Here is a 51,465-nt window from a genome sequence, read left to right on the forward strand (position 1 = left end):
AGCTGCTCGCCGGCGGGACAGCGATAAACATCGTCGGCGGGGACATAGACGAAGTCCTGTTTGCCGAAGCGGCCAGCAGCCTTGGCGCCCGAAGTCATCGGCTTCGGCAACGTCACCGTGATGTCGGCTTCCTCGCAGGCCCTGATCTCCTCGCCTTCGTAATAGCCGCGGTCTGCCACCAATTCGAGCGTCTCGACAGCCNCTCGTCGCGAGCCTGCCTGGCCATGTTGGCCAGTTGGTGGCGATCGGTCCCCACGTTGGTCACCTCGTGAGCCACGATGAGATGATGCCGCGTATCAACTGCAATCTGCACGTTATAGCCAACGAGATGCCGTCACCCGTCGATTTGATTAGACTCCCTCGATGCTTTTCGACCAATTGAAATGCCAGTTGGTCATGAGTATCCAGCAATCTTCGCCACGCTTGGTCGCCTTTCTCAACGGCGCTTCGCGTTGAATCGACGATGTCAGTAAACAAGACAGTCGCAAGAACGCGTTCAGCGTCATCGGATAGATGCTCGCGATGGCCTGCAATGAATTCTTCGATATCACCCAGCAGCGCATCGACGTTACCACGCACCATGGCATGATCATTCCCGGGATACTCGATAAATTTGGCGCCTGGGATCAACGAGGCAATCTCACGACCAAGTTGAATGGGGACCTGAGCATCGTCTCTCCGATGGAGTACAAGCGTCGGCACTCGAACTGTGGGAAGAATTGAACTCACATCGATTTGCGCATTCAAGAGTGCAAAAGCCCTGGCAGCGCCAGGACTAGCCGAAAGGCGCTCATATTTGGCGAACTGAAGGATGGCGTCAGGATTGTCGGCTAGACTTGGAGCAAGGTTTTGATCATTGCTCCCCTGCCCCAAAGCTTCGCACGCTGTAGCGCCCTCTCCTCCTGCTTTCCGGACATGTCGCGTCGATTCACGTAGCCGCCAAAGAGAACAAGTTTGGTCACACGCTCAGGGTAAGTGGCAGCAAATAGCGCGCTCATTGCACATCCCTCGGAACTTCCGAGAAGCGCCGCTGACTCGGAGCCAACCGCATCCATTACGGCACGGACGTCGTCCATTCTTTGTTCGAGCGAGGGTGCATCTGACACTCTGTCGGATAAACCCTGACCTCGTTTGTCAAAAGTTACGACACGAGCGAAGGTTGATAGGCGGCGCAAGAACGCGGTGTATCCCGGCAGCTCATGCATGAATTCGATGTGGGACATGAATCCAGGAACCAAGACAATATCGTTGGGGCAGTCTCCCATCGTTTGATACGCAATGTTGATGTCACCACTCAGCGCGTAATGCGTAACAGGTAAGTCAAAATCGCTCATCGTGGCCTCTCAAAGGAACTGGCCAAACAGAGGTGCGTAGTCAGAATACCACACCAACACCGGTGGTGAAACGATATACGGGGACGCTCTTTCTTAAGAGCGATTGTTGGTGGAGAAAGGTCAATGCGGTCACCAGTCCCGTCTGGCGCCTCGCCTGTGCAGCAGTTCGCGTTGCTCAGGGTGAGATATGCGCCTCGACGTTGCTGGCTTCTGCCCAAAAGGCAGCCCGAAGAGCGTCCCTTTGCGGCGTACGAGTCCGGAATTGGCCCCTTTGCCGACGTTCCTACCCGCTTCGAGCCGATGTCTCACCAGTGCCCTTAGCGAACTCCAGATAGCTGTGCATGAAGGAGTTGACGGTCGCCCCGAAGGAAGTGGATGGCCCCCTTGTGATGAGACATTTTAGGATAATAGGGCAACACCCCCTCATCGCCTCAGACAACATTGCCTCAGCCGCGGCGTGAGAGGAAATCGAGCACGCCGTTCTTGTAGACTTTGTCGCCGACCGCGCGCATGTGGTCGCGGCTCGGAATGTCGAGCACTTCCGAGCCGGGAATGATGGCGCCGAGCGCGCTGGCGCTTCCTGCCACGTCATCGGCGCTGCCGACCGCGATCAGCACCGGCACGTCGATCCGCGCAGCTTCGTCCCTGGTCATGAGATCGCGCGTGCCGCGGAGGCACGCGGCGAGCGCACGGCGGTCGGAGCGCGTCTGATCGGCAAAAGCGCGAAAGGTGCGGCCGACGGGATCGGTGACGTCATCCAGCGACGGCGCCTCAAGCGCTTTGGCGACGTTCTCGCCGGGTCCGGTGCCCTCGATCAGGCCGCCGATGCCGATGCCGCCGAGGATCGCCGAGCGCAAGCGCTGCGGCTCGTTGAGGGAAAGCCACGCCGCCATCCGTCCACCCATCGAATAGCCCATGATGTCGGCCTGCGGGATGGCGAGGTGATCCATCAGCGCGAGCACGTCACCGGCCATGGTCGGGATCGAGTACTGCGCGGGCTCGTAGAGCTTTGCGCTTTCGCCGTGGCCGCGATTGTCGAGCGCAATCACGCGGCGGCCGTTCTTGCGCAGCTCCGAAACCCAGGTCGGATAGACCCAGTTCACGTTCTTGCTGGAGGCAAAGCCGTGCACCAGGACGATCGGATCGCCCTCGCCTTCGTCGAGATAGGCAATTTCAACAGCGCCGTTATGAAAGCTCGGCATCATCAGTTCCAGAGGTCTCGAGGGGAGATGTTGAACTTAGAGCACGATCCGGGAAAGTGTGCAGCGATTTTTCCTCGCGCAAAACGCGGAACGCGCTTGCGCGGAGATCATGCTCAAAAACGGCCCAGAGTGCGCCGGCGATTTACCCCAATTTCGTCGCGCTTTAGGCCTTGAGAGCCGCACTTTCCAGAGCGGCTTCGGCTGCGATCTGCGCGCGGCGGAGCCGCCGCGCGCGCCTGCGATCGCACCAGGCCTGGGTCAGGCGCTCGGTCGTCGCCTTGATGGAGGAGAGAAGGCCGAACAGCGTCAGTGCTGCGCCGAACAGCCAGAGCGTCAGATTGAATGCGCCGGTCGCAAGCAGCAGCGCGCCGCGGCCAAGCAGTTTCATGATGGCGCGGGTCTTGCCGCCCTGCGCTTCCGCGAGCCGCGCCGCGCGCGCGACATCTTTCGGGCCTTCGGCGATGCGCAACGTGTCCATCGCCCCGCGTGTGCCGGTCTTTCCAGCAACGCGCGTCACGTCCTTGCCGAGCCGGACGAGCGCGCCGGCCTTCTCGGCGCGGAAGGCAGCCTTGATCGCACTCATCGTCTCGCCCGGGCGGAACACCGACCCCTTGGCGACCGCGTTCTGGAGCATCGGCGTGTCGACGACCTCGCGCGCGGAGCGGCCCGCCCATGCGGCAAGGCCCTCACCGAGCCGCCCTACCTTGCGCGCGTCCTTCACCAGCGACAGCCCGGCGCGCACCGGCGCGGCGCCACCGACGGAGACATAGGTCGCCGCGGTCACCGCGAGACCCGCTGCCGCAAGCCCGAGCACGAGGCGGTCGGTGTCCTCGCCCATGGCAAGATGCTTGCCCTCGCGCACCACGTCCCTGATGTCGCCAAACACGAACAGATCGCCGGCAACCGTTCCCGACAGGCTCGCGACGTCGTCGGCATTGCCGGTGACGAGACCGGTGGCGAACCGTTTGGCGAAATGCGAGGTGGAATTCTCGGCCTTGACCGCATCGCTGACGCGGCTGAGGAGGTCGTCAGGGAGCGCGATGTTGCGGTCACGCGCCAGCGCGACGAAACTATCGGCGAGATCGGCGTCGCCTGATGCGAGCGCGGCCTCGATGTTGTCCTGAACCAGACGCTCGTTCTGCCGCAGCAGCGCATCGAGCTTCAGCTCGGAGAGCGCCGCCAGATCGTCCTGGGCGGCAAGGATCGCGCCGGCCTCACGGGCATGCGGTGCTACCTGCGCGAGCATGAAGCTGCACACCGCAATTCCCGTCAACGCCGTACTGATTCGCAGCCACTTCATGTGGAAAAGCCCGGATGCCCCTGGGATCGCTCGCGCTGACAATTCGCCTTTCGTCCCAAATGCGCTCGTCCACAGACATAGTATGCCAAAATTGCGACACAACGTCCCCGACGAAAGAAGGGCTTCTCTCAGGCCGCAAGATTGTGTCGAATTTGCATGAGCAAATGAGCATGGGGCGATTGCGAACCTTTCGGTTCCGCTGGACTAGCAATCATCTGCACCCGCCAGTATGGTCCGCGGCGCCTTAAAGATGCCGCGTCAGTCGTTGATTGTGTCTGCCGCCATTGCCACTCCAGGATGAGTTACGATGTCCGACCATGTCGTCCCGCACTTCCATAACGATGCCGGTGTTCCCGTCATCGAGATCGGCTCGCAAGAGTTCATGTGCGTGGGCGCCAATCCTCCGTTTGACCATCCGCACGTCTTCCTCGACCTCGGCAACGACAACGAGATCATCTGCCCCTACTGCTCGACGCTGTACCGTTTCGCGGCCGACCTGAAGCCGGGCGAAGCCCGCCCGCCGGAATGCGTCCTGAAGGACAAGGTGGCCTGACCGCGTCCTTCGGTCAGGGGTGGCGCTCTCCCGAACGATTGTCATCGCCGGTGCCGGCATAGGTGGCCTGACGGCCGCGCTTGCGCTCGCGGCCCGCGGCTTCCGCATCGTCGTGCTGGAAAAGGCCGAACGCCTCGAGGAAGTCGGCGCCGGCCTGCAGCTCTCCCCCAATGCCAGCCGCGTGCTGGTCGAGCTCGGCCTGACCGACCGCCTCAAGCTGCGTGCCGTCGTTCCTGAGGCGGTCTCGATCATGAGCGCGCGCGCCGGCGGCGAGCTGCTGCGCATGCCGCTCGGTGAAGCGGCTTCCGCACGCGCCGGCGCCCCCTATTGGGTGGTGCACCGTGCCGACCTGCAATCGGCACTCGCCGGCGCTGTTGCCGATCATCCCCATATCGACCTGAAGCTGGGTGCAACCTTCGAGGACGTCGCGCCTCATGCCAAGGGACTGACGGTGGTCCATCGCAGCGGCACGATCCGCCGCAGCGATCTCGCCAGCGCCCTGATCGGCGCCGACGGCATCTGGTCGACCGTACGCCAGCATCTGTTTCCCGAGGTGCAGCCGCGCTTCTCCGGGCTGATCGCCTGGCGCGGCACGCTCGATGCCACGCGACTGCCGAAGGACTATACCGCGCGCCGGGTGCAGCTCTGGATGGGGCCGAACGCCCATCTGGTCGCCTATCCGATCGCGGGCGGACGCCAGATCAACGTGGTCGCGGTGCTGCCCGGCACCTGGAACCGGCCGGGCTGGAGCACGCCCGGCGATCCGCGCGAGGTGATGGACGCCTTTGCCGCCCCGCGCTGGCCGCCGGCGGCGCGGATGATGCTTGCTACGGTCGACAGCTGGCGGAAATGGGCGCTGTTCGGCGTGCCCGACGGTTGCCCCTGGAGCAAAGGTCCGGTGGCGCTGCTCGGCGATGCCGTGCATGCGATGCTGCCGTTTGCAGCCCAGGGCGCCGGCATGGCGATCGAGGATGCCGCCGTGCTCGCCCGGCATTTGAGCCGCGAGACCGCCGACAGCACCAAGGACATCGCCGCCGCGCTGGCGCAATACGGCCGCGCACGCCAGGCGCGGGTACGGCGGGTGCAGCGGACCGCGCGGCAGCAGGGCCGCATCTATCATCTCGGCGGGCCGCTCGCATTCGCGCGCGATCTAGCGATCCGTGCGCTCGGCCCGGAGCGCATGTTGGCGCGGCAGGACTGGATCTACGACTGGCGGCCGTGATGCGAAGCGCCGCCGGCGCGACGCCTCAGCGGGCTGCTTTCCCGGATTTCGATGCGGGTTTGGCGGCGGCCGCGGGCGATGTCGCAGGGGGTGTCGCCTCAGGCGGCGTTTCCAGGCACTTGTTGCGGCGCCAAGCGTCCTCGGCCAATTGGGCCTGCCCGCGCACCGCAATATAGTCGTTGCGATAAGCGAGCTCGGACACGACCGCGCCACCCGCCCCGGTCTCGGCCTTCTCCATCAGCATCCGCAAATCGTCGGTGCGCTTGGCGAGCGTCTTGCGCTCACCCTCCAGCTGCCTGCAGTCGTACAATTCGTATTTGGCGGGATCGGCAAAGGCCGGTGCGATCGTCTCGCTCATGCCGGCGCAGCCGGACAGCGCGACGCCAGCCGCAAGCAGCGCAAGGACCGCGCCAAAGCCGCGCAGCGGAGAGGAAGACGAAGCAGCCATGCCGGATGAATAGCCCCCGTGGATTGAGAATGCCTAAAGCAACAACAGATGTCCGGATTGAGGCTTTGCCTTGTGCGCCCGGCTCGCTTAAGGAAGAACCGTCCCTCCGGGTACGCAACGCGCCAATTCCAGACGGCCGGGATGGACTTAAGTATTTGATCTCGTTGGATCAAGCGGGCATGGCGGAATTGGTAGACGCAAGGGACTTAAAATCCCTCGGTGCGCAAGCGCTGTGCCGGTTCGACCCCGGCTGCCCGCACCACGAGATTTGACGCCCCGGCATTTGAAGATCGCTCTCTTCGAGTCCGAGCAGGCCGTTCAACACATCATCCGCTCAATGATGGAGGCGGATTTCAGCGCACCGTGCGCCGCCGTGTTCCTGCCAGACAGTCTCAACGTCCTGAATGGCACGACGCCGAGCCATGAAAGGAACCTGCGCCCGGATCGACGTTGATGCAATCGAAGGCGAAAGCGAGAGGTTCGACGTCCGCCTCATCTGTAGCCTGCGCACGGCCTCGGGGCTCTTCGCCCATCAATCGAAAGAGCCGTCAACTTTAGGGCGATTGTGTCTCACATGTCCTTGAGAAATGCGGCGCTCGCTGGGGTTGCAGCTGCGGCTGAGCTACCTTCTGACGCTTGGCTACCAGCCGCGACCGGATCTGGCCGACCTGTGCTCCGGCCTGACCATCTCGAGCGAGTATGACGACTCCCGGGCCGATCCGATGGGTATCCGCGGCAACTCTGATCCTCGCGGTCGTCCTGCAGCCCGTCCCGGGCGGCTCCCTCACCAATTTTTGTCCGCCCCTGCTCCGCCTGCCAGCCATCCCGAAACATAGGTTGTGCAACGCAGCATCGACGATGCATAAAGTCGCTCGATTTCAGGGGTAAGGTTCTTGTCTGACGTCAATGCCGACGATTGGGTGTCCTCGGGACACCGCCCGATGGGTTTTCCAGAATTCGTCATCGTGATCGCGTCCATTATGGCGCTCAATCCGCTCGCGATGGACATGATGCTGCCGGCGCTGCCCAATATCGGGACCGCCTTCAAGATTCCCGTCGCGAACCATCTCCAGTTGGTGCTGTCGACCTTCTTGATCGGCTTCGGCGCCGGCCAGTTCGTCATGGGTCCCCTGTCGGACCGCTTCGGCCGCCGACCGGTGCTGCTCGGCGGCATGGCGGTCTACGCGGTGGCGAGCGTGCTGGCGGTCGCGGCGCCCTCGTTCGAGACGCTGCTGCTGGCGCGTGCGCTCCAGGGGCTCGGCACCTCGGCGACGCGCGTGATCGCGACCTCGATCGTGCGCGACTGCTATGTCGGCCGCCGCATGGCGAGCGTGATGTCGCTTGCCATGATGGTGTTCATCGCGGTGCCCGTGGTTGCCCCCTCGTTCGGACAGGCGGTGCTGCTGGTGACGGCGTGGCGCGGCATCTTCGTGGTGCTGATGCTCTACGGCCTGCTCGCGCTCGCATGGTGCGTGCTGCGGCTGCCTGAAACCCTCCCGGAGTCCGAGCGCCGGTCGCTGGCGCCTGCCGATGTGCTCGCGGCATTCCGGCAGACCGTGACCCATCGCCAGACCATCGGCTATGCGACGGCTGCCGGCAGCGTCATCGGCGCGCTCTTCGCCTATGTGTTCTGCGCCCAGCAGGTCTTCACCGGCATCTATCATCTCGGCCATTATTTCCCGCTTGCTTTCGCCGCGATCGCCGCCGGCACCGCCATCGCCGGCTTCCTCAATGCGAGGCTGGTCGGCCGGCTCGGCATGCGCGTGATCTCGCATGGCGCGCTGACGCTCTACACCGTGGTGGCGGGCGTGATGCTGCTGACGGAGATTTTCGGCGTGCTGCCGCTCGCCTTGTTCATGGCGCTCTCGGCGCTGATGATGTTCTCATTCGGCATGATGGTTGCGAACTTCACCGCGCTCGCTATGGAGCCGCAGGGACACATCGCCGGCACCGCCTCTTCGCTTTACGGCTCGATTACGACGCTGATCGGAATCGTGGTCGGCATGGCGATCGGGCAGAGCTTCGACGGCACGCTGCTGCCGTTCGCGATCGGCTTCTTCCTGTCGACCCTCGCCGCGCTCGCGATCGTGCTGGTGGTTGAGAAGGGCCGACTGTTCAGGCCGCATCATCGTCCCATCTGAGGAACCACCCGGCGGCCTCGATGTTGTCCTGCAGCAATTCTAGAAGGTGCTGCAAGTGGAACTGGAACATCGCGAAGACAACGCCGAGGTCGAACGGCAGAAGACCGAACACGTCCCGAACCGCGCGCTGAGCAGGTCGCGTTCACCACGCCTCTTGCGAGCGAGGGGCTCGAGCAGGTGCGCGACAGCCATTGCTGAACACGACGCCTATTTGGTTCCTCGCCGGCTGGCGCTGAAATCATCCGCAGCGCTGGCCGGCATCGGGGAGCTTCCTTGCGGTAACGCCATCAGCACGATCACCTCCCGCGCAAGACCCGGCCGGCCCCATAGCGACGCCCGCACAGTAAACTCGCGCCTGACGAAATGTCCGGCGCGGGAGGACACCCGCCCCATCCATCGGATGCAAGACTCCTGATCGCGGAAACAGAGTGCGGCCCAGCCGCGATCGTCCGACGTCTTGCGCGGCAGACCCCACGAAACTTCGTACTCGGAGGGCCCCGCATTGTTCGGATGGTCCGGACTGTAAAACGCGGTGGCGAAAGCCAGCGAACCATCACCACTCACGGCACTCAGGGGCTCGCCGATCAGCTCCCGCCACTGGCGCGTCAATTCGCGGGCTGTCAGCGCATAAAGATTCCGTCCCTCCTCGTAACCATGATTGTTGCGATACAGGGCATGGACTGGGGCTGCGACCAGGACGGCGGCCAGCGCGACGCCGGCCACGATCACCGTGACGTTGACAGTGTAGAAGCGCTCGATCGGGTAGCGCGCGCCACAGACCACGAGAATGAGGAACAGGAACAGCCCCTGCAACGCCCACAAGGACGGCAGATCCGTCCCCATCGCGAGCGACGTCAGCACCGGCAGCACGATCGTGCCTATCGCAACGTAGAACAGGAGCCGTAGGCCCGGGCTCATCGCAGCAAAGTCGGCCGGAAGCTGCTTCAGCCGCGTGCCGGCGATCAACACCCACAGCACGGCCGAAACGCCCATGGAAGCCACCAGCCCCAACAGAAAATTCCTGGCCTCACCGAGCGAGCTCGCAGCACTGCCATTGGCGTGGGCCAGCGCATAGGTGAAGGACGACGCGCCTGTCGTCGCCAGCCAGTGGACGTGCGGCGACAGCGCCACGAGCCCGGTCCCGACGGAGATCCAGGGCGAGGCGGAGGTGAAATAGGCGCGCCGCGCCGGATGCGCCAGCGCGGCAATGGCGAAGCTCGCGACGAGGAAGATCGAGTAGTATTTGCCGACCATCGCCAGCGCCGTCGTGCATCCCACCGCAATCGCCCACAGCGAATCGCGGGTCTCGAATGCGCGCAGGAAGCAATAGGTGGCCAACGGCCAGGTCGCGAGCAGCACGGCATTGGCGTTGAAGCGCTGGGCGTGGAATTGATACGCGGGCGTCAGCATCAGGAGCAGCAACACCAGGATGCGCTTGTGCCCGGTGACGAACTGTCGCGAGATCAGATCGACGAAGAACAGCGCAAGCCCGGCATTGGCCATCGCCATCAATTGCAGCGACCAGTCGCTGGGCGGAAAGACCGAGGTCCACGCCGCCGCAACCCACCCCATCAGCGGTGGATGCTTGGCATAGCCCCAGGCAAAATGCTGACCGAGCGTCCAGGCCTCGAGCGTATCAGGGTGCAGGCCACCGCCGGCATAGGCGATCGCCAGATAGAGCGTCCAGATCGCAACGAAGCAGGCGATGAGAAGCGGCACGGCCCAGCCCGCCTCGACGCCATCGAGCCAACGCAGGAAAGGCCGCCGCCAGCGCGCCGGTGCGCGATCGGACCGTTCGGCCATCGCCTGGAATGCAAAACCGATCGGCACGGGAATCAGATTGAAAAAAGGAAAGTGATACGTGAGGACGAGACATCTATTTCAAGATTGAAACAAATAGCAATGATCGGACATTGGAAGGGTTAAAGACTCCACCAATCTAAGCTGACGCGAAGCTGACAAACGGCACGGCGCCGCTGATGACAGCGGCGCCGCCGGATGATCGAGGCAATGGCGCGTCTTGCGCCTTCTGCTCACTCGGTCTTGTCGATGTTCCAGAAGATGGGCGTCGCCGGACCGTCGAGCACGCCGGTCAGCGATTTACGCCAGCCGCTCGGCAAGAGATACTGCCCGAGCGGGATGTAGATCACCTGCTCATAGGCCTCTTTCTGGATGTCGGCTGCGATCTTCTTCTGATCGTCGAGCGAGGAGGCGCGCACGAACGCGTCCTTGAGCTGCTCGATCTTGGGATCCTCCGCCCAGCCGAACCAGCCGCCCTTCTTGCCCTGGCCGCCGATCGAGAGATTGGCGATCGGGTTGGAGACGTCGGCGGCGACCCAGTTGGTGAAGAACATGTTCCAGCCGCCCTCCTTCGGCGGCTTCTGGCTGGCGCGGCGGCTCACCACGGTCTGCCAATCAGTCGCCTGCAGGTCGACCTTGAAGCCGGCCTCGCGCAGCAGTTGGGCCGCGACGATCGGCTGCGCCTTCAGCGTCGTGACATCGCCAGGGGCCATGATCACGACCGGAGTGCCGTCATAGCCGGACTCGGCAAGCGCCTTCTTGGCTTCGGCCATGCCGTTGCCCTTGATGAGGGTCTCGGCGCCAGCCTCGGTCGCCAGCGGCGTGTCACACACGAAGAAGGCACCACAGATCTTCTGATACTTCGCATTGCCGACCAGCGCGTCGAGCACGTCCTTCTGGTTCAAGGCCAGCAAGGCAGCACGCCGCACTTTCACGTTGTCGAATGGCGGATAAAGGAAGTTCATCCGGCCGAGCGTCTGATAGCCGAACTTGTTCAGGACCTCGATCGTGAGCTCCTTGTTCGCTTCCAGCACCGGCAGCATGTCGTAGGGAAGATTTTCCATGAAATCGATGTCGCCCGACTGCAGCGCATTCACCGCGGTCTGCGAGTCCGGCATGGTGATCCACTCGACGCGGTCCACCTTCGCCACCTTGCCGCCGGAGGTCCAGCTCGCCGGCTCCTTGCGCGGCACGTAGTCAGTGTTCTTGACATAGACCGCCTTCACGCCCGGCTGGAATTCGCCCTGCACGAACTTGAAGGGACCCGAGCCGATCTGCTCCGGGATCTGCTTGTCCGGCGGCGTCTCCGCGAGGCGCTTCGGCATCATGAAGGCGACACGCGAGGACGGCTTGCCGATCGAGTCGAGCACCAGGCCGTAGGGCTCCTTCAGCTTCAACGTGATGGTCTTGGCGTCGGTCGCCTCAAGGCTCGCGGTGAAGTCCATGAGCTTCTGGCCCATGCCGTCGACAGCGGCCCAACGCTTCAGCGATGCGACGCAGTCCTCCGCCGTCACCGGCGCACCGTCATGCCACTTCAGACCGTCGCGCAGCGTGAATGTGTAGGTGAGCTTGTCGTCGGAGATCTTCCAGTCCGCCATCTGCGGCTGGATCTTGAAGTTCGAATCGGTGGCCACCAGCGTGTCGTAAACCATGTAGCCATGGTCACGCGTGATGTAGGCCGTGGTGAAGATCGGGTCGATGATGCGCAGATCCGAATGCATCACCGCCGTGAGGGTCTTGCCGGCCGCAAGCACTGGCGAAGCCAGCGCGGTCGAAAGCGCGACGACCGACAGCGCAAGTTTGGAGGCGAACGCGCGAGGCCCCCGGCGCATGAAGTGGAACATAGAAAGTTCTCCTGACGTGAAACTGTTCAAAGGCAGGTTATTGGTTGAGCATGCGGTTCGTTCGTTGGGCGAACTAACCTCATGCAATGCCTTTATCTTTTCGAGACTTGCAGACAGTGCCGAGCGCGTCAATCCGGTTTCGTCGCAAGCCCTTGCGGCACGCGCACGGGCTCCACAAAGATCGATTTGGCTCTACAACACCCTCCGCTTGTCCTGCCCGCGCCGATGCAATGCGCGTTCCATCTTTCGAAGCTTGAGAGACATTGAGATGAATCCTGCCAATCTTCCCTTTGATTCCGAGGCAATGCTCGAGGGCCTGCGCGGCTGGGTCGAATGCGAGAGCCCGACCTGGGACGCAAGTGCCGTGGACCGCATGCTCGATATCGCAGCGCGGGATATGGCGATCATGGGTGCGACGATCGAGCGCATCGCCGGCCGCCAAGGCCTTGGCGGCGTCATCCGCGCGCGCTTTCCCCATCCGAAGCAGGGCGAGCCGGGAATCCTGATCGCCGGACACATGGATACCGTCCACCCGATCGGCACCATCGAGAAGCTGAAATGGCGTCGCGAGGGCAACAAATGCTACGGGCCCGGCATCTACGACATGAAGGGCGGCAATTATCTCTCGCTGGAAGCGATCCGTCAGCTGGCGCGCGCCTCGTTCATGACGCCGCTGCCGATTACCGTGCTGTTCACGCCGGATGAGGAAGTCGGCACGCCCTCCACGCGCGACATCATCGAGGCGGAAGCCGCACGCAACAAATACGTGCTGGTGCCGGAGCCCGGCCGCGCCGACAACGGCGTCACCACCGGACGTTACGCCATCGCACGCTTCAATCTCGAGGCGACGGGACGGCCGAGCCACGCCGGCGCGACGCTGTCGGCGGGACGTTCGGCGATCCGCGAAATGGCGCGGCAGATTCTCGCGATCGATGCGATGACGACGGAGGACTGCACTTTCTCGGTCGGTGTCGTGCATGGCGGGCAATGGGTCAATTGCGTTGCTACGACCGCGACAGGCGAAGCGCTGTCCATGGCCAAGCGTCAGGCCGATCTCGACCGCGGCGTCGAAAAGATGCTGGCGCTCTCGGGCACCAACAACGACGTCACCTTCAAGGTCACGCGCGGCGTGACGCGGCCGGTCTGGGAGCCGGATGCCGGCACCATGGCGCTGTATGAGAAGGCGCGCGGCATCGCCAAATCTCTCGGCGCGGAATTACCGCATGCAAGCTCCGGCGGCGGCTCCGACGGCAACTTCACCGGTGCGATGGGAATCCCAACGCTCGACGGCCTCGGCGTGCGCGGCGGCAATGGTCACACGCTGGAGGAGTTCATCGAGGTCGATAGCCTGATCGAGCGTGGGCGCTTGATGGCTGGATTGCTGGCGACGCTGGAGTAACAACGCAGCTGTCATTCCGGGATGGTCCGAAGGACCAGACCCGGAATCTCGAGGTCCCGGGTTCGATGCTTCGCATCGCCCGGGACGACCACGATAACTTCGCACTGCACAATGCATCGGCAGTCGCGGTCGAAATTTAGCCTTGTCTAAAAATAAGGCGTATCGTACTGCTCGGCCGTCCACGCGATGATGCGGGAGAGATCGCGACGAAGGCTTTCAGCTTTCGTTGCGGCGCCGACGGAGCAACCGCCCCGGAAACTCTCAGGCAAAAGGACCGTTTCGTCAGGACGATCTGGAGAGAGACTGCACGATTGAAGTCGATCGTGATGTCCACCGAAGGGGATAGTCCGCTGCGAGATCCGCAGCGGATCAAGCTCTCAGGTAACCGTGACAGATGGGGCGCCGCCTACGGCCTTTGGCCGGCGGTTAGCCGACTCTAAACACGGGAGCCCCGAACCTAATCATGACCCATATCGCCATCATTGGCGCCGGCATCACCGGCGTGACGACTGCCTATGCCTTGCTCGAACGCGGCTTTGAGGTGACGGTGCTCGACAAGCACCGCTACGCCGCGATGGAGACGTCCTTCGCCAACGGCGGACAGCTCTCCGCATCGAACGCCGAAGTCTGGAACAGCACTGCGACGATCCTGAAGGGCCTGCGCTGGATGGTCCGGCGCGACGCGCCGCTGCTGATGAACCCGCGGCCGAACTGGCACAAATATTCGTGGATGAGCGAGTTCGTTGCCAACATCGGCAACTACCGCGCCAACACGATTGAGACCACGCGGCTTGCGATCGAAGCGCGCAGGCATCTGTTCGACATCGCGGTGCGCGAAGGGATCGACTTCGATCTCGAACGCCGCGGCATCCTTCACATCTATCGTGACAAGGCCGGCTTTGAATCCGGTCTGCGCGTCAACGCGCTGCTGCAGGAAGGTGGTCTCGATCGCCGCCCGGTGACACCGGAGGAAATCCGCGCGATCGAGCCGACACTGCGCAAGGACTATTATGGCGGCTTCTACACGCCGTCGGATGCGACCGGTGATATCCACAAGTTCACCCGCGGGTTGGCGGAGGCCTGCAAGCGGCGCGGCGCGACCTTCATCCACGAAGCCAATATCGATTCGATCGCACGCGCCGGCGGCGGCTTCGTCATCGGCTGGGCCGATCTCGCCGCGAACGATGCTGACGCGTCTCCGCGCGGCATGCTGAAGGCGGACGGCATCGTGGTCTGCGCCGGCGTTGCGAGCCGTCATTTCGCCGCCCTGCTCGACGAGCGCGTCAACGTCTATCCGGTGAAGGGCTACTCGATCACCGTGCAGCTCGACACCGCCGAGAGCCGCAACGCCACTCCGACCGTGAGCCTGCTCGACGAGGCCGCCAAGATCGTCACCAGCCGGCTTGGAGCCGACCGGTTTCGCGTCGCCGGTACCGCCGAGTTCAACGATTTCAATCGCGACATCCGCGCCGACCGCGTGCAGCCGCTGATCGACTGGGTACGCAGCAACTTCCCCGCCGTCGAAACGTCGCGCGTCGTGCCCTGGGCCGGGCTGCGCCCGATGATGCCGAACATGATGCCGGTGGTGCGCGCAGGGCGGATGCCGGGCGTGTTCCTCAACACCGGCCACGGCCATCTCGGCTGGACCCTGTCGGCGGCGACGGCGCAGATGATTGCCCAGATCATCGACGGCTGGCGCGGGCTCAATGCGCCACCGACAGCACCTTCACTTGGGGTTGAGCGTGAACTGCGACATGCATCCTGAGTTGGTCGACGCCGGGGACATGTCGGCCTCTTGCTACAGCACAGCCCTTGGCACACAATTTGCCCCGAGAAGACGGCGTCTCCGGGCGGCCTTTTCAGTCCAAGTGACAGGCATGATAGACACGACAGAATCCACGGGCGCCTCGAGGCGTCACAAGTTCCGCAGCCGGAGATAGGTGCATGCTGGGTTATCTTATTCGCCGCGTTCTGGCCGCGGTGCCCGTGATGGGCGTCGTCGCGCTGTTCGTGTTCCTGCTGCTGCGACTGACGCCCGGCGATCCCGCCGCGATTCTCGCCGGCGACAACGCGACGCCGGAACGGCTCGAGCGCATCCGCACCTCGCTTGGCCTGAACGAGCCGCTGATCGTGCAGTTCATCACCTGGGTGAACAAGCTGCTGCACGGCGACCTCGGAACCTCGCTGATCTCCAACCTGCCGGTGATGAAGATGATCGGCCAGCGCGTCGAGCCGTCGATCTCGATCGCGCTGTGCACCATCATCCTCGCCGTCATCGTCGCCGTTCCCTTGGGGGTGATCGCGGCGTGGAAGCACGGTACCTGGATCGACCGTTTCGTGATGGGTCTGTCCGTGCTCGGCTTCTCGGTGCCGGTGTTCGTGGTCGGCTATGTCCTGATCGAGGTCTTCGCGATCGAGTTGCGCTGGGTGCCGGTGCAGGGCTTCCGCAGCATCTTTAACGGCTTCGGGCCGTTCTTCGAGCGCATCATCCTGCCGACCTGCGCATTGTCCTTCATCTACATCGCGTTGATCGCGCGCATGACGCGCGCGGCGATGCTCGACGTGCTCGGCGAAGATTACGTGAGAACGGCGCGTGCGAAGGGCATCAACGAGGTCGCGGTGATGATGCGCCATGCGCTGCGCAACGCCGCCGTGCCGGTGATCACCGTGATCGGCACCGGCTTTGCGCTGCTGATCTCCGGCGTCGTCGTCACCGAGAGCGTGTTCAACATTCCCGGCATCGGCCGTCTCACCGTGGATGCGGTGCTGGCGCGCGACTACCCGGTGATCCAGGCGATGATCCTGCTGACGTCGCTGATCTATGTCGTCGTCAATCTCCTCATCGACGTCGCCTACACCCTGCTCGATCCCCGGATCCGGTACTGAGGCAAGGATAAGAACACACATGTCGGTCGATACCCTTCCCCAGTCGTCCATTCCGATCACGTCGCCGCTGCGGCCGCGATTCGGATTCCTCACCTCGACGCCGATCATCGCCACCGCGACGGTGCTGCTCGCCCTGATCGTGGTGATCTCGATCGTCGCGCCGCTGATCGCGCCGCATGATCCGATCCAGCTCGCGCCGTCGCAGCGATTGAAGCCGTCCTCGGCGCAGTTCCTGCTCGGCACCGACGCTTACGGACGCGATCTCTTGTCGCGCGTGATCTATGGCGGCCGCATCTCGCTTCTGATCGGCATCGGCTCGGCGATCCTGTCGATCGCCATCGGGCTCGCGATCGGCCTCGTCTCCGGCTTCTTCAAGCTGGTCGATTCCGTCCTGATGCGCGTCATGGACGGCCTGATGGCGATGCCGAGCATCCTGCTCGCGATCGCCGTGGTGTCGCTGTCCGGCGCCAGCCTCTGGACCGTGCTGATCGCGATCACCATTCCGGAGATCCCGCGCGTGGCGCGCCTGGTCCGCTCGGTCGTGCTGTCGGCGCGCGAGGAGCCTTACGTCGAAGCCGCGATCTCGGTCGGCTCCAGCTTGCCGAAGATCATGTGGCGGCACCTGATGCCGAACACGATCGCGCCGCTGATCGTCCAGGGCACCTATGTCTGCGCCTCCGCGATCCTCACCGAGGCGATCCTCTCCTTCCTCGGCGCCGGCATCTCGCCGGAGACGCCGACCTGGGGCAACATCATGGCCGAGGGCCGCCAGTACTTCCAGATCAAGCCGTCGCTGATCTTCTGGCCGGGCCTTTTGCTCTCGATCGCCATCCTCAGCATCAACCTGATCGGCGACGCCGCCCGCGACGCACTCGATCCCCGCATGAAGCAGCGGGAGGGGAAGTGAGGCTTCTCAGTTTCGTCATTCCGGGGCGCGACGAAGTCGCGAACCCGGAATCTGCTTCACCACTTGTATCGCGGCTCAATGGATTCCGGGTTCGCGCTAACGCGCGCCCCGGAATGACGAGCGAGAGTTTTGCGGCATGACCAACATCATTCTCGACATCAACAACCTCGTCGTTTCCGTCGGCAAGAAGCCGAAGGGCGCAAACATCATCGACGGCATCTCGATCCAGGTGCGCGAGCGCGAGACGCTGTGTCTCGTCGGCGAAAGCGGCTCGGGCAAGTCGGTGACCTCGCTCACCACCATGGGCCTGCTGCCGAAGGGCACGCTGGTGCCCACCGGCGGCAGCATCAAGCTGGTCGGTGAAGAGCTGCTCACCGCGACCGACCGCCGCCTGCGCCAGCTCCGCGCGACGCAGATGGCGATGATCTTCCAGGAGCCGATGACCGCGCTCAATCCGGTGGTGCCGGTCGGCCGCCAGATCGACGAGGTGCTGCGCGCCCATACCGATCTCGATGCGAAAGCGCGCAAGAAGCGCATCCTCGACATGATGGAGCAGGTCCGCCTGCCCCAGGTCGAGCGCATCTTCGCCTCCTACCCGCACCGCCTCTCCGGCGGCCAGCGCCAACGGATCATGATCGCGATGGCGCTGGTGCTGGAGCCGAAGCTGCTCATTGCCGACGAGCCGACGACAGCGCTCGACGTCACCACGCAAAAACAGATCCTGACCCTGATCCGCGACCTCCAGCGCGATCACGGCACCGCCGTGCTGTTCATCACCCACGACATGGGCGTGGTGGCCGAGATCGCCGATCGCGTCGCGGTGATGCGGCAGGGCCGTCTGGTCGAGACCGGTCCGCTCGAGACCGTGCTGCGCAACCCGACTATGGAGTATACCCGCAACCTGCTCGCCTCGGTGCCGAGCCTGGTGCCGCGACAACCGCGCGAGGAGAGCCGCGAACCGATCGTGCTGGAGGCCAACGAGCTCGGCAAGGTCTACAAGGAGCGCACGTTTTTCGGCAAAGGCCGCGAGGTTGTCGCCGCCGACAAGGTCACGCTGACGCTGCGCAAGGGCCGCACCCTCGGCATCGTCGGCGAAAGCGGCTCGGGCAAGTCGACGGTGGCGCGCTGCATCGTCCGCCTGATCGATCCGACCTCGGGCGGCGTGCGCCTCGCCGGCCGTGAGATCGCCGACATCTCGCGCCGCCTGCTGCAGCCGCACCGGCAGAAGATCCAGATCGTGTTCCAGGATCCCTACCGCTCGCTCAACCCGCGCGTGACGGTCGGCGACAGCATCGCGGAAGGCCCGATCAACTATGGCGTCTCGCAGGCCGACGCGATGAAGCGGGCGCGCGAGCTGCTCGAGCTGGTCGGCCTGCCGGCCGATGCGGTGTCGCGCTATCCGCACCAGTTCTCCGGCGGCCAGCGCCAGCGCATCGCGATCGCCCGTGCGCTCGCGCTCGATCCGGACGTGCTGGTCGCGGACGAAGCGGTCTCCGCGCTCGACGTCTCGGTACAGGCGCAGGTGCTGGAGCTGCTCGACGAGATCCAGAAGCGGCTCGGCATCGCCATCCTGTTCATCACCCACGACCTGCGCGTCGCCGCCCAAATCTGCGACGAGGTCGTGGTGATGCAGCACGGCCGCGTCGTCGAACAGGGACCGGCAGCCGAAGTGCTGACGCATCCGAAGGAGGCCTACACCAAGGCGCTGCTGGATGCGGCACCGGGGCGCAACTGGGACTTTGCGAACTTCCGGCCGGTGGCGGAGGGCGTGGCGGCGAGCGCCTAATCTCTCCCCTCGTCATTGCGAGCCAACGGGTCCGCGCGAAGCGCGGCCCGATGACAGGCTCCGCGAAGCAATCCAGAATCCCTCCGCGGAAAGACTCTGGATTGCTTCGCTACGCTCGCAGTGACGGTGTGCGCGGCACACATTCCCAAAACAGCTTGACCCTATGCACGGCGCGATTGCTTCCCGTCTTGCTCTCCTCGCAAGGCCGGGGCTAACGTCGCGCACTTTCAATTGGGACCTGAACTGAATGACACGTATCGCCGTCGGCGGCTTCCTGCACGAGACCAACACCTTCGCCCCGACCAAGGCGACCTTCGCGGATTTCCAGCATGGCGGCGGCTGGCCGGCGATGACCAGAGGTCCCGACGTGCTGAAGGTGATGCGCCGCATCAATGTCGGTCTGGCCGGCTTCGTCGACAGCGCTGAAGTGAACGGCTGGGAACTCGTTCCGACCATTGCCTGTGGGGCGAGCCCGTCGGCGCATGTCACCAAGGACGCGTTCGAGCGCATCGTGGAGGTGATGGTCGAGGGTATCGCAGCCGCTGGACCGATCGACGCCGTCTATCTCGACCTGCACGGCGCCATGGTGACCGAGCATCTCGATGACGGCGAAGGCGAGATTTTGGCGCGCGTGCGCCGCGTCATCGGCAAGGATGTTCCGCTGGTCACCAGCCTCGACCTCCATGCCAACGTCACGCCCGAGATGATCGCGCATGCCGACGCGCTGATCGCCTACCGCACCTATCCCCATGTCGATATGGCCGAGACCGGCCGCGCCTGCGCCAGGCACCTCGCGCTGCTGCTGCAGACCAAGCAGCGCTTCGCCAAGGCGTTCCGGCAATTGCCGTTCCTGATCCCGATCAGCTGGCAGTGCACCAACGACCAGCCGACCAAAGGCATCTACGACAAGCTCGCCGCGCTGGAGGGCGATGCGGTTCCGACGCTCTCTTTCGCACCCGGCTTCCCTGCCGCCGATTTCCGCCATTGCGGTCCGAGCGTATTCGCCTATGGCAAGACGCAAGCCGATGCCGACCGCGCAGCGGATGCGATGGTGAAGCTGATCGAAGGCCATGAGGACGATTTCGACGGCAAGATCTGGACGCCCGACGATGGCGTGCGCCATGCGATGGAGCTTTCCAAGAAAGCTAGCAAGCCGATCATCATTGCCGACACCCAGGACAATCCCGGCGCCGGCGGCGATTCGGACACCACGGGCATGCTGCGCGCGCTGGTGCGCAACAAGGCGAGCGCCGCGACCGGCGCGATTTACGATCCGGTCTCGGCCAAGGCCGCGCATGCGGCCGGCGTCGGCGCGACCGTGACGCTGTCGCTCGGCGGCAAGTCGGGCATTCCCGGTGACGAGCCCTACACCGAGACCTTCGTGGTCGAACAGCTCTCCGACGGCCGCTTCATCGCGCCCGGTCCCTACTATGGCGGCCGCGAGATGGAGATGGGCCCCTCCGCCTGCCTGCGTATCGGCGATGTCCGCGTCGTCGTCTCTTCACACAAGGCCCAGCTCGCCGACCAGGCGATGTACCGCTATGTCGGCATCGAGCCGACGCGAGAGAAAATCCTTGTCAACAAGAGCTCGGTGCACTTCCGCGCCGATTTCGAGTCGATCGCGGAAAAGCTGATGATCTGCGCCGCCCCCGGCGCAATGCCGGCCGACACCGCTTCCCTGCCCTGGACGCGCCTGCGGCCGGGCATCCGCATCAAGCCGAACGGCCCCGCTTTCGATCCTTCTTCACGCTAGCCGGACAGGACACATGCCCACGATCGACCGCATCGAAGGCTATGCCGACGAACTCACCGCTATCAGGCGCGACCTCCACGCCCATCCCGAGATCGGTTTCGAGGAAGTGCGCACCTCCGGCATCGTCGCCGACAAGCTGAAGAGCTGGGGCATCGAGGTACATCGCGGGCTCGGCGGCACCGGCGTGATCGGCGTCATCAAGGGCAAGGGCTCGGGCGGCAAGCGCATTGGGCTCCGCGCCGACATGGACGCGCTGCCGATGGAGGAGAATACCAATCTGAAGTGGAGCTCGAAAATCCCCGGCCGCTTCCACGGCTGCGGCCATGACGGCCACACCACCATGCTGCTCGGCACCGCGCGTTATCTCGCCGAGACACGGAATTTCGACGGCACCGTGCATCTGATCTTCCAGCCGGCCGAAGAAGGCCTCGGCGGCGCCCGTGCCATGATCAAGGACGGCCTGTTCGAGAAGTTTCCCTGCGACGAGCTCTATGGCCTGCACAATGCGCCCGATCTCAACCATGGCGAGATCGCGATTCTGCCCGGCCCGGCCATGGCGAGCGCCGACTTCTTCGATCTCCGCATCACCGGCTACGGCGCGCATGGCGCGATGCCCGAGCGCTCCAAGGACGCGGTGATCATCGCGACGACGCTGGCGCAGGCAATCCAGACCATCGTCAGCCGCAACGTCGATCCGTTGCAGGCTGCCGTCATCTCGATCACGCAAATCCATGCCGGCTCCGCCTACAACGTCATTCCGGGCGATGCGCATTTGTGCGGCACCATCCGCACCTTCTCGGATGAAGTCCGCGCCCTGATCGCCGAACGCATCCGCACGATCTGCGCCGGCATCGCGGCCGCGTATCAGTGCACGATCGAAGCCGACATCCGCGACACGTTCGGTGTTCTGGTCAACCAGGTCGAGCAGTCCAAGGTGGTCGAGGAGGTCGCGCGCACGATCGTCGATCCCGCCAACGTGATCACCCGCTCCCAGCCGAAGATGGGCAGCGAGGATTTTGCCGACATGCTGCAGACCGTCCCCGGCGCCTATTTCTGGGTCGGCCATGACGGCTCGGTGCCCGTGCACAATCCCGGCTTTGTGCTCGACGACAAGATCCTGCCGATCGGCGCAAGCATGTTCGCCCGCATCATCGAGACGCGCATGCCGGTGGGTGGCAATGCATAAAAAGAGCGTCGAGGAAGCGGTCACCTCCCTGCACGATCTGTCCGCGGTCGATCTGATCGCCGGCTATCGGGCCAAGCAGTTCTCGCCGAGCGAGGTGCTGGAGGATTTGCTCGCGCATGTCGCTGCGTGGGAACCGCATCTGAAAGCGCTCTATGCTTTCGATCCCGACGGCGCGCGCGAGGCTGCCAAGGCCTCGACCGCGCGCTGGAGCGGCGGCGAGCCGGCCGGCGCGCTCGACGGCGTGCCCGTCACGGTGAAGGACAACATCGCGACCAGAGGCGTGCCGGTGCCGCTGGGCGCGGCCAGCGTCAAGCTGGTGCCGGCCGAGAAGGACGCCCCACCCGCCGCGCGGCTGCGCGAGGCCGGTGCGGTCATCTTCGCCAAGACCACCATGCCCGATTACGGCATGCTGTCCTCCGGGCTGTCCAGTTTCCACGCGCTGGCGCGCAACCCGTGGGACCTCAGCAAGAATCCCGGCGGCTCCAGTGCCGGCGCAGGCGCTGCTGCTGCGGCCGGCTATGGTCCCTTGCATCTCGGCACCGATATCGGCGGCTCGGTGCGCCTGCCCGCCGGCTGGTGCGGGCTCGTTGGCCTGAAGCCGAGCTTTGGCCGCGTGCCGATCGATCCGACCTATGTCGGCCGCGTCGCCGGTCCCATGACGCGCACGGTTGATGATTGCGCGCTGATGATGAGCGTGATCGCCAAGCCCGACCGGCGCGACGGCATGAGCCTGCCGGCCGAGCCGCTGAACTGGAAGGGTCTCGAGAAATCTCCGCGCAAGCTGCGCATCGGATTGATGCTCGATCCCGGCTGCGGCCTGGCGCTGGAAAAGCCGGTGCGCGAGGTCGCAGTCAAGGCGGCGAAAGCGTTCGAATCCGCGGGCGCAGTCGTGACCGAGGTCGACGGCATCCTCACCCGCGAGATGCTCGACGGCCTCGACAATTTCTGGCGCGCGCGGATGTGGGACGATCTGTCGAAGCTGACGCCGGCCGAACAGGCAAAGGTGCAGCCCTACATTTTCAAATGGGGCGAGTCCGGCGCGAAGCTCTCGGGTCTCGACGTCATCCGCGGCTTCAACCAGACCATGGCGATCCGTGCGGCCGCATCAAAGCTATTTTGCGAGCTCGACTATGTGATCTCGCCGACGGCGCCCAACGTGAACTTTCCGGCGGAGTGGGCCTCGCCGATCAACGATCCCATGAAGCCGTTCGAGCACATCGCCTATACCGTGCCGTGGAATATGTCGGAGAACCCCGCCGTCTCCGTCAACGGCGGCTTCGACGCCAAGGGTTTTCCCATCGGCGTGCAGATCGTCGGCCGCCGCTTCGACGATATCGGCGTGCTCGGCATGGCCAAAGCGTTTGAAGGCCTGCGGGGAACGCAGCGGCCCTGGCCCAGGCCGCCGGCGAAGTAGCGGCGCTCGACCATACCCTTTAGGCGCAAGCCCGGATGACTTAGGGCAGGCAGCATGCGGAGCCTCTTGCTTACCCTCCCCTGGAGGGGGAGGGTCGGCTCACATGGAGCGCAGCGACATGTGAGACGGGGTGGGGTGACGGTCTTTCCGCGTTCGACAGTGCCCGTGTGGAGAGATCACCCCACCCCGCTCGCGCTTCGCGCGATCGACCCTCCCCCTCCAGGGGAGGGTAAGGAAAACTAAAGCCCTCTGCCACTGCGCAGCAAAAAACTAACGGAAGGAAACCACCATGGCGTATGAGACGATCAAGTACGAGGTCGCCGAGCAGATCCTCACCATCACGCTGAACCGGCCCGACAAGCTCAACGCCTTCAATGCGCAGATGCAGGCAGAGCTGATCGATGCGTTCGACGCCGCCGACAAGGACGACAATGTCCGCGCCATCATCGTCACCGGTGCCGGCCGCGGTTTTTGCGCAGGCGCCGACCTCTCCTCCGGCGCCGACACGTTCGATCGCGACGCACGTCGCGGGCCGGTGAAGCGCTTGGCCGACGGCAAGGTCGATTACAGCGATCCGCAGGTGCGCGACGGCGGCGGCCAGGTGACCTTGCGCATCTTCAAGTGCCTCAAGCCCGTGATCGCCGCGGTGAACGGCCCGGCCGTCGGCATCGGCGTCACCATGCAGCTCGCGATGGATATCCGCATCGCCTCGGAGGCTGCGCGGTTTGGCTTCGTGTTCTCCCAGCGCGGCATCGTGCCCGAGGCGGCCTCGAGCTGGTTCCTGCCACGCATCGTCGGCATCTCGCAGGCGCTGGAATGGTGCTATTCGGGCCGCGTCTTCCCGGCGCAGGAAGCGCTTGCGGGGCGTCTCGTCAGCAAGGTCGTCGCCCCCGATGATCTGCTGCCAACCGCCCGCGCGCTTGCCAAGGAATTTGCCGCGAAGACGGCTCCGGTGTCGGTAGCGCTGATCCGCCAGATGATGTGGCGCATGATGGGCGCCGATGATCCCATGGAGGCCCACAAGGTCGACAGCCGCGGCATCTATGCGCGGGGCCGCTCGGATGATGTGAAGGAAGGCGTGGTGTCGTTCCTGGAGAAGCGGCCGGCGCAGTTCAAGAACAAGGTGTCCACCGACATGCCGGATTACTTCCCGTGGTGGACGGAGCGGGAGTATAAGTAGCTCACCGTCATTCCGGGGCTCGCGAAGCGAGAACCCGGCATCTCGAGATTCCGGGTTCGCCTTTCCGGCGCCCCGGAATGACGGCGGGTGGAGGTCACTCCATCACCAGCGCGACCCGCCCGATCGCCTTGCGCTCGATCAGCAATCGCATTGCCTTCGCATAGTCCTCTAGCGGCAGGCGATGCGAGACGTTGGGGCGCAGCTTGCCCTCCTCCGCCCATCGCAGCAGCGTCTTCAGCCTGATCTCGCCGAGCGCGGGATCTCTCCGTGCCGCCTCGCCGGCACGAACGCCGAGCACACTGGCGCCTTTGATCAGCAGCAGATTGGTCTTCGCCGAGCCGATGCCGCCGGTGAAACCGATCACCAGGAGCCGCGCGCCCCAAGCGATGCAACGCATCGAGTCCTCAAAAACCTGGCCGCCCACGGGATCGAACACGACATCGGCCCCGCGGCCGTCGGTGATGCGCTTGACGGCGTCGCGAAACGGCTCGCGGTCGTAGCGGATCAGGTGATCAGCGCCGCGCGATTTCGCGATAGCAAGCTTTTCATCACTAGAGGCGGTCGCAATCACGGTCGCGCCCAGCATCTTGCCGAGCTCGACGGCGGCAAGTCCGACGCCGCCGGCAGCTCCATGCACCAGCAGCACCTCACCCGGCTCGACCCGGCCGCGCTCAATCAGCGCGTGATAGGCGGTGCCGTGGCCGGCGAGATAGGTCGCAGCCTCCGCATAGTCGAAGTTGGACGGCTTGGGGGTGAGCTGCGACGGCGTCACCACAGCTTCGTCGGTGAAGGCACCATGGCGCATCTTCACGATGACCTTGTCGCCGACGGCAACACCGCTTGCCTCCGCGCCCACCTCGGTGACATCGCCGGCGGCTTCCATTCCGGGCGTGAACGGCAGCTCCGGCTTGAGCTGGTATTCGCCGGCGGCCATCAGCACATCAGGGAAATTCAGCCCGGCGGCGCGGATGGCGACGCGTACCTCGCCCGGCTTCAGCGCGCGCGACGGAAACTCTTCCAGCACCAAACGCTCGGGCGCGCCGAGTTCGCGGCAGACGACGGCGCGCACCATCAGGCTGCGCTCGCCTTGCGGCGCAGCAGCGCCTCGCGGATCAGCGGCAGGCGGTCGTTGCCGAAATACATGTCGGTCTTGCCGACGAAAATCGTCGGCGAGCCGAAGCCGCCGCGCGCCACCACTTCCTCGGTATTCGCCTTGAGCTGATCCTTGATGCTCTGTTCCGAGATGCCGGCGAAGAATTTCTGCTCATCGATACCTACCTTGTTGCAGATCCCGGCGAGCACCGCGTCCTGCGAGATATCCTTGTCCGCGCCCCAATAGGTCTCGAACACGGCGGTGGCGAACGGCACCATGTCTTGACCGAGCCAGATGCAGCCGCGCATCGCCTTGACGCTGTTCACGGGAAAGACCGTCGGCGGCATCTTGATCGCAAGGCCGGCCGAGCGCGCCCAGTCCTCCAGGTCCTTCTTCATGTAGCGCGCCTTCAGCGGCACCGGCTTCTCCCGCTGCGCATAGACGCTCGGATTGACCGTGTTGAAGATGCCGCCGACCAGGATGGGCCGCCAGCTGATGTCCTCGCCGAGCTCCTTCGCGAGCGGCTGGATGTTGTGGAAGGCGAGATAGGTCCAGGGGCTGGAACAGTCGAAGAAGAATTCGATCATGGCGTTTCCGGTCCGGCGTCGCGGGTTTCAGGACGACTTTTGTTGTTCTGTACCTCGACGTTAAGACATGGCAGGAAGGGGCGCAACACAACCCGCCGGGAGGGCGCCATGCTGTTTCCAACCACGATCGCCGGCTCCTTGCCGAAACCGGAATGGCTCGCCGAGCCCAACATGCTCTGGGCGCCCTGGAAGTCAGAGGGCGACGAGCTTCTCCGCGCCAAGCGCGATGCAACGCTGATCTGGCTGAAGATCCAGGAGGACGCCGGCATCGACATCGTCACTGAAGGCGAGCAGGCCCGTCAGCATTTCGTCCACGGCTTCCTGGAGAAGATCGAAGGCATCGATTTCGCCCACAAGGTCGAGATGGGCATCCGCAAGGACCGCTACAAGGCAATGGTGCCGCAGGTGGTCGCCCCGCTCCGCCTCAAGGGCCGCGTCCACGCCTTCGAGGCGCGCGTAGCGCGCACGCACACGAAGAAGCAGCTGAAATTCACCCTGCCCGGGCCAATGACCATCATCGACACCATCGCCGATCGCTATTATGGCGACCGCGTGAAGATGGCCTTTGCCTTCGCCGAGCTGCTCAACGAGGAGGCCAAGGCGCTGCAGGCCGACGGCGTCGATCTCGTGCAGTTCGACGAGCCGGCCTTCAACGTCTACATGGACGAGGTCAACGACTGGGGCATCAAGGCGCTGGAGCGCGCCGCACAGGGGCTGTCCTGCGCCACCGCCGTTCACATCTGCTACGGCTACGGCATCAAGGCCAACACCGACTGGAAAGAAACGCTGGGCAGCCAATGGCGGCAGTACGAGCAGATCTTCCCGGCGATCGACGCGAGCCCGATCCAGCAGGTCGCGATCGAATGCCGCAATTCGAAGGTACCGCTCGAGCTGCTGGCGCTGCTCAAGAGCAAGATCGTGCAAGCCGGCGTGATCGACGTCGCCAGCGACACGGTTGAGACTGCCGAGGACGTCGTGAAGGTGATCGAGGCGGTGTCGAAATTCGTGCCCAAAAGCAACATCATCGCGACAACCAATTGCGGCATGGCGCCGATGCGGCGGGAGATCGCCGAGGCGAAGCTGGCGGCGCTCGGCGCCGGCGCTGCGCTGGCGCGCGAGAAATTGGGCTGATCACGACGACGACGTCGGCTTCGCTTAGCCCAACGCCGTTGGATGCAGCACGGGCTGATAGCCGGCGATGATCGCGCGCAGCGCGGAAGGCGGCGTCAACAACATCGGGTGATCGAACACGCGTGCATGCGGCGCGTAGCCCGCTGGCGACCACAGCCGCGCCTTTCCCTGTATCACCAGAAAGCTGTCTTCGCCCTGCTGCACCATCGCGCCGTCGGGCAGGTCTGCCAGCGGCATCGGGAGCGGGTGCAACCGCTTGCGGCGGCGGTCGAGACGCTCCCGATGCAGAACGGCATCCATCGTCTTCGCACTGACGTCGCTTGCAGCATTCCCCGCTTGCCATGCCGCGCGAAACCGTTTGGCGTCGTCGCGGCGGCAGAAGAAGCAGGGCCGATGGCCTGCAGCGAAGGCGGTGGCCTCGTCGAGGAAGAACAGCTCGGTCCAGCTCCGCCGTGCCATCACCGGCCGCCGCCAGCCGCGGAATTCGCACAGGCATGTGATCCAGGCCGGCGTCGACCAGCGCTTCTTCAGCAGGGTCTTCGTGGCAGGATCATGGATGATGCCGCGATTGCCGGTGAACATCCCGCGATGCGGCGTGGCGATGATGTCGCCGGTCGGCGTGACGCGATTTTGTAGGGGCATGGTGCCGGCCCACTACACTGATGTCATTCCGGAGCGGTCCGCAGGACCGAACCCGGAATCTCGAGATTCTCTGGTGCGCAATTGCGCACCATAGTTCGATGCTTTGCATCGCCCCGGAATGACTCTTTCCCTCACGCCGCGCCGTCGCGCAGCGGCGGGTGATAGGACAGCGCGGTGTCCCAGGGGAAGAAGATCCAGGTGTCCTGCGAAACTTCCGTGATGAAGGTGTCGACCAGCGGGCGTCCCATCGGCTTGGCATAGACCGTGGCGAAATGCGCGTCCGGCAGCATCTCACGCACCAGCTTGCCGGTCTTGCCGGTGTCGACGAGGTCATCGACGATCAGCAGCCCCTTGCCGGTGCCGCCGCCGAGCTTGATCGCCGCTTCGGAAATGCCCTTGAGGACCTGGAGCTCGCCCTGCTTGTTGTGGTCGTAGCTGGCAATGCAGACCGTATCGATCACGCGCACGCCGAGTTCGCGCGCCACGATTGCGGCCGGCACCAAGCCGCCGCGGGTGATCGCAATCACTGCGTGGAACGGGCCGACCTCATTGAGCCGCCAGGTCAGCGCCCGGCAATCCCGGTGGAACTGGTCCCACGAGACCGGGAAGGCCTTGCCAGCCTTCTCCTGCGCGTTCAGTTCCGGTGCTTCACCAGCCATTGTCCTCTCCTGCTTCGTCTGCCGGCAAAGTCCCTGCTAACGGGTGATGTTCAATCCCGCCAGCATTTCCTTCACCGCAGCCATCGCTGCCGTCAGCTTCTCCGGATCGCGCGAGCGCACCACCAGATTGGTATTGGGCTTCTGCTCCTCGTCCATGAAGGGATAGCTGCCGATGATGGTGTCCGGATGGGCGGCGGCGATCGCCCGCAGCGGGCTGCCGATGTCGCCCTCGCGCGCATTGGCGCGGACCGATTCGGACAGCATGCGCATGCCCGACTTCAGCTTGGGCGCGACGATGTCCATCATCGCCTGCATGATCGAAGGCACGCCAGCCATCACGATGACATTGCCGATCTTGAAGCCGGGAGCGAGGATGGTTGCGCTCTGAATCAGCTCAGCCCCGTCGGGGATGCGGGCCATGCGCAGGCGGGCCTCGTTGAGGTCCTGCTCGCTCCAGCGCTCGCGGAAGCGGGCAACGACCTCCGGGTGATGATCGATACCGACGCCGAACGCCTTGGCGACGGCATCGGCGGTGATGTCGTCATGGGTCGGGCCGATGCCGCCCGTTGTGAAGACGTAACTGTAGCGATGGCGCAGTGCGTCCAGGGCGGCGATGATGTCGGCCTCGTCGTCGGAGACGATCCGGACTTCCTTCAGGTCGATGCCGATATTGGTCAGGTATTCGGCGATGAAGCCGATGTTCTTGTCCTTGGTCCGGCCGGACAGGATTTCGTCCCCAATGACCAGAATGCCCGCCGTGACGATGTCGCTCATGCCTTAAGTCCCTCACCTGTGACGCCGACTTTGCCGAGGTAACGCATTGAAGTCACGCGGTTTTGCTACCGAAATAAGCAGTCCTCAGCCATTTTTTCAGGCAAGCCGCCGGCTGTCCCCGGCAAATGCCCCTTCTCCATGCTTATCGCGCTGGCCCGGCCCTTGCTACCTCCTACGGAAGTCATGCACTCTCACGGCATGGCCACAGGACGTTGCGGTCTTCAGCAAGGCCCAAGCGACCTGACCAATGGTGCAACGCCTGGGGGCGAACAGTCGGGATCTATGGCAGTCGCGTTTGACGAAATGAATATTCCCGGCGGGGACCTTCGCCCCGCCTATCAGGAGCTGGCGCGCTGGCTCAAGGAGACGCCCGCCGAGGCGCTCGAATATCGGCGCCAGGAGGCCGAGCTGCTGTTCCGACGGATCGGCATTACCTTCGCGGTCTACGGCGATTCCGAGTCCACCGAGCGCCTGATCCCCTTCGACGTGATCCCGCGGATCATGTCCGGCAAGGAATGGACGCTGCTGGAGAAGGGCCTGAAGCAGCGCGTGCGCGCGCTCAACATGTTCCTGCGCGACATCTATCACGGCCGCGACATCCTCCGCGCCGAGATCGTGCCCGACGACCTCATCTTCCAGAACCCGGTGTTCCGCCCCGAGATGAACGGCCAGCAGGTGCCGCATGACGTCTACGTGCACATCGCCGGCATCGACATCGTGCGGGTCGATGCCGAGGACTTCATCGTGCTGGAGGACAATGCCCGCACGCCGTCGGGCGTGTCCTACATGCTGGAAAACCGCGAGATCATGATGCGGCTGTTTCCGGATCTGTTCGCCCGCCACAAGGTGGCGCCGGTCGAGCGCTATCCGGACGAGCTGCTCGCGGCGCTGCGCTCGGTCGCGCCGCAAAGCGCATCTGGCGAGCCGACCGTCGCCCTGCTCACGCCCGGCGTCTACAATTCGGCCTATTACGAGCACTCCTTCCTCGCCGACAAGCTCGGTATCGAGCTGGTCGAAGGCCGTGACCTCATCGTCAAGAACAACGAAGTGTTCATGCGGACGACGGAGGGGCTGAAGCGGGTCGACGTGATCTATCGCCGCGTCGATGATGACTTCCTCGATCCGCTCACCTTCCGTCCCGACTCCGTGCTTGGCGTGCCCGGGCTGATGTCGGCCTATGCGGCCGGCAACATCACGCTCGCCAACGCCGTCGGCACCGGCATCGCCGACGATAAGGCGATCTACTCCTACATGCCTGATATCGTGAAATTCTATCTCGGCGAGGAGCCGATCCTGAAGAACGTGCCGACCTGGCGCTGCCGCGAGCCGAAGGACCTCGCCTATGTGCTGGACAATCTGAGCGAGCTCGTCGTCAAGGAGGTGCATGGCTCCGGCGGCTACGGCATGCTGATCGGACCCGCCGCGACCAAAGCGACGATCGAAGCATTCCGCGACAAGCTCAAGCGCGAGCCGGAAGGTTTCATCGCGCAGCCGACGCTGGCGCTCTCGACCTGCCCGACCTGCACGACAAGCGGTCTCGCCCCGCGCCATGTCGATCTTCGCCCCTTCGTGCTCACGGGCAGCAAGAGCACCACCATCGTGCCCGGCGGGCTCACCCGCGTCGCACTCAAGGAAGGCTCCCTGGTGGTGAACTCAAGCCAGGGCGGCGGCACCAAAGACACCTGGATTTTGGACGAGTAGAGAGATGCTGTCGCGTACCGCCGAAAACCTCTACTGGCTCGCCCGCTACGTCGAACGGGCCGAATATCTCGCGCGCACCATCGATGCGACGCTGCGCGTCACCGCGCTTCCCGCCGCCTATATCGGCAAGACCAACGAGTGGGACTCGGCGCTGCTCACCGCCGGCGTCGCCGCGAGCTTCTACCAGGCCTATGAGGAAGCCAACGAGCACAACGTCGTCGAGTATCTCTCGTTCTCGCCGAACAATCCCTCCTCGATCCGGAACTGCATCGAAGCAGCGCGGCTGAATTCGCGCTCGGTGCGCACCGCGCTGACCAGCGAGATGTGGGACACCATCAACTCGGCCTGGATCGAGCTTCAGGCGGTCTGGAGCAAGGGCACCTCGACGCGCGAGGACCTCGCCAAATTCCTCCGCTTCGTGCAGGAAACCTCGCTTCGCTTCGACGGCTCGGCCTACCGGACTATGCTGCGCAACGACGCCTATTGGTTCTCACGGATGGGTGTGCATCTGGAACGCGCCGACAACACCGCGCGCATTCTCGACGTGAAGTATCACGTGCTGTTGCCCGAGGAGGAGCATGTCGGCGGTCCGCTCGATTTCTATCAGTGGAGCTCGATCCTGCGCTCGGTCTCGGCGCTGACCGCCTATCACTGGGTCTATCGCGAGACGCTGAAGCCGTGGCTGATCGCGGATCTCCTGATTCTCAACGACACGCTGCCGCGTTCGCTCGCCAGCTGCTACGGCAACCTCGTGCGCAACCTCGACCAGATCGGCGTCGCCTATGGCCGCCAGGGCCCGGCCCAGCGCCACGCCCGCGGCATCCGCAACCGGCTGGAACACAGCAACATGAACGACATTTTCCAGCATGGCGTGCATGAATTCATTCAGGAATTCATCACGGACAATTCCAGGCTGGGCGAAATCATCACGAAGCAGTATTTGATCTGACCTTCGGTCATTCCGGGATGGTCCGAAGGACCAGACCCGGAATCTCGAGATTCCGGGTTCGGTCCTTCGGACCGCCCCGGAATGACGCCAAAACCACGGTCCACCATGCGCCTGCGAATCCAGCACACCACGACCTATCGCTACGAGCCGCCGGCCACCAGCGTGATCCAGATCCTGCGCATGACGCCGGGCAGCCATGATGGGCAGTACGTCGCGGAATGGCAGATCGACGTCTCCACCGACACCAAGCTCGACATGCATGAGGACGCGTTCGGCAACGTCACCCACGTGCTGTCGTGCGGGCCTGTCGGCGACATCCAGATCACCGCCGAGGGACTGATCGAGACCCACGACACCGGCGGCGTGCTGCGCGGCACTGACGAGCGTTTCCCGGCCGGCATGTTCCTGCGCGCCACCGACCTCACCTCCGTCAATCCGGCGATGACGGCGGTTGCGCGCCAGTTGCGGAGCGAGGCCGAGAGCGACACGTTGGGCTTCCTGCACACGCTGATGACGCAGATCGCCGATCACATGACGTTCGACGAGGACCCCACCAACAGTGGCACGTCCGCGGCGGAGGCGTTCGCGCTCAAGCGCGGGGTCTGCCAGGACTACGCACACATCTTCATCGCCTGCGCCCGCGCCGGCGGCGTGCCGGCGCGCTTCGTCTCCGGGCATTTCCTGCGCGCGGACGACACGGTGCATCAGGACGCCGGCCATGCCTGGGCGGAGGCTTACGTGCCCGATCTCGGCTGGGTCGGCTTCGATCCCGCCAACAGCATCTGCGCCACCGACGCCCATGTCCGCGTTGCGATCGGGCTCGATTATCTCGGCGCAGCCCCGGTGCGTGGCACGCGCTATGGCGGCGGCGCGGAAACGCTGACAGTGGCCGTGAAGGTCGAGCAGGCCGGCCGCGGCGGGCAGTCGCAATCGCAGTCCCAGCGGCAGGGATAGCTTCGTCGTCATTCCGGGCCGCGCGCAGCGCGAGCCCGGAATCCATTCGTCCACCAACTCCGCGGCTCAATGGATTCCGGGTTCGCGCTGACGCGCGCCCCGGAATGACGGCTGGAATCGGGGGTTTCATGCCCCCCCGAAATTGGCTAGTAATTCCGCGCAAACGCGTTCGGGGACTGGAAATGACCTATTGCTGCGGAATCCTGGTTCGGGACGGTCTGGTGATGATCGCCGATACCCGCACCAATGCCGGCCTCGACAACGTCTCGACCTTCCGCAAGCTGCACATCTTCTCCAAGCCCGGCGAGCGCATCATGGCAATCGCCAGCGCCGGCAACCTCGCGATCAGCCAATCGGTGCTGTCGACGCTGACCGAAGGCCTCGAAGACCCCAATACGGGCGAGGTCGAGACGCTGATGAACGCGCCGACCATGTTCCAGGCCGCCCAGCGCATCGGCCGGGCGATCCGGGCGGTGCATGCGACCGAAGGGCCGGCGCTGAAATCCGAGGACGTGTCCTTCGACGTCTCCTTCCTGTTCGGCGGCCAGATCAAGGGCGCGCGCATGCGCCTGTTCATGGTCTACACCGCCGGCAATTTCATCGAGTGCACCACCGACACGCCCTACCTGCAGATCGGCGAGCACAAATACGGCAAGCCGGTGCTCGACCGCGCCATGCATTACGATGTCGAGCTCTACGAGGCGCTGAAGACCGGCCTGATCTCGATGGATTCGACCATGCGCTCGAACCTCGGCGTCGGCCTGCCGATCGACGTGCTGGTGGTGCGCACCGACGCCTGCGAGGCCGATCTCAACCACCGCATCGAGGCGGGCGAGCCCTATTTCCACGATCTGCGCTCGCGCTGGTCGGCGGCGCTGCGCGCGGCGCATCAGAACATTCCGCGCCCGCCCTACAAGAACGAAAAAGAACCCAAAACCTGACAGCTCAAGAGAAAAGGCAGGAAACGATGAGTGAAGCGAAAAAGATCGCATTGGTGACAGGCGCCGGCACCGGCGTCGGGCGCGCGGCGTCGCTGGCGCTGATGAACACCGGCTTCACCGTGGTGCTCGCAGGCCGCCGGCTCGACATGCTCGAGGAGACGGCGAAGCTCGGTCCCGCGGGAAAAAGCCTCTGCGTCACCGCCGACATGACCAAACCGGACTCCATCGCCGCGCTGTTTGCCAAGGTGAAGGAGACCTATGGCCGCCTCGACGTGCTCTTCAACAATGCCGGCATGGGCGCGCCGGCCGTAAACTTCGAGGACCTCAGCCTCGAGCAGTGGCAGGCGGTGGTGAACACCAATCTCACCGGCCCGTTCCTGTGCACCCAGCACGCCTTCCGCATCATGAAGGACCAGACCCCGCGCGGCGGCCGCATCATCAACAACGGCTCGATCTCGGCACATGCGCCGCGGCCGTTCTCGGCCGCCTACACCTCGACCAAGCACGCCATCACGGGCCTGACCAAGGCCAGCAATCTCGACGGCCGCATGTACGACATCGCGGTCGGCCAGGTCGACATCGGCAACGCGGCGACGCCGATGACCGATCGCATGGTCAACGGCCCCGGCGTGCTGCAACCTGATGGCACCACCAAGCACGAGCCGCGCATGGACGCCAAGGCGGTCGGCGACGCCGTGGCCTACATGGCCAGCCTGCCGCTCGATGCCAACGTGCTGACCATGACGGTGATGGCGACCAAGATGCCGTTCGTGGGGCGGGGCTGAGGCAGGCCGTCTCAGCAACCGTCATTGCGAGATTCGCGACCTTGTGCCCCGGACGCAGCGCAGCGCTTCTTCAGCGGTGCGCTGCTGAGCCGGGGCCCATGCGGCAGCGGCTCGCGGAGCGACGCTGGGTCCCGGCTCTAAGCTGCAACGCTGACGCGTTGCAGCTTGTCCGGGACATGAGACCTTCCCCTACTCCAAGCTCTCCACCTGGCGCAGGGTCGGAAACAGCTTCATCCACAACAGCGCCACCGCAACCGTGCAGACGCCGCCGAAGACGGCGGCCGGCATCGCGCCGAGCAGCGCGGCCGTGAGGCCACTCTCGAACTGGCCGAGCTGGTTCGAGGCGTTGATGAAGAGGAAGTTGACTGCGCCGACCCGGCCGCGCATCTCGTCGGGAGTGGACAGCTGCACCAGCGAGAAGCGGATCACGACGCTGATCGTATCGGCCGCACCGAGCACGGCGAGCGACAGCACCGACAGCCACATCCACGACGACAGCGCGAACACGATTGTGGCGAGGCCGAACACGATCACCGCCTGGAACATGCGCAGGCCCACATGCCTGGAGATGGCGTAGCGCGCCAGCACCATGGTCATCAGGAGCGCACCGACCGCCGGCGCGGCACGCAGCACGCCGAGGCCCACCGGGCCGGTCTGGAGGATGTCGCGGGCATAGATCGGCAACAGCGCGGTGACGCCGCCGAACAGCACGGCGAACAGGTCGAGCGAGATGGTGCCCAGGATCGCGGGGTTACCGCGAATGAAGCGGACGCCGGCAAAGATATTGTCCGAGTTCGTCCCCACCTTTACGATCGCCTGCGAGCGCGGGCGGATGAAGCCGGTCAAAATCATCCCCAAAACCCAGAACAGCACCATCACGGCGTAGGCAAGGTGCGGGGCGACCGCATAGGCGAAGCCGCCGAGCGCCGGCCCCGTGATGGTCGCGACCTGCGCCGCGCCGCTGGAGATGGCCGTGGCACGCTGCAGCGATCCTTGCGGTGCAATCAGCGGCAACAACGCCGCCGTTGTCGGGCTCTCGAACGCGCCGGCAATGCCGAGCACGAACGTCGCGATGAAGATCTGCACCTCGCCGACCGCGCCGAGATAGGTGATGATTGCGAGATAGAGCGCGGTCGCGGCTTCCGCGAGCTGGCAGAGCTGGACCACGCGCTTGCGCTCGTAGCGGTCGGCGGCGTGGCCGGCGACGAACACAAGCAGCGCGGTGGGTAGGAACTGCACGAGGCCAACCATGCCGAGGTGAACGCCGAGCCGGTGAGGTCGTAGATCTGCCAGCCGATTGCGACCGCCGCGATCTGGCTGGAAAAGCGCGACAGGCTGCGGGAGAGCAGGAAGAACAGGAAGGCGCGGTGGCCGAGCAGCGAGCCGGCGCTGACCGGCGGATTTTCGGATATTGACTGCTCTGGCATCGCCGCTTCGGTCACCTCGGACTGTCCGCCCCTTGATCTCGATGGCCTCCGCGTGGCTGAGACGGGTCCGCTTGTCAACAATGGGACACTTCCGTGGCCTGTCGGCATTGCCTTTGCAATGCACACGCGGCCATAATCATTGAGGGTTTGGGGACATCATGCTTCGGCTGCAATCGGCACTCGGCATTTTCGCATTGCTGCTGATCGCCTTCGCGCTGGCGGAGAATCGCCGTGCGGTCTCGCTGCGCCAGGCGGCGATCGGCCTCGCCGCGACCTTCGCCACCGCGGTCGTGCTGTTGAAGCTGCCGGTCGTCGCCCATGCCTTCGGCACCATCAACGACGCGGTCGGAGCTATCTCGGCGGCCTCCCGCGCCGGCTCCGCCTTCGTGTTCGGCTATGTGGGCGGCGGCCCCTTGCCGTTCGATCTGAAGGTGCCGGGCGCGGACTTCATCCTGGCGTTCCAGGCATTGCCGATCGTGCTGGTCATGAGCGTGCTGACGACGCTGTTGTTCTATTGGCGCGTGCTGCCGCCGATCGTGCGCGGCATGGCCTGGCTGCTCGAACGTACGTTAGGGGTCGGCGGTGCCGTCGGGCTGTCGACGGCCGCCAACATCTTCCTCGGCATGGTCGAGGCGCCGCTGTTCGTGCGGCCGTATCTGGCACAGATGACCCGCAGCGAATTATTTCTGGTGATGACCGGCGGCATGGCCGGCATCGCCGGCACGGTGCTGGTGCTCTATGCGACGTTGCTGGCGCCGCTCATCCCCGACGCGGCCGCGCATTTCGTGATCGCATCCGTGCTGGGCGCGCCGGCTGCGATCCTGGTCAGCCTGATCATGGTGCCCGAGACCTCCGACAAGCGCACCGGCGGCTCGCTGGAGGATCCGGAGATGGAAGTCTCCAGCACGATGGACGCCATCGTGAAGGGCACCACCGCAGGCCTCGAATTGCTGCTCAACATCGTCGCCATGCTGCTGGTGCTGGTGGCGCTGGTCTACCTCGTCAATGCCATCCTCGGCCTCCTGCCAAGCATCGGCGGCGCCGCGATCTCGCTGCAGCGCTTGCTGGGCCTCTTGATGGCGCCGGTGTGCTGGCTGATGGGATTGCCGTGGGATCAGGCGGTGACGGCCGGCAGCCTGATGGGCACCAAGACCGTGCTCAACGAATTGATCGCCTATGTCGACTTCTCGAAACTGCCACCTGATGCGCTCGATCCGCGCTCGCGCCTGATCATGCTCTACGCCATGTGCGGCTTCGCCAATTTCGCCAGCCTCGGCATCATGATCGGCGGCCTGGGCGTGATGGCGCCGGAACGGCGCGGGGAGATCAACGCGCTTGGGCTGAAGTCGATCGTATCGGGAACGCTGACCACGTGTTTGATGGGGGCGGTGGTGGGGGTGTTGGCGTAGGCTCTCTCCACACCCGTCATTGCGAGCAAAGCGAAGCAATCCAGGAAGTATCCTCGGAGACAGTCTGGATTGCTTCGCTTCGCTCGCAATGACGGCGGACAGAGTCTACGCCTCAACCGCACAGCTTCGACTTCTGCAAAATGCGACGCACCTCAGCCAGCTTGGCACGGCACGGCTCGGCCGCCATGGCCTTCGCCTCGCTGGTTCGTCCTTGCGCCCACAGCAACACCGCCATCAAGCCCTGCGCCCGGAGCGCACCGGTCCGCCCGCCACATCCGAGGCTGCGAGCGACATGGCCGTTCGCGCTTCCGTTTCGGCGGCACGGAGGTTCGCTTGTTCCAGGAAGAAGACCGCACGGTACACATGAGCCCGCGCGTCTTTGGGGTAGCGGGTGACGAGGTCGAAAGACCGGCTGACCATCTCGTCGGCCTTCGCCGGCACTTCCGACGCGCGGATATAGTGCACGGCATCGGCCATGTAGGACGAATAATGAGCGGCGGCGAAGCCGGCGCAGATCAGAGATCCGAGGGATCCTGCGAGCAACGTCATGCTCGCGCTCCGCGGCAGGCTGTCATAGGACCAGAAGGCGAGCCAGGGCATGACGGCAAGCGCGGCGCCGGCCACCGCACCACCTGCATGGGCGTAATAGTTGACATTGCCCGAGGCACCAAAAGCAAGCGGCAGCAGCGCGGGAACACCGAAGAAGAGCGACGTCTTCAGTCTCGATATGGTTTGATCGGCGTCCGCTTCGGGATCGAAGCTCGCGACGAACAGCGCGGCGATGAGCCCGGTAATGGCGCCGGACGCACCGACGCCCACTGTGCCGGGGCCATTGCCCAGCAGCGAGCCAGCTTCCCCGGCCAGTGCGCTGGCAACGAAGATCAATGCAAACCAGCCACGGCCGATCAGAGACTCTAGCCTGACGCCGACGATGAACAGTCCAACGCAGTTGCTTACGAGGTGCCACCCGCTGCCATGCAGAAGCGGCGCAAGGCCAATCCGCCACCACTCTCCCCTTCCGACAACGAGATCGTAGCCGGACGCGCCCTGAGCGATCAGCGAGCGGACATCGAGGTCGCCGTCTCGCGCAATGTCGATGGCCAGACTGCGTTGCAGAGCGAAGATCAGGAGCAGACCAAAAATCAGGCCAATGGTAAGGAAGGGGATATCGGCCAGGAGCTTGTTGTCGCCAAAAAGCGTCCCCTCACTGGACAAGGGTTCAGCGCGGTCGCGCACGACCGCTGGAGCGATCGGCGCGGCGACGGGTTGAAACGATGCTCTTGGAGGTGGCGCTACGGTGCCGCGTCGGCCAAAAGTGTTGGTCGCCATGAAAGCATTCTCGCGTTGTCACAGCTTTGAGTTGACGCGAGAGGTATTTTCGACTGGTTAGCGCCACCTTGCGGGGCGGCTGAAATCAACCCGATTGCTGACCGCCCGGTTTCGCGGACCGACCGCATTTTAGCGATCGTGTGTCGTGATGCCGTAGCCCGGATGGAGCCAACGGGTCGGCGCGAAGCGTCGCCCGATGACAGGCTCCGCGCAATCCGGGGCCACCTTCTCCGCGGAGAGATTTCACTTGCGCTCCATCCGGGCTACAAGCACGCGAGCGAGCGCTTACGCCTTGAGCTCCACCGTCTTGAATTCCGCCGGCAGGATCACCTCCAGCAGCTCCACGTCGTCCGAATAATCCAGGATCATGTGCTTGATCTTCGGCGGCTGGGTCCAGGCGCTGCCTTGCTTCATCAAGGTCTCGCCCTGCCCGTCCATATAGGTCTTCACCCACCCCTTGAGCACGTAGACCATTTGGAATTCGACATCGTGATAGTGGAGCTTGGAAACCTCGGCCGGGTTGCAGGGGCCTTGCAAGCGGATCACATGCGCCTGTGCGAGGCCATGGGTCGCCTCGGCGATGCCGAGATCGCGATACTTGGCATAGGCACGCAGGCCGTCGGACTTGAAGTCTTCCTCACGGTGATGGCTGATGGCGATGCGCTGCTTCGGCCGCGCGGGCTTCTTCGGAGCGACGGTGCGCGCCTTCGCCTTCACCGCCTTGCGCGCCGAGGATCGCGCCGCCGCCTTGGCGCCGCTCCGCTTCTTCACTGCGGTCTTCATTGCGGGCCTTGATGCCTTTTGCTTGGCCATTGTCTGCCTCCCTGATCTGAACCGGCCCCGTCGCACGGGTATGACCCGAAGGGCAGATTACCCAGTCCCGGGCGAAGCAGCAATTGCGGAGCTTAGACCAGTCACGCGATTACCGATTGGTCGTAGCTTGTCCCAAGCTGTCGTGGCGGACGGCCATCGTCTCGTCTTCGTTCTCTCCCTGAATTAATCTCGCCGGGAGATCTGGGGGAATTGATTCATGGGCAACAGCGTCGGTCAGCGTGCATTTCAAAATGCCCGGCTCCAGAAACGGCAAAAGGCCGAAGTGCTGCCATTGCTCGGGCAAGCGCTCGAGTTGCACAAGAAGGGGCGCCTCCCCGAGGCCAAGGCTGCCTATCGCCAACTCCTGCAGATCGCCCCCAACCAATTCATCGCGCTGCATATGCTCGGCGCCTTGGACTCTGATGCCAAGAACTATCAGCAGGCCGAAATCCTGCTGAGCCGAGCGGTTGCCGTGGATCCGCGATCCGCCGAAGCTCACATGAGCCTGGGCGTCGCGCTGAACGGGCTGAAACGTCACGATGAGGCCCGCGAGGTTTACCGAAAAGCCCTGGCCTTGCGGCCCAACTACGCCCTGGCCCTGTCCAATCTCGGTAACGCGAGCGCGGCCCTTGATCTGCACCTGGACGCGCTCGAGAGCTACGATCGGGCGCTCGCAATCGACGGAAACCTAGCCGAAGCCCACAACGGCCGCGGCTCCGCGCTCTGCCGTCTGCGCAACTATGACGAGGCGCTCGCAAGCCTGAACCGCGCGCTCGCGATCAAGCCCGACTATGCCGCGGCACTGGCGAACCGCGCCGTTGCACTACGGGAGCTTCAGCGATTTGATGAGGCCATGGCGGATTGTAATCGGGCAATCGCCCTGGCACCCGATGACGTGAATGGGTGGCTCTGGCGCGCCAATGTCTTGCTCCAGACCCAGCAGATTGCCCAAGCCTTGCCCGATTGCGAGAAGGCTCTCGCGATCGCGCCCGATTCTGATCAAGCTCACTTGGTATCCGGCCTTTGCCTCGCCGGACTTGGCCGGGTCAATGAGGCCCTCGCCAGTTTCGACAGAGCCCTCGACATCCGGCCTGACCTTCAGAGCGCGATCTCCAGCAAGATATTCACGCTCGATTTTGTAGCGGACGCCAGCGTTGAACGGCATCAGCAAGCGCGTCGCGTGTGGTGGGAGCGGATCGGGGCGAAAATCGCTTCCGAAGCGGCGGCACCGCATGACAACAGCCGCGATCCGGATCGCCGTCTTGTGCTTGGCTACGTCTCGTCGGACTTCAACGCGCATTCGGCCGCGTTCATTTTCAAGCCGGTCCTGCAACACCATGACCGGGCGCAATTCGAGATCGTTTGCTACTCGTGTTCGTCGAAAGTGGACGGGACGACACGCGAGTTTCAAGGGATCGCGGATCGCTGGCGTGACGCCTCGCAATGGACCGACGATCGCCTCGCCGCTCAGATTCGCGCCGATCGCGTCGATATCCTGATCGATCTGTCCGGCCATACCCGAGGAAACCGCCTCGGCGTGTTTGCGCGCAAGCCGGCACCGATCCAGGCGCACGGCTGGGGCCACGGCACCGGCACCGGGCTGCCAACGATCGATTATCTGTTCTCGGATCCCGTGGCGATTCCTTTGTCGGTTCGGCATCTGTTTGCGGAGACCGTTGTCGACCTGCCGTGCTTCGTGACGCTGACGCCTCTGCCGGCAGGCATTGCGCGGGCGGAGGCGCCGGCTCTCTCGAACGGCTTCGTCACGTTCGGTGTCTTCAACCGCATCAGCAAGATCTCGGACGAGGCCGCGGCAGTCTGGTCCAGGATCCTCGAGCGGGTGCCGGGCTCGCGACTGCTGATCAAGGATGTTGCGCTCGACGATCAACTGGTCCGCGACAAGCTGCTGGCGCGATTTGCGGCTTGCCGATTGCCGATCGAACGCGTCGATCTGCTCGGAGCCACCTTGCGGGACGAGCATCTGGCATCGTTCAATTGTATCGATATTGCCCTCGACCCGTTCCCACAGAATGGCGGCGTCAGCACATGGGAAGCCCTGCAGATGGGCGTGCCCGTGGTGGCGAGGCTCGGGAACAGTCTGCCCAGCCGTGCCGCCGGCGCCATCCTCACCGCGCTTGGCCTGCCGGACTGGGTCGCCGACAGCGAGGAGGCATATGTCGAGATCGCAGCCGGCCGTGCGGCTGAGATCGGCGAGCTCGACAAGTTACGCCGCGAACTGCCCGGACGGATCGGCGCCGCGGCCGCCGGCAACCCTGTCTCATATGCGCGAGCGGTGGACGACGCCTATCGCGCGATGTGGACACGCTATTGCAACGGCGGCGTCTGATCTCTGCTCAATGCAGCCGGAACACGCCGTCGACGGCGCGCAGCTCGGCCGGCTTGATCAGCTTGGAATGCGCCACGGTGACCGAATGGAGGGGGCCATCGAGCTTCTCCTGCCAGAACGCCAGGAAATCGGTCAGCGCCGGAAATTTCGGAAACATGTCGTAGTTCTGCCAGACGTAGGTCTGAAGCAGCGAGGGATGATCCGGCATCCGGTATAGAATTTGTGCCGTCGTCAGCCCGTAGCCCAGCATCTGTTTCCGGAAGTCCTCGGAAACGCCCCCAACGCGCAGTCCCATGCCAAACCTCCTTTGCAGGAGCGCATACAGGGGGTGGCTTGATGGGTGCCCCGGGAGCCACCCGATGCGCTCACATGAGAGAAATGTGACGCAAACTGACAACCCATCTCAAGCCCAAAAGTTTAACAAGCTGTTGAAATTCAATGCGTTAGCAGCAGACACGTCTCCGTGCTAATACGGCCTCGGGTGCTGGTTAACGATGGCAAAGAGTTTCTGGCAGTCCGCGCTTTCGGATGCTAATTTTTCTGCTACAAACCCTTGCCCCCGCAAAATTCCTGTCCTATTTCAGCCTCGCTCGTGCTAGCACTCGCGGGCAACGACTGCTAACAATCTCAAAATCCTCAACTCGTGCAACTGCTTAGGAGGACTGCATGAAATTCCGTCCGCTTCACGACCGCGTCGTGGTCAAGCGCATCGACGCAGAAGAGAAGACCGCTGGCGGCATCATCATTCCCGACACTGCCAAGGAAAAGCCCTCCCAGGGCGAAGTCGTCGCCGTCGGCCCCGGTGGCCGCGACGAGTCCGGCAAGCTGATCCCGATCGACCTCAAGGTCGGCGACCGCGTGCTGTTCGGCAAGTGGTCCGGCACCGAGGTCAAGATCGACGGCCAGGACCTGCTGATCATGAAGGAGAGCGACGTGATGGGCGTTCTCGAGGTCAGCGAGTCCAAGAAGAAGGCGGCTTAAGAGCCCCCTCTCCTCCCTCCAGTCAAACATCCTCAAGGAAAATTCCAGATGGCAGCCAAAGAAGTCAAATTCTCGGTTGAAGCGCGCGACAAGATGCTGCGCGGCGTCGACATCCTCGCCAATGCGGTGAAGGTCACTCTCGGCCCGAAGGGCCGCAACGTCGTGCTCGACAAGTCGTTCGGCGCTCCGCGCATCACCAAGGACGGCGTCACCGTCGCCAAGGAGATCGAGCTCGACGACAAGTTCGAGAACATGGGCGCACAGATGGTGCGCGAAGTCGCCTCCAAGTCCGCTGACGCGGCCGGCGACGGCACCACCACCGCGACCGTGCTCGCGGCTGCGATCGTGAAGGAAGGCGCCAAGTCGGTCGCTGCCGGCATGAACCCGATGGACCTGAAGCGCGGTATCGACCTCGCGGTCGAAGCCGTCGTGGCCGACCTCGAGAAGAACTCGAAGAAGGTCACCTCGAACGAGGAGATCGCCCAGGTCGGCACCATCTCGGCCAACGGCGACGCCGAGATCGGCAAGTTCCTCTCCGACGCCATGAAAAAGGTCGGCAACGAGGGTGTCATCACCGTCGAGGAAGCCAAGTCGCTCGAGACCGAGCTCGACGTCGTCGAGGGCATGCAGTTCGACCGCGGCTACATCTCGCCCTACTTCGTCACCAACGCCGACAAGATGCGCGTTGAGATGGACGACGCCTACATCCTCATCAACGAGAAGAAGCTCTCCTCGCTCAACGAGCTGCTGCCGCTGCTCGAGGCCGTGGTGCAGACCGGCAAGCCGCTGGTCATCGTCGCCGAGGACGTCGAGGGTGAAGCCCTCGCGACCCTAGTCGTGAACCGTCTGCGCGGCGGCCTGAAGGTCGCGGCCGTCAAGGCTCCCGGCTTCGGCGATCGCCGCAAGGCCATGCTGCAGGATATCGCGATCCTGACCGGCGGCCAGGCGATCTCGGAAGATCTCGGCATCAAGCTCGAGAACGTCACGCTCAACATGCTCGGTCGCGCCAAGAAGGTGATGATCGACAAGGAGAACACCACGATCGTCAACGGCGCCGGCAAGAAGGCCGACATCGAGGCGCGCGTGGCCCAGATCAAGGCGCAGATCGAGGAGACCACCTCGGACTACGATCGTGAGAAGCTGCAGGAGCGTCTTGCCAAGCTCGCGGGCGGCGTCGCGGTGATCCGCGTCGGCGGCGCGACCGAGGTCGAGGTGAAGGAGCGCAAGGATCGCGTTGATGACGCGATGCATGCGACCCGCGCGGCCGTGGAAGAAGGCATCGTTCCGGGCGGCGGCGTCGCCCTGCTCCGTGCCTCCGAGCAGCTCAAGGGCCTGCGCACCAAGAACGACGACCAGAAGACCGGCGTCGAGATCGTGCGCAAGGCGCTGTCGGCTCCCGCTCGCCAGATCGCGATCAATGCCGGTGAAGACGGCTCGGTCATCGTCGGCAAGATCCTGGAGAACAAGACCTACAATTACGGCTTCGACTCCCAGACCGGCGAATATGCCGACCTCGTCAAGAAGGGCATCATCGACCCGACCAAGGTGGTCCGCACCGCGATCCAGAACGCTGCCTCGGTGGCCGCGCTCCTGATCACCACGGAAGCCATGGTCGCCGAGCTGCCCAAGAAGGGCGGCGCCGGCCCGGCGATGCCCCCCGGCGGCGGCATGGGCGGCATGGACTTCTAAGGTCCAGTCACCTCAAAGGACTACGAAACCCCGGCAGCGATGCCGGGGTTTTTGTTTGGGGCGAACGCTCTCGCGGAACGACAGCCTGTAGCACGGATGGAGCGCAGCGCAATCCGGGACATCTCGTGCGACGCAGGCAGTCGTCCCGGATTACGCTTACGCTCCATCCGGGCTACGAACCTTCGTCATCCTGCCTCACTCCACCTTCCCCAACCGCTCGAAGCGCGGCTCGCCGTCCTCGTCGAGCGACCAGAAGATCCGCGTCACTTTGCCGACGAGATTGTCCATCGGCACGAAGCCGATCGTCGCTGCCGAGCGGCTGTCGCTCGAATTGTCGCGGTTGTCGCCGAGCACGAAGAAGTGGTCTGGCGGCACGGTGAAGATCTTGGTGTTGTCGTAGACGCTATTGTCGTCGCAGTCGTGCGTCACGTAGCTCGCGCCGTTGGGCAGCGTCTCGCGCCAGCGCCTGACCTCCGCGCCCTCATTCACACCGCAGGTCGAATCGGCGGGTGCCCCCTTGAGAGCGACACGCGTCACCGGACGGTCGTTGGGGATGAGCTGGCCCTGCCGCATCTGGATGCGGTCGCCGGGCAACCCGATCACGCGCTTGACGTAGTCGACCGAGGTGTCTTTCGGCGTCCGGAATACGACGATGTCCCCATACTCCGGCTCGGCGGCGAGCACGCGGCCGGAGGTCCAGGACGGCGCGAAGGGGAAGGAATAGCGGCCGTAGCCATAGGCGTATTTCGCGGCGAAGACGTAGTCGCCGACCATCAGCGTTGGCACCATCGAATTGGAGGGGATATTGTGATACAGGAAATAGCGAAACAGGAACGGCGGCGACCACAGCACCGGGATCAGCAGGATCAGGATGAGGACCGCTTTCCATTCCCGCGATTTCGCCGACGACCGCGCCGGGATCGTGTCCTGAAGAATGGTCATGTAGCTGCCCCGATCAAGTCCGTGTCAGCGCGAGATTACGTAACTCTTGCGCGCGTGCAATCTCCGCTCCGTAATCTTGGTCGCACAGACATCGTTACCCGTTCATCGCACTGACAACAGGACGTGAAGGGCCGCCCGTGGGCGGCCCTTCGGTTTCATGCGCTCTCGGGCGCCTTCAAGCGCACGAGCCGGGTCAAGAGGGCGTCGAGGCCCTCGCCGTTGCCGGCATGGAGGTCGATGCGGCCGACCTTCTCGACCAGCCGCTCCAGCGACTCCAGCTCCTTGAGCCGCAGCAGCAGGGGGTTCTCCTCCATCAGGCGGGCGGTGTTCAGGAGCGAACGCGTCGCCGCGGTCTCCTCCTGCCGACGGATCAGGTTCGCCTTCGCGACCCGCTCCGCCTCCACGACCTTGTTCACCAGCTCCCGGATCTCGCCGGGCAGGATCACATCCTTGACGCCGAGCTCGGTCACCTCGACACCGGACTCCGCGACGCGTGCGCGCACATAGTCGCGCAGCTCCGCATCCAGCGCCGCCTTCGCAGACAGCACCTCGTCCAGAGTTCGGCCCGCGACCGCTTCGCGGATCGCGAACTGCACCAGGCGGTACAGCCACGCATCCACGTCGGGCACGGTGGCAACCGTGCGCTCGGGATCGACGATCCTGCGGAACGCCGTCAGCGTCACCCGCAGCGCGATGCGATCCTTGGTCAGCATCTCCTGCGCGGTGATCTCGACCGCCTGGGGCCGCAGATCGAGACGCTTCACCTCGATCTTGCGGCCGACGGTCCAGAAGGCGTGCCGGCCGGGCGCGAGCCGCTTGGAGAGCCGACCCTCGACATAGAGCAGGCCCGCCTCGTGGTTCTCGACCACCGTCTCGCTCATCACGTCCGAGCGGCTGCGCTCGATCATGGTGAGGTGCCGCGCGTCGATACGGACATCGCTGGACACATCGATGCGCTCGACATCGATGCTCGTTGCGACCTTCCAGTACACGCGCACCTGCCAGGGCGTCATCAGATGCACGGGCCGGCCGTCGAGGCTGACGATGGCGATCTCGTCCGCCTTGGTCTCGACCGCCTCGAACAGCTCGGCGGCAAGGTCGGGCCGCGCGGCCTTCAGCACAGCGTAGCGCTCCGCGGGAAATTCGCTGCGGACCACGTCGAGCACCTCGGCCTTCAGCTCGTGCAGGGGATCGAACAGGCGATGCTTGCCGGGCGCGAGCACGCGCACGAGCTGCCCGTTGCGCGTCAGCAACGCACGCTCGCCATCCTTCACCGTCACGTTCAGCATCAGCAAATGCCAGCCCTTGTTCAAAGTCATGGCACGCCTCCTTCGTTTGCGCCCGGCCGGATGCCGGACAGCAGGTTTCATCTGCAAAGGACGTGAGGACGCGGACGACGCTTCCTGAAAGATCAACGGGCCGGGGCTTGAGCTTGCATGACGACGGGCGCACGCGCGCGGTCGCGCGACGTGTGCCGCGCGGCCGTGCGGAGCCACCCGGCATCGGCGCAAGCGGTATCTACCCGCGGCGCAAAGCCGGTCTCACAGTGTCTAAGTTCGGACGGAAAGCCTTGCGGCAAAACGGCCGGACCGCGACTGAAGCGCGCGTCCGGTCCTCGTCAGAGGTATCAGCTTTTCAGGCTGAAACGGAGCGCTGGAGCGGGATTCGAACCCGCGACAGGATGATTAAAAGTCATCTGCTCTACCAAACTGAGCTATCCTTTGTGCAAGAGACCGGAATCGAACCGATGCCTTCGGGTGTTCAGCCCGACGCTCTCCATGAGCTACGTCCTGCGTTTCTCCTTCATTCGGCGGAACACGAAACCGGAGACCGGCCCGCGCCAGTCAGGATCTCAGAGAGCCCGAACCCATGGCCTAGCGAAGGACGGCGCTAATAGACCAAGCACGTTCGGGTTGCAAGGGGGCAGGTGCAAGATTTTTCGTCGCAGCGTGCGCGCCGTGGCGCGATCGTCACACCGAGACATCGCCTCAACCGCGCGACATCTCCTGGAAACACGCCCTCACCCAGTCGATGGTCACGCGCGCTGCAGCATCGCGCTTGAGATGGTTCTGCACCAGCAGCCAGACGTCGCGGCGCTTCGGTAGCAGCGGTGGCGCGCAGGCGGCGATCGCCGAGCAGATCCGCGCAAACATACTCCGGCAACACGCCTGCGGCCTGATGCGCGCGGATCAGGTTGCGGATGACACGAACGTTGTCGGTGACGCAGCGCGCGCGAGCTTTCTTCGTGCGCAGGAATTGCATCTCGGGAATGGTCCCGAGCTCGTCCGGATAGGCGCACAGCATCGGCTCGCTCTCGGTCGTATCAGGCTCGAAATAGTAGATCCTGATATCGCCGAGCTTCGAGATCGCGAAGTCGCCCTTGTCGGGCTTGCGCAGGCGGATGGCGAGATCGGCCTCCCAGCGCGAGAATCTGACGTTCTCGCTCGAGGTGAGGAATTGCAGGGTCAGGCCGGGATTGGCACGCAGGAAGTCGCTCGCGCGGGGCGACAGCACCTCCTCGGCAACCGTGTTGGTGGAGGCGATCCGCAGGCGTCCCACCGGACCTTCCAGGCTTTCACTGAGGCGACCGATCTCGGCGGCATGTGTGGCCATCGCCTCGACATGCGCCAGCACCGCCTCGCAACTCCGCGTCGGCCTGCGGACGCCGTCGGCGGCTTCGAACAGACGCAAACCGAGCGCACGCTCGATCCGCGACAGCCTGCGCCCGACCGTCGTCTCGTCGATGCGCAGCCGCGCGCTTGCGCCGGCGTAGGTGCCCTCGTCCCTGACGGCAGCGATGATGCGCAGATCGTCCCAATTCATGACGCCGAGGGTATACCGGCGTGGCGGAGCCTGCAATATCGCAGCCGGCCGCTGCAATATCCCTGCATATCGGCAGGTCTCCGCGGCGCTATGTTCGTGCAGCCTTCTGCCCCGGAAATTTCCAAGATCATGACGACCGCAAAGACCCTGCTCCAGCTCGCCGGCGCCGATCTCAATCCGCCGCGCCTTGCCGACGCCGCGCTGGTTCTGATCGATATCCAGAACGAGTATCTCGAAGGTCCTCTCGCTTTGCCCGAGGCGCGACCTGCGATCGCGCGGGCGGCTGCGCTGTTGGCACGGGCTCGCGAGAGCGGCGCCGCGATCTTCCATATTGCCCATCGCGGCAAGGCCGGCAGCCTGTTCGATCGCGGCGCGGACCGCGGCGCCATCGTCGCCGAACTCAGCCCCCGTGCCGGCGAGCTGGTGATCGAGAAGGAGTTGCCGAATGCGTTCGCCGGCACTGATTTGCGGGCGCGCCTTGCCGAAACCGACCGGAAGAACATCGTGCTGGCCGGCTTCATGACGCATATGTGCGTCAGCTCCACCGCGCGAGCCGCGCTCGACCTCGGTTTTCGCACGACGATCGATGCCGATTCCTGCGCCACGCGCGACCTGCCGGACGGCCGCGGCGGCACGCTGGACGCTCGGACCATCCATGAAGTTGCGCTCGCCGAGCTATCCGACCGCTTCGCCATCATCGCGCGCGGCGACGCGCTGAAGTAACGGAGCAACGCGATGCTGCAACTCTATTTCTCGCCGATGGCCTGCTCGCTCGCGAGCCGCATCGCGCTGATGGAAGCAGGCCTCGAGGCGCGCTATCATCTGGTGCATCTCAGGACCAAGCAGGTCGTGGACGACGACAGCGACTTTCGCGACGTAGCGCCGAAGGGCGCGGTGCCGGTCCTCGTGCTGGAGAACGGCGAGCAGCTGACGGAGAGCGCGGCGGTGCTGCAATATATCGCCGATCTGAAACCGGAGACGGGTCTTGCGCCGCGGTTCGGCGATCCGGATCGCTATCGCCTGCAGGAATGGCTGAGCTTCATCGGCGCCGAGATCCACAAGGCGTTCCTGTTTCCGACCTTCTGGTACAAGGATGACGGCTCGCTCGCCAAGCCGCGTGCAAGGATCACACAGACATTGTCGGTGCCTGCTACGCATCTTGCGAACCGCGAATTCCTCGTCGGCAGCGGCTTCACCGTGGCAGATGCCCATCTCACCTGGGCCCTGCTGCTGCTTCGTCCGGCAGGGGTAGACGTCGCGCAATGGCCGCCGCTGGCGGCCTATCTCGAACGCATGCAGGCGCGGCCGGCGATCAAGGGTGCGATCGCGACCGAGATGGCGCTGCGCAAGACCATGACGGCCTGAGCTCGCCTCACTCCACCCGCGCCAGCACCGCGAGCTTGCGGATGCCCTTGTTGCGGTAGGCGTCGAGGAATGCGTAATAGTCCTTGAACGACACGCAACCGTTGGAGTCGCCGTTCGGCCCGAGCATGAAGGTGTGCGCGAGCAGGCCGTCGCGGCCATAGATCGCGCTCTCGCCGCCGATCGGGGTCAGGCGCAGCGCCGGCACGCCGTGGAACAGCGCCTCGCGCGGCTTCAGCGTGTAGATGTGCGGCGGCGTCACGCCGCGCATGCGGATTTTCGAAGAGCGCGGATCGTCGAGATTGGAGCCGAGGCCGGAATGCGCCTCGAGCTTGGTGCCGTCGGGCAAATACACCGTCTTGGCGGTGATGTCGTAGACCGCGGTGTCGCGCTCGTAGGGCGGCGCGCCGCCGAGCATCGGGTTCTGCTCCTTCGGCGCGATGGACGCGGTCACGCTGGCGTCGGCCGAGGCGTAGGCGAGCAGCCCGCCGGACGGCTCGCGCTTGCCCCAGAGCTTTTCCACCATCGACTGGCGTGGCCCGGTGATCGACATCACCGCGGCTTTGGCGCGATCGGCGAACGATTTCGGCTTCGCCTCGGGCGCCGGCACGATCTGGGCCGGATCGGCCGAGGCCAGCTGCATCTGGCCCTCCGGCGCGCGCTTGGCCTTGTCCGCAGCCTTGTCAGTTATCTTGGCCGCCGGCTTCAGCGCCTCCGCGACCTTGGCGATGACGCTCTGCTTCGGGGCGTCCTTCGACGTCTCCTTGGCCACGGCAATCTCGGTTGCGGGCGCGGCACTCGCCGCATTCGACGGCACGCCCTGCGTCGCGGCGGCGGCAAAGCGCTCGTTGAACATCTCGCGCGAGATCGGAGCTGCGACCTGGAGCCGGTCGGGCAGCAGCGCGAAGGTTTCCTTGATGGCCTCGCCAGCCTCACGCAGCGCCACCTTGGGCGCGCGCTTGATCACCGGCTCGTCGTAGCCGATGCTGCCGACGGTCGGATAGACGCTCGCGCCAAAGATGTTGCTGTAGATGGTCCAGCCGGCGCCCATCACCACGCAGCTGATCGCCGCGGCGCCAAGCCAATTGGTCGTGGTCATTTTCCGGGAAGATTTCCGCGAATTGTTCTGCGAGAAATTCTTGGACTTCCGCGCCGCGTTACTCTGCGCAGCGATACTCGTACTCATTCGCCTTGCGTCCAGGACGGTGTCACTCAGTCCCCCTTCGAAGTGCCGCTGGTCACGATCCGGGAACAGCATCTCGCAGAGGGTCGGAGCGTCATTAAGGCGACTTTTAGTTAAATGCGGATTAAGTTCGGGCGGATGTGGGGCAACTCGTTAACGTTGTCCCGTTTTGAGAAAAAAGCCCGCAAAACTACGGACTTAGTCGCGTCTGTTAACCATAATTCTCGGCTGGATCTGGCGATCAGCGGACGTCTTACGGCCGCCTCTCTAGGCGCATCCAACCAAGTCATTTTCGTGGTCTTCAATGCCCGGACGATAACTAGGTCAGCGTTTTCTTGGTTTGAATCATATCAGGCGGCCTCGGCGAGTTTGTAGGACCATGTGTGGATAACCGGATGGCGATTGACGTCGCCGATACCAGCCATGATGCGCTCCTTGAGTTCGTGTTTTGAGGCCACTCGGATATGGCGCAGGACCGAGCGGGCGAACTTGGAGAAGAACCCCTCTATGAGATTGAGCCATGATCCGTGCTTGGGGGTGAAGGTGAGCTCGAAGCGCCCGCTTGGTCGCGTGGCGAGCCAGGCTCTGG

At 64.3% G+C, this 51,465-nt stretch carries 44 protein-coding genes, 3 tRNA genes, 3 pseudogenes and 2 riboswitches; of the genes and pseudogenes, 25 read left to right on the forward strand and 25 right to left on the reverse strand.

What is annotated here, in order from left to right; translation table 11 throughout:
• The 5 genes and pseudogenes from YU9_RS46310 to YU9_RS0129150 all read right to left on the reverse strand — a co-directional run.
• Nucleotides 1-328: pseudogene (locus tag YU9_RS46310) on the reverse strand (transposase); the annotation flags it as partial.
• The gene (locus tag YU9_RS51195) at nt 262-729 is read right to left on the reverse strand and encodes an alpha/beta hydrolase (RefSeq protein WP_371259214.1); all 468 of its coding nucleotides are present in this window, start codon (nt 727-729) and stop codon (nt 262-264) included. The pseudogene YU9_RS46310 and the gene YU9_RS51195, both read right to left, overlap by 67 nt.
• 101 nt (nt 730-830) lie before the next feature.
• Nucleotides 831-1,334, reverse strand: coding sequence for an alpha/beta fold hydrolase (locus YU9_RS50255; protein ID WP_051380560.1), 504 nt, complete (start codon nt 1,332-1,334; stop codon nt 831-833).
• Between the two features lie 446 nt (nt 1,335-1,780).
• Nucleotides 1,781-2,536 carry an alpha/beta fold hydrolase gene (locus tag YU9_RS0129145; RefSeq protein ID WP_027575973.1) on the reverse strand — a complete coding sequence of 252 codons (756 nt, stop codon included), beginning with the start codon at nt 2,534-2,536 and terminating at the stop codon, nt 1,781-1,783.
• Nucleotides 2,537-2,699: 163 nt separating this feature from the next.
• Nucleotides 2,700-3,836, reverse strand: a complete 1,137-nt coding sequence (locus tag YU9_RS0129150; RefSeq protein WP_027575974.1) for a hypothetical protein — start codon at nt 3,834-3,836, stop codon at nt 2,700-2,702.
• Between the two features lie 307 nt (nt 3,837-4,143).
• Here YU9_RS0129150 and YU9_RS0129155 point away from each other — a divergent pair, with 307 nt between their 5' ends.
• Nucleotides 4,144-4,389 (forward strand): zinc-finger domain-containing protein, encoded by a 246-nt coding sequence (locus YU9_RS0129155; RefSeq protein WP_008562814.1) that lies wholly within the window; start codon nt 4,144-4,146, stop codon nt 4,387-4,389.
• 19 nt (nt 4,390-4,408) lie between these two features.
• Nucleotides 4,409-5,611, forward strand: a complete 1,203-nt coding sequence (locus tag YU9_RS0129160) for an FAD-dependent monooxygenase (RefSeq protein WP_027575975.1) — start codon at nt 4,409-4,411, stop codon at nt 5,609-5,611.
• 25 nt (nt 5,612-5,636) lie between these two features.
• On the opposite strand, the gene YU9_RS0129165 is transcribed toward YU9_RS0129160, so the two are convergent.
• Nucleotides 5,637-6,059 (reverse strand): hypothetical protein, encoded by a 423-nt coding sequence (locus YU9_RS0129165; protein ID WP_027575976.1) that lies wholly within the window; start codon nt 6,057-6,059, stop codon nt 5,637-5,639.
• Nucleotides 6,060-6,232: 173 nt separating this feature from the next.
• Here YU9_RS0129165 and YU9_RS0129170 point away from each other — a divergent pair.
• Both YU9_RS0129170 and YU9_RS0129180 read left to right on the forward strand, forming a co-directional pair.
• Nucleotides 6,233-6,321, forward strand: a tRNA-Leu gene (locus tag YU9_RS0129170).
• A 631-nt stretch (nt 6,322-6,952) separates the two neighbouring features.
• Nucleotides 6,953-8,200 carry a multidrug effflux MFS transporter gene (locus tag YU9_RS0129180; RefSeq protein WP_027575977.1) on the forward strand — a complete coding sequence of 416 codons (1,248 nt, stop codon included), beginning with the start codon at nt 6,953-6,955 and terminating at the stop codon, nt 8,198-8,200.
• 207 nt (nt 8,201-8,407) lie between these two features.
• Here the strand turns inward: YU9_RS0129180 and YU9_RS0129190 are convergent, their stop codons facing one another.
• Together YU9_RS0129190 and YU9_RS0129195 are read right to left on the reverse strand one after the other, a co-directional pair.
• On the reverse strand, nt 8,408-10,003 hold the full coding sequence (locus YU9_RS0129190) for a glycosyltransferase family 39 protein (RefSeq protein WP_084299103.1): 1,596 nt from the start codon (nt 10,001-10,003) through the stop codon (nt 8,408-8,410).
• 230 nt (nt 10,004-10,233) lie between these two features.
• Nucleotides 10,234-11,844, reverse strand: a complete 1,611-nt coding sequence (locus YU9_RS0129195; RefSeq protein ID WP_027575979.1) for an ABC transporter substrate-binding protein — start codon at nt 11,842-11,844, stop codon at nt 10,234-10,236.
• Between the two features lie 268 nt (nt 11,845-12,112).
• Between YU9_RS0129195 and YU9_RS0129200 the strand changes: the two genes are divergently transcribed.
• The 9 genes from YU9_RS0129200 (at nt 12,113) to YU9_RS0129240 (ending at nt 24,355) form a co-directional block, all read left to right on the forward strand.
• Nucleotides 12,113-13,243 (forward strand): M20/M25/M40 family metallo-hydrolase, encoded by a 1,131-nt coding sequence (locus YU9_RS0129200; protein WP_027575980.1) that lies wholly within the window; start codon nt 12,113-12,115, stop codon nt 13,241-13,243.
• A gap of 182 nt (nt 13,244-13,425) precedes the next feature.
• Nucleotides 13,426-13,530, forward strand: a riboswitch (glycine riboswitch).
• Nucleotides 13,531-13,533: 3 nt separating this feature from the next.
• A riboswitch (glycine riboswitch) is annotated at nt 13,534-13,639 on the forward strand.
• 67 nt (nt 13,640-13,706) lie between these two features.
• Entirely contained in the window at nt 13,707-15,008 is a 1,302-nt protein-coding gene (locus YU9_RS0129205; protein ID WP_027575981.1) for a D-amino acid dehydrogenase, read from the forward strand.
• A gap of 179 nt (nt 15,009-15,187) precedes the next feature.
• Nucleotides 15,188-16,129, forward strand: coding sequence for an ABC transporter permease (locus tag YU9_RS0129210; protein WP_027575982.1), 942 nt, complete (start codon nt 15,188-15,190; stop codon nt 16,127-16,129).
• A gap of 19 nt (nt 16,130-16,148) precedes the next feature.
• A complete protein-coding gene (locus tag YU9_RS0129215) occupies nt 16,149-17,036 on the forward strand; it encodes an ABC transporter permease (protein WP_027575983.1) in 888 nt (295 codons plus the stop codon).
• Nucleotides 17,037-17,172: 136 nt separating this feature from the next.
• Nucleotides 17,173-18,822, forward strand: a complete 1,650-nt coding sequence (locus YU9_RS0129220; RefSeq protein ID WP_027575984.1) for an ABC transporter ATP-binding protein — start codon at nt 17,173-17,175, stop codon at nt 18,820-18,822.
• A 247-nt stretch (nt 18,823-19,069) separates the two neighbouring features.
• Nucleotides 19,070-20,575, forward strand: coding sequence for a M81 family metallopeptidase (locus YU9_RS0129225; RefSeq protein WP_027575985.1), 1,506 nt, complete (start codon nt 19,070-19,072; stop codon nt 20,573-20,575).
• Nucleotides 20,576-20,588: 13 nt separating this feature from the next.
• Nucleotides 20,589-21,761 carry a M20 aminoacylase family protein gene (locus YU9_RS0129230; protein WP_027575986.1) on the forward strand — a complete coding sequence of 391 codons (1,173 nt, stop codon included), beginning with the start codon at nt 20,589-20,591 and terminating at the stop codon, nt 21,759-21,761.
• On the forward strand, nt 21,754-23,175 hold the full coding sequence (locus YU9_RS0129235) for an amidase (RefSeq protein ID WP_027575987.1): 1,422 nt from the start codon (nt 21,754-21,756) through the stop codon (nt 23,173-23,175). The genes YU9_RS0129230 and YU9_RS0129235 overlap by 8 nt, the downstream gene beginning before the upstream one ends.
• A 289-nt stretch (nt 23,176-23,464) precedes the next feature.
• A complete protein-coding gene (locus YU9_RS0129240; RefSeq protein WP_027575988.1) occupies nt 23,465-24,355 on the forward strand; it encodes a crotonase/enoyl-CoA hydratase family protein in 891 nt (296 codons plus the stop codon).
• Nucleotides 24,356-24,449: 94 nt separating this feature from the next.
• On the opposite strand, the gene YU9_RS0129245 is transcribed toward YU9_RS0129240, so the two are convergent.
• Both YU9_RS0129245 and YU9_RS0129250 read right to left on the reverse strand, forming a co-directional pair.
• The gene (locus YU9_RS0129245; protein WP_027575989.1) at nt 24,450-25,427 is read right to left on the reverse strand and encodes an NADPH:quinone oxidoreductase family protein; all 978 of its coding nucleotides are present in this window, start codon (nt 25,425-25,427) and stop codon (nt 24,450-24,452) included.
• Nucleotides 25,427-26,035, reverse strand: coding sequence for a 2-hydroxychromene-2-carboxylate isomerase (locus YU9_RS0129250; RefSeq protein ID WP_027575990.1), 609 nt, complete (start codon nt 26,033-26,035; stop codon nt 25,427-25,429). Before YU9_RS0129250 ends, YU9_RS0129245 begins: the two co-directional genes overlap by 1 nt.
• 108 nt (nt 26,036-26,143) lie before the next feature.
• Between YU9_RS0129250 and YU9_RS0129255 the strand changes: the two genes are divergently transcribed.
• A complete protein-coding gene (locus tag YU9_RS0129255; protein WP_027575991.1) occupies nt 26,144-27,166 on the forward strand; it encodes a methionine synthase in 1,023 nt (340 codons plus the stop codon).
• Nucleotides 27,167-27,190: 24 nt separating this feature from the next.
• On the opposite strand, the gene YU9_RS0129260 is transcribed toward YU9_RS0129255, so the two are convergent.
• The 3 genes from YU9_RS0129260 to YU9_RS0129270 all read right to left on the reverse strand — a co-directional run bounded on the left by YU9_RS0129260 (nt 27,191) and on the right by YU9_RS0129270 (nt 29,241).
• Nucleotides 27,191-27,808, reverse strand: coding sequence for a hypothetical protein (locus YU9_RS0129260; RefSeq protein ID WP_027575992.1), 618 nt, complete (start codon nt 27,806-27,808; stop codon nt 27,191-27,193).
• A 131-nt stretch (nt 27,809-27,939) separates the two neighbouring features.
• Complete coding sequence (gene gpt / locus YU9_RS0129265; RefSeq protein WP_027575993.1) at nt 27,940-28,467, reverse strand: xanthine phosphoribosyltransferase; 528 nt, start codon at nt 28,465-28,467, stop codon at nt 27,940-27,942.
• 36 nt (nt 28,468-28,503) lie between these two features.
• Nucleotides 28,504-29,241, reverse strand: coding sequence for a molybdopterin-binding protein (locus tag YU9_RS0129270; protein ID WP_027575994.1), 738 nt, complete (start codon nt 29,239-29,241; stop codon nt 28,504-28,506).
• A 282-nt stretch (nt 29,242-29,523) separates the two neighbouring features.
• Between YU9_RS0129270 and YU9_RS0129275 the strand changes: the two genes are divergently transcribed.
• The 5 genes from YU9_RS0129275 to YU9_RS0129295 all read left to right on the forward strand — a co-directional run bounded on the left by YU9_RS0129275 (nt 29,524) and on the right by YU9_RS0129295 (nt 34,571).
• Nucleotides 29,524-30,942: a circularly permuted type 2 ATP-grasp protein gene (locus YU9_RS0129275; RefSeq protein ID WP_027575995.1), complete on the forward strand. Its 1,419-nt coding sequence runs from the start codon at nt 29,524-29,526 to the stop codon at nt 30,940-30,942.
• A gap of 4 nt (nt 30,943-30,946) precedes the next feature.
• Entirely contained in the window at nt 30,947-31,891 is a 945-nt protein-coding gene (locus YU9_RS0129280) for an alpha-E domain-containing protein (protein WP_027575996.1), read from the forward strand.
• A 105-nt stretch (nt 31,892-31,996) separates the two neighbouring features.
• Nucleotides 31,997-32,845, forward strand: a complete 849-nt coding sequence (locus YU9_RS0129285; RefSeq protein ID WP_027575997.1) for a transglutaminase family protein — start codon at nt 31,997-31,999, stop codon at nt 32,843-32,845.
• A 182-nt stretch (nt 32,846-33,027) separates the two neighbouring features.
• Nucleotides 33,028-33,786 carry a proteasome-type protease gene (locus tag YU9_RS0129290; protein ID WP_027575998.1) on the forward strand — a complete coding sequence of 253 codons (759 nt, stop codon included), beginning with the start codon at nt 33,028-33,030 and terminating at the stop codon, nt 33,784-33,786.
• 26 nt (nt 33,787-33,812) lie between these two features.
• Entirely contained in the window at nt 33,813-34,571 is a 759-nt protein-coding gene (locus YU9_RS0129295) for an SDR family oxidoreductase (RefSeq protein WP_027575999.1), read from the forward strand.
• Nucleotides 34,572-34,760: 189 nt separating this feature from the next.
• Here YU9_RS0129295 and YU9_RS42790 read toward each other — a convergent pair.
• A pseudogene (locus tag YU9_RS42790) lies at nt 34,761-35,998 on the reverse strand (MFS transporter).
• A gap of 158 nt (nt 35,999-36,156) precedes the next feature.
• Here YU9_RS42790 and YU9_RS0129305 point away from each other — a divergent pair.
• Nucleotides 36,157-37,407, forward strand: a complete 1,251-nt coding sequence (locus YU9_RS0129305) for a NupC/NupG family nucleoside CNT transporter (RefSeq protein ID WP_027576000.1) — start codon at nt 36,157-36,159, stop codon at nt 37,405-37,407.
• A gap of 112 nt (nt 37,408-37,519) precedes the next feature.
• On the opposite strand, the gene YU9_RS50820 is transcribed toward YU9_RS0129305, so the two are convergent.
• The 3 genes from YU9_RS50820 to YU9_RS0129315 form a co-directional block, all read right to left on the reverse strand.
• On the reverse strand, nt 37,520-37,642 hold the full coding sequence (locus YU9_RS50820; protein ID WP_256375923.1) for a hypothetical protein: 123 nt from the start codon (nt 37,640-37,642) through the stop codon (nt 37,520-37,522).
• Nucleotides 37,642-38,736, reverse strand: a complete 1,095-nt coding sequence (locus YU9_RS42795; RefSeq protein ID WP_245266567.1) for a rhomboid family intramembrane serine protease — start codon at nt 38,734-38,736, stop codon at nt 37,642-37,644. Before YU9_RS42795 ends, YU9_RS50820 begins: the two co-directional genes overlap by 1 nt.
• Nucleotides 38,737-39,021: 285 nt before the next feature.
• Entirely contained in the window at nt 39,022-39,549 is a 528-nt protein-coding gene (locus YU9_RS0129315) for a cupin domain-containing protein (protein WP_027576001.1), read from the reverse strand.
• A gap of 217 nt (nt 39,550-39,766) precedes the next feature.
• Between YU9_RS0129315 and YU9_RS0129320 the strand changes: the two genes are divergently transcribed.
• Complete coding sequence (locus YU9_RS0129320) at nt 39,767-41,896, forward strand: tetratricopeptide repeat protein (protein ID WP_027576002.1); 2,130 nt, start codon at nt 39,767-39,769, stop codon at nt 41,894-41,896.
• A gap of 7 nt (nt 41,897-41,903) precedes the next feature.
• Here the strand turns inward: YU9_RS0129320 and YU9_RS0129325 are convergent, their stop codons facing one another.
• Nucleotides 41,904-42,191, reverse strand: a complete 288-nt coding sequence (locus YU9_RS0129325; protein WP_027560138.1) for an usg protein — start codon at nt 42,189-42,191, stop codon at nt 41,904-41,906.
• Nucleotides 42,192-42,562: 371 nt separating this feature from the next.
• On the opposite strand from YU9_RS0129325, the gene groES reads away from it, so the two are divergent.
• Together groES and groL are read left to right on the forward strand one after the other, a co-directional pair.
• Nucleotides 42,563-42,877 (forward strand): co-chaperone GroES, encoded by a 315-nt coding sequence (gene groES, locus YU9_RS0129330; protein ID WP_024340799.1) that lies wholly within the window; start codon nt 42,563-42,565, stop codon nt 42,875-42,877.
• A 48-nt stretch (nt 42,878-42,925) separates the two neighbouring features.
• Nucleotides 42,926-44,566 (forward strand): chaperonin GroEL, encoded by a 1,641-nt coding sequence (gene groL, locus YU9_RS0129335; protein ID WP_027576003.1) that lies wholly within the window; start codon nt 42,926-42,928, stop codon nt 44,564-44,566.
• 195 nt (nt 44,567-44,761) lie between these two features.
• Here the strand turns inward: groL and lepB are convergent, their stop codons facing one another.
• From lepB to YU9_RS42800, 5 genes and pseudogenes are all read right to left on the reverse strand, one after another.
• Complete coding sequence (gene lepB / locus YU9_RS0129340; RefSeq protein WP_027576004.1) at nt 44,762-45,508, reverse strand: signal peptidase I; 747 nt, start codon at nt 45,506-45,508, stop codon at nt 44,762-44,764.
• A 155-nt stretch (nt 45,509-45,663) separates the two neighbouring features.
• The gene (locus YU9_RS0129345; RefSeq protein WP_036018426.1) at nt 45,664-46,827 is read right to left on the reverse strand and encodes a slipin family protein; all 1,164 of its coding nucleotides are present in this window, start codon (nt 46,825-46,827) and stop codon (nt 45,664-45,666) included.
• A 335-nt stretch (nt 46,828-47,162) separates the two neighbouring features.
• Nucleotides 47,163-47,228, reverse strand: a tRNA-Lys gene (locus YU9_RS0129350).
• Nucleotides 47,229-47,232: 4 nt separating this feature from the next.
• Nucleotides 47,233-47,302: transfer RNA gene (locus YU9_RS0129355), tRNA-Phe, on the reverse strand.
• Nucleotides 47,303-47,496: 194 nt separating this feature from the next.
• Nucleotides 47,497-48,331, reverse strand: a pseudogene (locus YU9_RS42800) (LysR family transcriptional regulator).
• A 129-nt stretch (nt 48,332-48,460) separates the two neighbouring features.
• Here YU9_RS42800 and YU9_RS0129365 point away from each other — a divergent pair.
• Entirely contained in the window at nt 48,461-49,054 is a 594-nt protein-coding gene (locus tag YU9_RS0129365; protein ID WP_027576006.1) for a cysteine hydrolase family protein, read from the forward strand.
• A 12-nt stretch (nt 49,055-49,066) separates the two neighbouring features.
• Nucleotides 49,067-49,696, forward strand: coding sequence for a glutathione S-transferase N-terminal domain-containing protein (locus YU9_RS0129370; protein WP_027576007.1), 630 nt, complete (start codon nt 49,067-49,069; stop codon nt 49,694-49,696).
• A gap of 7 nt (nt 49,697-49,703) precedes the next feature.
• On the opposite strand, the gene YU9_RS0129375 is transcribed toward YU9_RS0129370, so the two are convergent.
• Together YU9_RS0129375 and YU9_RS42805 are read right to left on the reverse strand one after the other, a co-directional pair.
• Entirely contained in the window at nt 49,704-50,792 is a 1,089-nt protein-coding gene (locus YU9_RS0129375) for a DUF2778 domain-containing protein (RefSeq protein WP_027576008.1), read from the reverse strand.
• 434 nt (nt 50,793-51,226) lie between these two features.
• A partial coding sequence (locus YU9_RS42805) for a transposase (RefSeq protein WP_027577153.1) occupies nt 51,227-51,465 on the reverse strand: 239 nt, incomplete at its 5' end.

Origin of the sequence: Bradyrhizobium sp. WSM1743, from assembly GCF_000473065.1 — a bacterium.
Taxonomy (GTDB): domain Bacteria; phylum Pseudomonadota; class Alphaproteobacteria; order Rhizobiales; family Xanthobacteraceae; genus Bradyrhizobium.

Excerpts from the sequence above, each read along its gene's own strand:
- lepB (WP_027576004.1), bottom strand. The coding sequence starts at position 45,508 with ATGACCATTCTTCAGGACACGATCCCGGCGCGGTCGTCGGCGAAATCG.
- YU9_RS0129345 (WP_036018426.1), bottom strand. The coding sequence starts at position 46,827 with ATGACTTTGAACAAGGGCTGGCATTTGCTGATGCTGAACGTGACGGTG.
- YU9_RS0129220 (WP_027575984.1), top strand. The coding sequence starts at position 17,173 with ATGACCAACATCATTCTCGACATCAACAACCTCGTCGTTTCCGTCGGC.
- YU9_RS0129225 (WP_027575985.1), top strand. The coding sequence starts at position 19,070 with ATGACACGTATCGCCGTCGGCGGCTTCCTGCACGAGACCAACACCTTC.
- YU9_RS0129240 (WP_027575988.1), top strand. The coding sequence starts at position 23,465 with ATGGCGTATGAGACGATCAAGTACGAGGTCGCCGAGCAGATCCTCACC.
- YU9_RS0129245 (WP_027575989.1), bottom strand. The coding sequence starts at position 25,427 with ATGGTGCGCGCCGTCGTCTGCCGCGAACTCGGCGCGCCCGAGCGTTTG.
- YU9_RS0129365 (WP_027576006.1), top strand. The coding sequence starts at position 48,461 with ATGACGACCGCAAAGACCCTGCTCCAGCTCGCCGGCGCCGATCTCAAT.
- groL (WP_027576003.1), top strand. The coding sequence starts at position 42,926 with ATGGCAGCCAAAGAAGTCAAATTCTCGGTTGAAGCGCGCGACAAGATG.
- gpt (WP_027575993.1), bottom strand. The coding sequence starts at position 28,467 with ATGGCTGGTGAAGCACCGGAACTGAACGCGCAGGAGAAGGCTGGCAAG.
- groES (WP_024340799.1), top strand. The coding sequence starts at position 42,563 with ATGAAATTCCGTCCGCTTCACGACCGCGTCGTGGTCAAGCGCATCGAC.
- YU9_RS0129305 (WP_027576000.1), top strand. The coding sequence starts at position 36,157 with ATGCTTCGGCTGCAATCGGCACTCGGCATTTTCGCATTGCTGCTGATC.
- YU9_RS50820 (WP_256375923.1), bottom strand. The coding sequence starts at position 37,642 with ATGGCGGTGTTGCTGTGGGCGCAAGGACGAACCAGCGAGGCGAAGGCC.
- YU9_RS0129200 (WP_027575980.1), top strand. The coding sequence starts at position 12,113 with ATGAATCCTGCCAATCTTCCCTTTGATTCCGAGGCAATGCTCGAGGGC.
- YU9_RS0129295 (WP_027575999.1), top strand. The coding sequence starts at position 33,813 with ATGAGTGAAGCGAAAAAGATCGCATTGGTGACAGGCGCCGGCACCGGC.
- YU9_RS0129315 (WP_027576001.1), bottom strand. The coding sequence starts at position 39,549 with ATGGCCAAGCAAAAGGCATCAAGGCCCGCAATGAAGACCGCAGTGAAG.
- YU9_RS0129145 (WP_027575973.1), bottom strand. The coding sequence starts at position 2,536 with ATGCCGAGCTTTCATAACGGCGCTGTTGAAATTGCCTATCTCGACGAA.
- YU9_RS0129285 (WP_027575997.1), top strand. The coding sequence starts at position 31,997 with ATGCGCCTGCGAATCCAGCACACCACGACCTATCGCTACGAGCCGCCG.
- YU9_RS0129290 (WP_027575998.1), top strand. The coding sequence starts at position 33,028 with ATGACCTATTGCTGCGGAATCCTGGTTCGGGACGGTCTGGTGATGATC.
- YU9_RS0129320 (WP_027576002.1), top strand. The coding sequence starts at position 39,767 with ATGGGCAACAGCGTCGGTCAGCGTGCATTTCAAAATGCCCGGCTCCAG.
- YU9_RS0129210 (WP_027575982.1), top strand. The coding sequence starts at position 15,188 with ATGCTGGGTTATCTTATTCGCCGCGTTCTGGCCGCGGTGCCCGTGATG.
- YU9_RS0129370 (WP_027576007.1), top strand. The coding sequence starts at position 49,067 with ATGCTGCAACTCTATTTCTCGCCGATGGCCTGCTCGCTCGCGAGCCGC.
- YU9_RS0129230 (WP_027575986.1), top strand. The coding sequence starts at position 20,589 with ATGCCCACGATCGACCGCATCGAAGGCTATGCCGACGAACTCACCGCT.
- YU9_RS0129190 (WP_084299103.1), bottom strand. The coding sequence starts at position 10,003 with ATGGCCGAACGGTCCGATCGCGCACCGGCGCGCTGGCGGCGGCCTTTC.
- YU9_RS0129270 (WP_027575994.1), bottom strand. The coding sequence starts at position 29,241 with ATGAGCGACATCGTCACGGCGGGCATTCTGGTCATTGGGGACGAAATC.
- YU9_RS0129165 (WP_027575976.1), bottom strand. The coding sequence starts at position 6,059 with ATGGCTGCTTCGTCTTCCTCTCCGCTGCGCGGCTTTGGCGCGGTCCTT.
- YU9_RS0129375 (WP_027576008.1), bottom strand. The coding sequence starts at position 50,792 with ATGACCACGACCAATTGGCTTGGCGCCGCGGCGATCAGCTGCGTGGTG.
- YU9_RS0129250 (WP_027575990.1), bottom strand. The coding sequence starts at position 26,035 with ATGATCGAATTCTTCTTCGACTGTTCCAGCCCCTGGACCTATCTCGCC.
- YU9_RS0129325 (WP_027560138.1), bottom strand. The coding sequence starts at position 42,191 with ATGGGACTGCGCGTTGGGGGCGTTTCCGAGGACTTCCGGAAACAGATG.
- YU9_RS0129235 (WP_027575987.1), top strand. The coding sequence starts at position 21,754 with ATGCATAAAAAGAGCGTCGAGGAAGCGGTCACCTCCCTGCACGATCTG.
- YU9_RS0129255 (WP_027575991.1), top strand. The coding sequence starts at position 26,144 with ATGCTGTTTCCAACCACGATCGCCGGCTCCTTGCCGAAACCGGAATGG.
- YU9_RS0129155 (WP_008562814.1), top strand. The coding sequence starts at position 4,144 with ATGTCCGACCATGTCGTCCCGCACTTCCATAACGATGCCGGTGTTCCC.
- YU9_RS0129275 (WP_027575995.1), top strand. The coding sequence starts at position 29,524 with ATGGCAGTCGCGTTTGACGAAATGAATATTCCCGGCGGGGACCTTCGC.
- YU9_RS0129260 (WP_027575992.1), bottom strand. The coding sequence starts at position 27,808 with ATGCCCCTACAAAATCGCGTCACGCCGACCGGCGACATCATCGCCACG.
- YU9_RS0129150 (WP_027575974.1), bottom strand. The coding sequence starts at position 3,836 with ATGAAGTGGCTGCGAATCAGTACGGCGTTGACGGGAATTGCGGTGTGC.
- YU9_RS0129280 (WP_027575996.1), top strand. The coding sequence starts at position 30,947 with ATGCTGTCGCGTACCGCCGAAAACCTCTACTGGCTCGCCCGCTACGTC.
- YU9_RS0129205 (WP_027575981.1), top strand. The coding sequence starts at position 13,707 with ATGACCCATATCGCCATCATTGGCGCCGGCATCACCGGCGTGACGACT.
- YU9_RS42795 (WP_245266567.1), bottom strand. The coding sequence starts at position 38,736 with ATGGCGACCAACACTTTTGGCCGACGCGGCACCGTAGCGCCACCTCCA.
- YU9_RS50255 (WP_051380560.1), bottom strand. The coding sequence starts at position 1,334 with ATGAGCGATTTTGACTTACCTGTTACGCATTACGCGCTGAGTGGTGAC.
- YU9_RS0129195 (WP_027575979.1), bottom strand. The coding sequence starts at position 11,844 with ATGTTCCACTTCATGCGCCGGGGGCCTCGCGCGTTCGCCTCCAAACTT.
- YU9_RS0129215 (WP_027575983.1), top strand. The coding sequence starts at position 16,149 with ATGTCGGTCGATACCCTTCCCCAGTCGTCCATTCCGATCACGTCGCCG.